49 protein-coding genes, 1 tRNA gene and 1 riboswitch are annotated in these 57,671 nt (G+C 54.2%); of the genes, 19 read left to right on the top strand and 31 right to left on the bottom strand.

The window, feature by feature from the left end; translation table 11 throughout:
* Nucleotides 1–198: 198 nt before the first annotated feature.
* The 5 genes from IEY11_RS06160 to IEY11_RS06140 all read right to left on the bottom strand — a co-directional run bounded on the left by IEY11_RS06160 (nt 199) and on the right by IEY11_RS06140 (nt 6,852).
* Entirely contained in the window at nt 199–1,212 is a 1,014-nt protein-coding gene (locus tag IEY11_RS06160) for a FecCD family ABC transporter permease (protein ID WP_110435734.1), read from the bottom strand.
* A gap of 16 nt (nt 1,213–1,228) precedes the next feature.
* Entirely contained in the window at nt 1,229–2,374 is a 1,146-nt protein-coding gene (locus IEY11_RS06155) for an ABC transporter substrate-binding protein (RefSeq protein WP_188886084.1), read from the bottom strand.
* Nucleotides 2,371–3,267 (bottom strand): hypothetical protein, encoded by an 897-nt coding sequence (locus IEY11_RS06150; protein WP_188886083.1) that lies wholly within the window; start codon nt 3,265–3,267, stop codon nt 2,371–2,373. Before IEY11_RS06150 ends, IEY11_RS06155 begins: the two co-directional genes overlap by 4 nt.
* 601 nt (nt 3,268–3,868) lie before the next feature.
* Entirely contained in the window at nt 3,869–4,882 is a 1,014-nt protein-coding gene (locus IEY11_RS06145) for a sirohydrochlorin cobaltochelatase (protein ID WP_407926644.1), read from the bottom strand.
* 164 nt (nt 4,883–5,046) lie between these two features.
* Nucleotides 5,047–5,412: riboswitch (cobalamin riboswitch) on the bottom strand.
* A gap of 87 nt (nt 5,413–5,499) precedes the next feature.
* On the bottom strand, nt 5,500–6,852 hold the full coding sequence (locus tag IEY11_RS06140; RefSeq protein WP_118729249.1) for an MATE family efflux transporter: 1,353 nt from the start codon (nt 6,850–6,852) through the stop codon (nt 5,500–5,502).
* Between the two features lie 245 nt (nt 6,853–7,097).
* On the opposite strand from IEY11_RS06140, the gene IEY11_RS06135 reads away from it, so the two are divergent.
* From IEY11_RS06135 to IEY11_RS06125, 3 genes are all read left to right on the top strand, one after another.
* A complete protein-coding gene (locus IEY11_RS06135) occupies nt 7,098–7,703 on the top strand; it encodes a YczE/YyaS/YitT family protein (protein WP_021885137.1) in 606 nt (201 codons plus the stop codon).
* Between the two features lie 122 nt (nt 7,704–7,825).
* Nucleotides 7,826–8,572 carry a hypothetical protein gene (locus IEY11_RS06130; protein ID WP_118729250.1) on the top strand — a complete coding sequence of 249 codons (747 nt, stop codon included), beginning with the start codon at nt 7,826–7,828 and terminating at the stop codon, nt 8,570–8,572.
* Nucleotides 8,573–8,601: 29 nt separating this feature from the next.
* Nucleotides 8,602–9,051, top strand: a complete 450-nt coding sequence (locus IEY11_RS06125; protein WP_442861142.1) for a GNAT family N-acetyltransferase — start codon at nt 8,602–8,604, stop codon at nt 9,049–9,051.
* 389 nt (nt 9,052–9,440) lie between these two features.
* Here the strand turns inward: IEY11_RS06125 and IEY11_RS06120 are convergent, their stop codons facing one another.
* The 4 genes from IEY11_RS06120 to IEY11_RS06105 form a co-directional block, all read right to left on the bottom strand.
* Nucleotides 9,441–11,549 (bottom strand): heavy metal translocating P-type ATPase, encoded by a 2,109-nt coding sequence (locus IEY11_RS06120; protein WP_188886082.1) that lies wholly within the window; start codon nt 11,547–11,549, stop codon nt 9,441–9,443.
* Nucleotides 11,550–11,758: 209 nt separating this feature from the next.
* Nucleotides 11,759–12,070 carry a DUF6110 family protein gene (locus IEY11_RS06115; protein WP_116705070.1) on the bottom strand — a complete coding sequence of 104 codons (312 nt, stop codon included), beginning with the start codon at nt 12,068–12,070 and terminating at the stop codon, nt 11,759–11,761.
* A gap of 264 nt (nt 12,071–12,334) precedes the next feature.
* On the bottom strand, nt 12,335–13,225 hold the full coding sequence (locus IEY11_RS06110) for a helix-turn-helix domain-containing protein (RefSeq protein ID WP_158578289.1): 891 nt from the start codon (nt 13,223–13,225) through the stop codon (nt 12,335–12,337).
* A gap of 95 nt (nt 13,226–13,320) precedes the next feature.
* On the bottom strand, nt 13,321–13,578 hold the full coding sequence (locus IEY11_RS06105; RefSeq protein WP_116705072.1) for a heavy-metal-associated domain-containing protein: 258 nt from the start codon (nt 13,576–13,578) through the stop codon (nt 13,321–13,323).
* Between the two features lie 799 nt (nt 13,579–14,377).
* Here IEY11_RS06105 and IEY11_RS06100 point away from each other — a divergent pair.
* Nucleotides 14,378–14,461 (top strand) — tRNA-Leu (locus IEY11_RS06100).
* A gap of 49 nt (nt 14,462–14,510) precedes the next feature.
* On the opposite strand, the gene IEY11_RS06095 is transcribed toward IEY11_RS06100, so the two are convergent.
* From IEY11_RS06095 to rpmH, 14 genes are all read right to left on the bottom strand, one after another.
* The gene (locus IEY11_RS06095; protein ID WP_118729253.1) at nt 14,511–14,903 is read right to left on the bottom strand and encodes a thioesterase family protein; all 393 of its coding nucleotides are present in this window, start codon (nt 14,901–14,903) and stop codon (nt 14,511–14,513) included.
* Between the two features lie 33 nt (nt 14,904–14,936).
* Nucleotides 14,937–16,229, bottom strand: coding sequence for a serine--tRNA ligase (gene serS / locus IEY11_RS06090; protein ID WP_116705073.1), 1,293 nt, complete (start codon nt 16,227–16,229; stop codon nt 14,937–14,939).
* Nucleotides 16,230–16,262: 33 nt separating this feature from the next.
* Nucleotides 16,263–16,832 carry a hypothetical protein gene (locus IEY11_RS06085; RefSeq protein WP_188886081.1) on the bottom strand — a complete coding sequence of 190 codons (570 nt, stop codon included), beginning with the start codon at nt 16,830–16,832 and terminating at the stop codon, nt 16,263–16,265.
* Between the two features lie 12 nt (nt 16,833–16,844).
* Nucleotides 16,845–17,720, bottom strand: coding sequence for a ParB/RepB/Spo0J family partition protein (locus tag IEY11_RS06080; protein WP_188886080.1), 876 nt, complete (start codon nt 17,718–17,720; stop codon nt 16,845–16,847).
* On the bottom strand, nt 17,720–18,496 hold the full coding sequence (locus tag IEY11_RS06075; protein ID WP_110435749.1) for a ParA family protein: 777 nt from the start codon (nt 18,494–18,496) through the stop codon (nt 17,720–17,722). The genes IEY11_RS06080 and IEY11_RS06075 overlap by 1 nt, the downstream gene beginning before the upstream one ends.
* Before the next feature lie 606 nt (nt 18,497–19,102).
* Complete coding sequence (locus IEY11_RS06070; protein WP_243022086.1) at nt 19,103–19,936, bottom strand: ParB/RepB/Spo0J family partition protein; 834 nt, start codon at nt 19,934–19,936, stop codon at nt 19,103–19,105.
* Between the two features lie 263 nt (nt 19,937–20,199).
* The gene (gene rsmG, locus IEY11_RS06065; RefSeq protein WP_188886079.1) at nt 20,200–20,904 is read right to left on the bottom strand and encodes a 16S rRNA (guanine(527)-N(7))-methyltransferase RsmG; all 705 of its coding nucleotides are present in this window, start codon (nt 20,902–20,904) and stop codon (nt 20,200–20,202) included.
* A complete protein-coding gene (gene mnmG, locus IEY11_RS06060) occupies nt 20,901–22,787 on the bottom strand; it encodes a tRNA uridine-5-carboxymethylaminomethyl(34) synthesis enzyme MnmG (RefSeq protein WP_188886078.1) in 1,887 nt (628 codons plus the stop codon). The genes rsmG and mnmG overlap by 4 nt, the downstream gene beginning before the upstream one ends.
* A 374-nt stretch (nt 22,788–23,161) precedes the next feature.
* Complete coding sequence (gene mnmE / locus IEY11_RS06055) at nt 23,162–24,523, bottom strand: tRNA uridine-5-carboxymethylaminomethyl(34) synthesis GTPase MnmE (RefSeq protein ID WP_110435752.1); 1,362 nt, start codon at nt 24,521–24,523, stop codon at nt 23,162–23,164.
* Between the two features lie 15 nt (nt 24,524–24,538).
* Complete coding sequence (gene jag / locus IEY11_RS06050; RefSeq protein WP_188886077.1) at nt 24,539–25,576, bottom strand: RNA-binding cell elongation regulator Jag/EloR; 1,038 nt, start codon at nt 25,574–25,576, stop codon at nt 24,539–24,541.
* A 3-nt stretch (nt 25,577–25,579) separates the two neighbouring features.
* Nucleotides 25,580–26,587, bottom strand: coding sequence for a YidC/Oxa1 family membrane protein insertase (locus tag IEY11_RS06045; RefSeq protein ID WP_158578290.1), 1,008 nt, complete (start codon nt 26,585–26,587; stop codon nt 25,580–25,582).
* A gap of 254 nt (nt 26,588–26,841) precedes the next feature.
* Entirely contained in the window at nt 26,842–27,054 is a 213-nt protein-coding gene (gene yidD, locus IEY11_RS06040; RefSeq protein WP_188886076.1) for a membrane protein insertion efficiency factor YidD, read from the bottom strand.
* A complete protein-coding gene (rnpA, locus tag IEY11_RS06035; protein ID WP_110435756.1) occupies nt 27,051–27,395 on the bottom strand; it encodes a ribonuclease P protein component in 345 nt (114 codons plus the stop codon). Before rnpA ends, yidD begins: the two co-directional genes overlap by 4 nt.
* Before the next feature lie 306 nt (nt 27,396–27,701).
* Nucleotides 27,702–27,836 (bottom strand): 50S ribosomal protein L34, encoded by a 135-nt coding sequence (rpmH, locus tag IEY11_RS06030; RefSeq protein WP_110435757.1) that lies wholly within the window; start codon nt 27,834–27,836, stop codon nt 27,702–27,704.
* Between the two features lie 547 nt (nt 27,837–28,383).
* Here rpmH and dnaA point away from each other — a divergent pair.
* From dnaA to gyrA, 8 genes are all read left to right on the top strand, one after another.
* Complete coding sequence (dnaA, locus tag IEY11_RS06025) at nt 28,384–29,661, top strand: chromosomal replication initiator protein DnaA (RefSeq protein WP_243022633.1); 1,278 nt, start codon at nt 28,384–28,386, stop codon at nt 29,659–29,661.
* A gap of 426 nt (nt 29,662–30,087) precedes the next feature.
* Complete coding sequence (gene dnaN / locus IEY11_RS06020) at nt 30,088–31,197, top strand: DNA polymerase III subunit beta (protein WP_188886075.1); 1,110 nt, start codon at nt 30,088–30,090, stop codon at nt 31,195–31,197.
* Nucleotides 31,190–31,396, top strand: coding sequence for a S4 domain-containing protein YaaA (gene yaaA / locus IEY11_RS06015; RefSeq protein ID WP_110435759.1), 207 nt, complete (start codon nt 31,190–31,192; stop codon nt 31,394–31,396). The genes dnaN and yaaA overlap by 8 nt, the downstream gene beginning before the upstream one ends.
* Nucleotides 31,397–31,472: 76 nt before the next feature.
* Nucleotides 31,473–32,585, top strand: coding sequence for a DNA replication/repair protein RecF (gene recF / locus IEY11_RS06010; RefSeq protein ID WP_118729260.1), 1,113 nt, complete (start codon nt 31,473–31,475; stop codon nt 32,583–32,585).
* Between the two features lie 269 nt (nt 32,586–32,854).
* Nucleotides 32,855–33,115 (top strand): extracellular matrix regulator RemB, encoded by a 261-nt coding sequence (gene remB, locus IEY11_RS06005; RefSeq protein WP_110435761.1) that lies wholly within the window; start codon nt 32,855–32,857, stop codon nt 33,113–33,115.
* Between the two features lie 154 nt (nt 33,116–33,269).
* Nucleotides 33,270–35,210 (top strand): DNA topoisomerase (ATP-hydrolyzing) subunit B, encoded by a 1,941-nt coding sequence (gene gyrB, locus IEY11_RS06000; RefSeq protein WP_188886074.1) that lies wholly within the window; start codon nt 33,270–33,272, stop codon nt 35,208–35,210.
* Nucleotides 35,211–35,221: 11 nt separating this feature from the next.
* Nucleotides 35,222–36,244, top strand: a complete 1,023-nt coding sequence (locus IEY11_RS05995) for a threonine aldolase family protein (protein WP_117491174.1) — start codon at nt 35,222–35,224, stop codon at nt 36,242–36,244.
* 58 nt (nt 36,245–36,302) lie between these two features.
* Entirely contained in the window at nt 36,303–38,885 is a 2,583-nt protein-coding gene (gyrA, locus tag IEY11_RS05990; RefSeq protein ID WP_188886073.1) for a DNA gyrase subunit A, read from the top strand.
* A 91-nt stretch (nt 38,886–38,976) separates the two neighbouring features.
* On the opposite strand, the gene IEY11_RS05985 is transcribed toward gyrA, so the two are convergent.
* From IEY11_RS05985 to proC, 4 genes are all read right to left on the bottom strand, one after another.
* Nucleotides 38,977–39,576, bottom strand: a complete 600-nt coding sequence (locus IEY11_RS05985; RefSeq protein WP_118360546.1) for a zinc dependent phospholipase C family protein — start codon at nt 39,574–39,576, stop codon at nt 38,977–38,979.
* Between the two features lie 218 nt (nt 39,577–39,794).
* Nucleotides 39,795–40,664, bottom strand: coding sequence for a radical SAM protein (locus IEY11_RS05980; protein WP_407926646.1), 870 nt, complete (start codon nt 40,662–40,664; stop codon nt 39,795–39,797).
* Between the two features lie 81 nt (nt 40,665–40,745).
* A complete protein-coding gene (locus tag IEY11_RS05975) occupies nt 40,746–41,063 on the bottom strand; it encodes a hypothetical protein (RefSeq protein WP_117750626.1) in 318 nt (105 codons plus the stop codon).
* A 139-nt stretch (nt 41,064–41,202) separates the two neighbouring features.
* Complete coding sequence (proC, locus tag IEY11_RS05970) at nt 41,203–42,009, bottom strand: pyrroline-5-carboxylate reductase (RefSeq protein WP_188886072.1); 807 nt, start codon at nt 42,007–42,009, stop codon at nt 41,203–41,205.
* A gap of 270 nt (nt 42,010–42,279) precedes the next feature.
* Here proC and IEY11_RS05965 point away from each other — a divergent pair, with 270 nt between their 5' ends.
* On the top strand, nt 42,280–43,680 hold the full coding sequence (locus IEY11_RS05965) for a sodium-dependent transporter (RefSeq protein ID WP_188886071.1): 1,401 nt from the start codon (nt 42,280–42,282) through the stop codon (nt 43,678–43,680).
* A 252-nt stretch (nt 43,681–43,932) separates the two neighbouring features.
* A complete protein-coding gene (rnhA, locus tag IEY11_RS05960) occupies nt 43,933–44,370 on the top strand; it encodes a ribonuclease HI (RefSeq protein ID WP_110435770.1) in 438 nt (145 codons plus the stop codon).
* Between the two features lie 35 nt (nt 44,371–44,405).
* Here the strand turns inward: rnhA and IEY11_RS05955 are convergent, their stop codons facing one another.
* The 3 genes from IEY11_RS05955 to epsC are packed head-to-tail and all read right to left on the bottom strand — an operon-like array spanning nt 44,406 to nt 45,950.
* Nucleotides 44,406–44,765 carry a sulfite exporter TauE/SafE family protein gene (locus IEY11_RS05955; protein WP_188886070.1) on the bottom strand — a complete coding sequence of 120 codons (360 nt, stop codon included), beginning with the start codon at nt 44,763–44,765 and terminating at the stop codon, nt 44,406–44,408.
* On the bottom strand, nt 44,762–45,121 hold the full coding sequence (locus IEY11_RS05950) for a sulfite exporter TauE/SafE family protein (RefSeq protein WP_118360541.1): 360 nt from the start codon (nt 45,119–45,121) through the stop codon (nt 44,762–44,764). The genes IEY11_RS05955 and IEY11_RS05950 overlap by 4 nt, the downstream gene beginning before the upstream one ends.
* A gap of 52 nt (nt 45,122–45,173) precedes the next feature.
* Nucleotides 45,174–45,950, bottom strand: coding sequence for a serine O-acetyltransferase EpsC (gene epsC, locus IEY11_RS05945; RefSeq protein WP_118761402.1), 777 nt, complete (start codon nt 45,948–45,950; stop codon nt 45,174–45,176).
* A 97-nt stretch (nt 45,951–46,047) separates the two neighbouring features.
* Here epsC and IEY11_RS05940 point away from each other — a divergent pair, with 97 nt between their 5' ends.
* From IEY11_RS05940 to IEY11_RS05920, 5 genes are all read left to right on the top strand, one after another.
* The gene (locus IEY11_RS05940; RefSeq protein WP_118729268.1) at nt 46,048–47,247 is read left to right on the top strand and encodes a nucleotide sugar dehydrogenase; all 1,200 of its coding nucleotides are present in this window, start codon (nt 46,048–46,050) and stop codon (nt 47,245–47,247) included.
* 144 nt (nt 47,248–47,391) lie between these two features.
* Nucleotides 47,392–48,777 carry an alanine/glycine:cation symporter family protein gene (locus IEY11_RS05935; RefSeq protein ID WP_188886069.1) on the top strand — a complete coding sequence of 462 codons (1,386 nt, stop codon included), beginning with the start codon at nt 47,392–47,394 and terminating at the stop codon, nt 48,775–48,777.
* Nucleotides 48,778–48,917: 140 nt separating this feature from the next.
* Nucleotides 48,918–50,408, top strand: a complete 1,491-nt coding sequence (locus tag IEY11_RS05930) for a Na+/H+ antiporter NhaC family protein (RefSeq protein WP_118360538.1) — start codon at nt 48,918–48,920, stop codon at nt 50,406–50,408.
* A 118-nt stretch (nt 50,409–50,526) separates the two neighbouring features.
* Nucleotides 50,527–51,885 (top strand): MATE family efflux transporter, encoded by a 1,359-nt coding sequence (locus IEY11_RS05925; RefSeq protein ID WP_118646646.1) that lies wholly within the window; start codon nt 50,527–50,529, stop codon nt 51,883–51,885.
* A gap of 474 nt (nt 51,886–52,359) precedes the next feature.
* Nucleotides 52,360–52,809, top strand: a complete 450-nt coding sequence (locus tag IEY11_RS05920) for a low molecular weight protein-tyrosine-phosphatase (protein WP_119214723.1) — start codon at nt 52,360–52,362, stop codon at nt 52,807–52,809.
* Nucleotides 52,810–52,852: 43 nt separating this feature from the next.
* Here IEY11_RS05920 and IEY11_RS05915 read toward each other — a convergent pair whose 3' ends face one another.
* Nucleotides 52,853–56,926, bottom strand: a complete 4,074-nt coding sequence (locus IEY11_RS05915; protein WP_188886068.1) for an S-layer homology domain-containing protein — start codon at nt 56,924–56,926, stop codon at nt 52,853–52,855.
* Nucleotides 56,927–57,671 lie beyond the last annotated feature (745 nt).

Genomic DNA, 57,671 nt, shown 5'->3' with positions numbered 1-57,671 from the left:
CGAAAAAGCGGAGAAAGACACGAAAGAGTAACCCGTCTGCCGTTCCCCCTTTTCGGAGCGGTCGCCGGTCTCTGGTTTGCGTCAGACTATCTCACAAGGGAAAGGTAGGAGTTCAAAGAGGAAGGGAAACCGCAGGTGTCCCTTCCTTTTTGCCCCCGCGGCGGGCGCCGCACTCTCCCGCGCTCCGCAGAGCGCAACTCACCCTCTGGAGGACTTCCGATGCACCATAATATAAATGACGACCGGCGCACCAAACAGGGCTGTCACTGTGCTGATACTCAGCTCCGTCGGTGCAAACACCGTCCGCGCGATGAGATCGCACAGCAGGCAGAATCCCGCACCGCCGAGAAAGCACGCCGGTATCATCAGGATCGGTTTTGCCGTGCCGAACAGGCTTTTCGCAAGATGCGGAACCGCGATGCCGACGAACGAAATCGGTCCGGCAAACGCCGCTACACACGCCGAGAGCACGCTCGACAGCAGGATCAGCACCACGCGGAACGCGGTGATATTGACGCCCATACTGCGGGCATACCCCTCTCCGAGCTGGTACGCACCGATCGGCTTGGACAGCAGGAACACGCACACGAGCGACACCAGCACCACCGGCGTCATCACGCGGATATTGTCCCAGGAAATGCCCGAAAAGCTGCCCATCGACCAGTTATGCAGGTTGACAATATTGGAATCCTCGGCAAAGGTAATGACGAAATCCGTCACCGCTGAGCAGATATAACCGATCATCACGCCGCTCACGACTAGCAGCGGCATCTGCCGCACGCGCTGCGCGATGAGCAGCACAAAGCCCATCGAAAGCATGGCTCCCGCAAAGGCAGCTGTTATCATGACAGCAGAGCCGAGCACGCGCCCGCAGGACAGCGCGCCGATCATCGTCAGCGCAACCGTCAGCTTGGCGCCCGAGGAAATACCCAGCACGAACGGTCCCGCGATCGGGTTGGCGAAAAAGGTCTGCAGCAGAAAGCCGGAGACCGACAGCGCACCGCCGAGTAGAATGGCCGCGAAGATACGCGGCAGACGAATCTCCCACACGATGACCGCATTGTCGCCGCTGTGCGTCAGCAGAATCTGCGCGACCTCTCGTACTGACAGGTGCAGGCTGCCCGAGTTGACATTCCACACGAACAGCACGGCCAGCAGTGCCAGAAGCACGGCAAACGCGCCCGCATAACGCATTTTAGGCTGCGGTTTCATGGGAAATCCTCTCCTTTCAGGACAGCTTGTGTAAGTATTTCAGTGTGGACGGGTCGCCGTCTGCAATGACGGTATGGAAGTCGCGGATCAGCTCGTCCAGTTCCATTGTGGACTGGTACAGATTCTTCTCTGTACACCACACATTGCCGGTTTTCACGGCCTTGAAGTCCGCAAGCAGCGTACTTTTTTCCAACAGCTGGTCAAGCGTCTGCAGCTCACTGTCGATTGTGGCGTTGTAGATCATCACATCCGCGTCCCTGGCTCCGGCGTAAAAGCTCTCCATCTGCATGTTGACGGTGGACTTTGCCGTATCGTCCGTCAGATCATCAAAAATGTACTTTCCTCCTGCCAGACTGAGCATCTCCGCGATATAATCCGTGGATTTGCGAACATTGACCGCACCGTTTGACGTGATGTAAAAGAACGAAACCGTCTTGCCGACTGCCGGCTTCTGGAGGATGTCCACAATGCCGTCCACCTTATCCGCAAACAGCTTTTCCGCCTTGTCCTCGCAGCCGAGCAGCGTGCCGTACACCTTGATCCATTCCATGCGGCCGAGTGCGTGCGGCTCGTAGCTGGAACGCTCGACAAACACCGGAATACCCAGCTTTTCGAGCTGCTCCTTTACCTCAGGCGTATGGTAGATCATGGTATTCTCAATAGCAAGATTGCAGTCAGCGGAGTAGATGGTCTCGTAATCCGGCGCGCTGTACTTGCCCGCATAGGTGATCTTGCCGTCCGCCATCGCCTGCTTGGCTTCGTCGATGTACCAACCGTCCTGCCTGGTGCCGGACAGTGAAATGCTGTCCAGCGCATCCAGTGCAACGAACTGGTCCATGACACTTGAGGAGACCAGATAAATGCTGTCCAGCGGCTGCTGCAGCACCGTAATATCCGCGTCCAGACCGTCCGGCACGGACGCAGTTTCCGGAACGACCAGATAACGTGCGTCGTCCTTCACGGTAATGAGCGAATAGCCGCCGTCATAGTGATCGACCGAGAAGCACTCGGCATACTCCAAATCCATGCTGTCGGTCGGCTGCATGTCTCTCCACGAGACCGCCGCCTGCGTCTGTGCGGTCGATTGCCGGGCAGTTCCGCAGCCGGACAGACCGCCGAGCAGCACTGCCGCACTCAGGCACCATGCTGTAATTCTTCTCATTTTGCTGCCGGAGCGATGGACGCAGAGTCAAAACGCAGCGTATACTCGATCTCATGCGGCTCACTCATTGCGGTGGTGTCGGCTACGACCGGCATCGCCCAGTCAAAGCCCGCAACCGGAATTTCAAACGTGGAGTGCTCATTTTCGATCACAGCATCGTACTTTTCGTCGTTCACCTTCATGTAATCGTAGTTTTTGCTGCTCCAGATGATCTTAGCCGTCACCTTGCCGCCCGAAACGGTCAGCGCTGCAGGAGATTCCACGCTTGCACGGCCGGAGCCGCCGGAAAGCGTTACGTCAGCGGTGTAGGTGCCGTCTGTGAGAGACAGGCTCTCAGCGGTGGTCATTACGCCGTCTGCCAGTGCGTCTGCCGGCAAAGAGTCCGCGCGGAACACCAGAGTGCGGTCGTACCACTTCTCCTTCTTCTTGCTGAAGGCTGCGCAGTCAATTCCCTCATCGAGCGCCTTAACCGGAACGGTAAAGCTGTGTGTGCCGTCGGCTTCCTCGGTAAACGGAATGTAGTCGGCTTCAGCGGCAGCGGCAGCCTCCTCGCCGGTGCCCATATAGACGTACAGATAACCGGTACCGCCCATGTGCATCTTGGCGGTCATTTCGCCGTTCTTGACGGTCAGCTCACATGCGGTAACATTGAACATGTTGGAGCTGGAATCGACGGTTACATCGTAGGTACCGTCCTTCACTTTGTCGCCGGTGATCGGCGTCATACCGTCCTCAACAACGTCCTCGACACCGGCCATATCGGACGCAGAAGCGACCTGAGAGGTGGTGCTGCTGTCCTGCGAGGAGGTGTCCTTCTGGGTGCTGCCGCCGCAGGCGGAGAGCAGCATGAATGCCGCAAATACGGCGCTTAACAGTGCTTTTTTGTTCTTCATTGTGGCTTCTCCTTTGTTTTGCGATATAAACGGGATTTTGATTTATCTATTTGCTAAAGCAGCAGGAACAGGAGCCAACCTTTGGCTGGGAGGTCCAAAAGGATAGGCACCACGGCAGTCGGCCTACCCTTACGCGCTGACAAGGGTCTCTTCTGCGTCAGACAGTGCGTGCCACACCGTTATCGCAGGCGTAATCCTTTGGGCGGCATAGCCGTGCCGCCCTCTGCGTAGGCTTTCCGATATGTGTAGCAGTACGCTGTCTGTGAACTGCGCATATTTTGCGCAATAAACGCTGTGGTAACCCGACTGCCGTTCCTTTATAGTCTCAGCTCTCTGATTGCCGCCGTGCTTTCTAAGGGAAAAGGGGAGATTCATAAGAGGGTACGTACTCATTAAATCCGCGCACGGCGCGGGAAAAAGGTTTAGTGGCCTACGGGCAAAACCGCAGGTTGTCTACCCTCTTATGCGCTCCGCCGCGTAGGCAAGTTCCGTTCGCTTCTCAAGCGCCAAGTTCACTTATCAAACCGATTAAACAAATCAAAATCTCACAAAAACAGGGTCCGTCCGCATTCCACGGTCCGGACCCTGCTGTTTACTTGATTTACTTCAGGGAATCAATCGCTGCCTGTGCGTGTGCAACAAACAGATCCTGAATTGCCTGCACAGAGCCAAGGCCCTCAACTACGGTGGTTACCTCGAATCCTGCCTTCTCAAACTCGGTCTTCCAGGAGCCGTCCTCGTCGCCTGCCATATCGTTATTGGCATGGTCGCCTGCAACGATCATCAGCGGACGCAGAACAACCTTCTTATAGCCGCCTGCCTTAACGGCTGCGATTACGTCATCGAGGGACGGAGTTGCCTCAACAGTGCCGACAAAGTAGTTGTCGTAGCCTGCGGCCTTGAGGGTCTCCTGCATCTTGGTGTAAACGCTGTTGGAATCCGCCTCGGTGCCGTGACCCATGAAGCAGATTGCGGTCTCGCCGTCGTCATACTCCTTGGTTGCGTCTACGATGGCATTCATAACCTTCTGGAAGTCGTCGTCAGAGGTCAGCAGCGGCTCACCGAGCACGATCTTCTCGAAGGAATCCGAATAGCCTGCCAGCTCATCCTTGAGGTCGTTGTACTCCAGGCCGTTCATCAGATGGGTCGGCTGAACAACCAGGGTCTTTACCTTGTTCTCTACGGCGCGGTCCAGTGCCTCGGTTACGTTGTCGATCTTCTCCCCGTCACGCTTATTTACATGGTCGATGATGATCTGGCTGGTGAAGCCGCGGCGTACCGCGTAATCCGGGAACGCCTTCTGCATAGCCTTCTCGATGGCGCCGATGGTCTCACGGCGGCTGTCGTTATAGCTGGTGCCGAAGCTGACTACAAGCAGCTCGGTATCGCCAATTTCATCCTGATTCAGCGGATCGTCCAAGGAAGCGTCACCCGTTTCATAGTTTTCGTCCGGATCGGTCTGATCCTGCGCATCGGTCTGTGCAGTGGTGTTATTGTCCTTCGTGTCGTCCGCAGCTGCGGTCTTGCTGCCGCCGCAAGCGGTCAGCATGGACATCAGCATGCCGGAAACGATCAGCATAATGCCGAGCTTCTTCAGTTTGCTTACTTTGCTCATGGTTTTCCTCCTTCGTTTTGCTTGCAAAGCGAAAGCGCACACTTTGAAAGAAAAAGGGTACGGAAAACACACAGTCCCCCCATCAATATATGATGAAAGGGACTGCCTGAATCAAAAATCATGCGGTATCAGTACAATCAATAACTCGTGACCCGGAAGCAGCTTCCCGTACCAACAGACCGGCAGGTTTCCTGACTTGCGGCTCTTAAGGCAATACCACATAATTGAACAAGGGCGATTTGCGCGTAAATTCTCGCGTACTGACGAGGCGTGGTTTTGCGGTAATACTTGATGTATTACCGTGAAATCACAACGAAGTCAGGACACAAAATTTCCGCAAAGCGCCGCAGCTTTCATCATGCGATGTTGCCTTAGAACTGCCGCCTTCCCGATACCGTAATATCAGTGACGTAAATGGCAGTCCATTCCCCGCTTACAGTGACGAGATCGTGCAGGATTTTCACCTGCTTCCCTTTTACCCGCTGTCCTGTTCGAAAACATACAGCGGCACCGACTGTTCGCTTATTTACTTATTGCGCGGGAAATTCCCGCATTGCACGAGTATTATACTATATTTAACCGTCAATTACAACCGTTTTCCGGAGAAAAACGCGCTCTCATGTCTCCTGCGGCCGGAAAACCTTTTTCCGCACGATCAGGTAGCACACAAAGTGCGCCAGGATGGTCAGTATCCACGAGATCGGGTAGGACGCATACAGGATGAACAGCGTATGCTGCACACGAAAGACCGTAAAAATCCAGATGATACGGAACACACATGCGCCAATCAGTGAGACGATCATTGGCAGCATGGAATAGCCCAGACCGCGTATTGTGCCCGCGAGCACATCCATCATGCCGCACAGGCAGTAGGTGACGCTGATGACCGACAGGCGCTGCATACCGAACGAGATGACCTCCAGATCATCCGAGTAGATGTGCAGCAGATGATTGCCGAGCAGATGTGCGCCGTTGCCGAGCACCAGACCGATCAGTGTGACGATGCACATGCAGCGCACGAGTGTCTGGTCGATGCGGTGATAATTCTTTGCACCGAGATTCTGGCTGGTGAAGCTGATGGAGGTCTGATAGAGCGCGTTCATCGAAATGTACACAAAGCCCTCAATGTTGGCGGCTGCCGTGTTGCCCGCAACCGTTACTGCGCCGAAGCTGTTGACCGAGGACTGAATGAGTACGTTCGAGATATTGAAGATAACGCTCTGCATACCGGCAGGCAGACCGACCTGCATGATTCTCAGAAACTTATCCATGTGGAAGTGCAGACGGCGTAAGTCGAGATGGCACATGCCATCCGATTTTACAAGGCACAGCACGGTCAGCGCCGCAGAGACACACTGGCTGAGCACGGTGGCGATCGCAGTTCCGGCAACGCCCATGCCGAGCAGGCACACAAACAGCAGGTCGCCGAGGACGTTCATCACGCCTGCCGCCATCAGGAAGTACAGCGGACGCCGGGTATCGCCCACGGCACGCAGCACGGCTGCACCGAAGTTGTAGATCATGGTTGCCGGCATACCGATGAAGTACACCTGCATGTACAGCACGGCCTGGTCGATAACCTCGTCCGGTGTGGCCATCAGCGTCAGCATGGGACGTGCGAGCACAACGCCGAGCACGATCAGTATCGTGCCGCCGATCAAGCCGGTGAGCAGCGCCGTCTGGATGGTCTGCTGTACGCCGTCGTAATCCCGCTCGCCGTAATGCCGCGCGACAAGCACGTTCGCACCGACCGAAATACCGATGAATGAGTTGACCAGCAGGTTGAACAGCGAGGTGGTCGAGCCGACCGCCGCCATCGCATTGCTGCCCGCAAATTTGCCGACTACGACAATGTCGGTCGCGTTGAACAGCAGCTGCAGCACACCCGAAAGAATCAGCGGCAGCGAAAACAGCAGGATTTTGCTCAGCAGCGGACCGCTGCACAGGTCCATCTCGTAGCTGCGTTTCATTCGTTGAAGCACTTCCCTTCTTGCGTAAAATTTTCCTATTGCCTATATTATCTATCGGAATATCGGTGGTGTCAATGGGTGATTGTGTTTCGTATCTGTTCATGTTATAGTAAAGCCACAGTAGAATGATAAATCGGGATTTGTGGAGGAGAGTAATTTGCTGGTATTAAATAAATTAGAGCGGTTGCTAACGGTGTGCTTTAAACCCAAAGAAAATTATACGAGGAGCGAATTATTAAAAGTCAATGAAAAATAACAATAAAAAAACACTAAAGAAATTGGCAATCCTTGTAATAGGTTCTATAATTGCGGCTTATGGAATTACACTTGCACTGTATGCTGGATTTGGCGGAGCTACGCTTGCGGTGCTGTGGCAGGGGATTGCAAGAACATTTCACATAAGCATTGGCACAGCATCTTTTGTTGTAGCATTGGGAATGATTTTGTTTGCGCTCATTTACGATAAAAGTCAGATTCATATAGGAACTGTGTTGTACCAGATTGTATACAGTACCTGTGTAGATTTGTTTGCTAACTGCCATATTTACAGTACCTATAAGTGGATCAATTTTTTAATTATGTTGTTAGGAGTGGTTTTGTTTGCTGTCGGAACAGGACTATATGCGTCGGCATCCCTTGGTAGAGGCTCCTATGAGGCAGTCACTTTTGCTTTAGCAGAAAAAAATCACTGGCAGATTAAATTTGTCCGAATGGCATTGGATATTTTGGTTGTTGTTACAGGTGTTTTGTTTGGCGGAAAGTTTGGTGTATGCACGCTTATTACAGTTATCATTTCAGGCCCAATTATCCAATTTGTTAATGCGAAAGCAAAACAAGTTTTAAAGATATGATAGTAAAGAAACTTACAACTTCCAGTTTAATCAAACAAAGAAATTATCGGAGAGGAAAATAAGGAATTGGAAAGCGAAAAGAACGTGATTGCAGATAAAGCAGCATCCAAGGAGACGATTATATGAAAAAACGCCTGTTATCTGCCGTTTTGGCGCTGGTTCTATGTGCTTATCCCGCTATGGCTGCTGATTTCGGCACGCTGACGATCTCCTCTGTCCGCGAGGTCATAGATGATTCTGTACTGTATGAGCTTGCCGCAGCGGACGAACCCAGCACGCTCACCTTGCGCACACCGGACGGTGAAACCGGTTCTCTGACATTTGACGGCACAGAGTATCACTTGCAGCCGTGCGGACAGACCGACGAATTCACCTATTCGGTTTTGTTTTCCGCGGACGGCGAAAACGCCTATGGTCTCCCCTACACCGAATGGTTTATGGCCGATTCCGACATTGGGCAGCACATTTTTGATCCGGTGACCGAGTGGGACGCCCGGCATATCTGTTCTGTGCCGCGCTGGCGCGACTGCGGTACACTGCGCCTGACCGGACAGAACAAACTCAAGCCGCCGTATGCGCTGCTGACGCGCTTTTTTGCAATCCATCGAGACCAGACTTCCGCCATTTCTCTGAAAATGCAGCCTGCTCTGGGACAGCCCCTGTTCCTTGCATACCATAACGGAACTTACACGCTGACTGAGACCGATCCGGACCGGTTTATCCGCACCGAGTGGACACAGCTTGTGCCGCTGCCGACGAATGACCTGCGCACGCTGTCCCTCACGCTGATCAACGCCAGCGGCGAACAGCGCCCGCTGTTTACGTTTCCGCATCCGGTAACGTATCTGACATTACCTTCTATTGTGTAACAATCAAATTTGCAGGAGAGTCCCCCACTATGATTAGAGAATTACGAAAAGCAGATATCAATCAAGTTGCCGATATATGGCTGGATACCAATATAAAGGCACATTATTTTATCCCTGCCCAATATTGGAAAAGTAATTTGGAGCTTGTGAAAGAACTGCTGTTGCAGGCAACTGTCTATGTCTATGAGGACAATCAGAAGATACAAGGATTTATCGGGCTGAATGGCGAATATATTGAAGGCATTTTTGTTTCTGAAGCAATGCAGTCGCAGGGTATCGGTAAAATACTGCTGAATTATGTAAAGAATACAAAAAGCAAACTGATTTTGAATGTATATCAAAAAACACACCAGCAATATCTTTTTATCAAAGAGAAGGATTTGAAATTCAGTACAGCGGCCTGGATGAAGCTACCGGAGAAAAAGATTATAGAATGGCGTGGCAGCAGAAGTAAAATACAGTTTTTCAAACAGTTATAGAAACACAAACCCCCGTCAAAGACGGGGGCAGCTTGTCGAAAAAGTCAGATTTCTATTTTGTGCTTCGTGCGACAGCACGCATAAAATAGAATTTGCGCAGCAAATTCATAAAAACCGGGGGGCGTGGTCCAGACCACCCTCTCTTGCCGCTATGCGGCAATTCACCTTGTGTACCTCGGTTTTTATACAAGGGAAGAAAAATTGTGTCCGGAGGACGCGGTTTTTCTTCAGCATTCGATCGAAAGCGTGGTTTCGATCGAGAGGCTGCTCGAAAAACGATAGTTTTTCGACAGCCTCAACCCCCCGTCAAAGACGGGGGGTTGTTATACCTGAATCGCAAAAAGAAAGAGTGGAAAGCGCTTCACTCTCCACTCTTAACTCTATTAAAATTACTTGCTCTCCAGCAGACGAGTCGTCTCGGAAGAATCGATCAGATTGGTCATGCTGCGCAGGCTGATGCCCAGCGTAGACAGGTTGTGCATCATCGCAGATGTTGCGGGAGCCAGCACGCCGGCAACGCCCAGACCGATCAGCGAACCGTTAAAGCCGATTACGAAGCGGTAATTGGAGTTGATACGGCTCATCAGACCCCGTGCGATACGGCGCAGCGCAACCAGCTCAAACAGATTCTCGGCTGCGATGGTGATGTCCGCAATCTCACGGGCGATGGCAGCGCCGTCGCTGATGGCTACGCCAACGTTAGCCGCCGACAGCGCCGGAGAATCGTTGATACCGTCGCCGAGCATGATGACCGTATGGCCTGCCGCGCGTTCCTGCTCGACAAAGTTTGCCTTGTCCTCCGGCAGAACCTCAGCGCGGTAGTCGTCCACGCCGACCTCAGCCGCGATAGCCGCTGCCGTGCGCTCACTGTCGCCGGTCAGCATGACTGTACGCTTGATGCCGAGGGCGCGCAGCGCCTTCATCACATCGTGGGCCTCCGGACGAAGCGGGTCTGCGATGCAGATAACGGCCGCCAGCTCACCGCCGATGGCCAGATACAGGTGCGAGAACTCGGGCGGGAGTGCATCATACTTCTCCTGCTCACCGGCCGGAACCGTACACTTTTCATCCTCGAAGATAAAGTGTGCACTGCCGATAACGACCTTCTTGTTTTCAACCATGCTGGAAATGCCGTGCGCTACGATATACTCAACCTGCGAGTGCATTTCCTCGTGCGCCAGATTGCGCTCACGCGCAGCGCGGACAACGGCGTTCGCCATAGAGTGTGGGAAATGCTCCTCCAGGCAGGCTGCAACGCGCAGCATGTCGTCTTCGGAACGACCACCGAACGGAATAACCTTGGCAACCACCGGGCAGGCGTGCGTCAGCGTGCCGGTCTTGTCGAATACAATGGTATCCGCCTGCGCGACAGCCTCGAGGAACTTGCCGCCCTTGACCGTGATATGATACATGCTTGCCTCACGCATGGCGGACAGAACCGCCAGCGGCATAGCCAGCTTGAGCGCGCAGGAGAAGTCAACCATCAGCACGGACAGTGCACGGGTGACATTGCGGGTCAGTGCGTAGCTGAGCGCACTGCCGACCAGCGTGTACGGCACCAGCTTGTCCGCCAGATTGGCGGCATGGCTCTCAGCAGCACTCTTCAGCTGCTCGGACTGCTCGATCATGGAAACGATCTTGTCGTAGCGGCTCTCGCCGGAGGACTGTGTGACCTCGATCACGCAGTCGCCTTCCTCGATGACCGTGCCGGCGTAAACCTGCGTACCCGGACGCTTTGCAACCGGCATGGATTCTCCGGTAAGCGATGCCTGATTAACCATGACTTCGCCTTCAATAACCTCACCGTCCAGCGGGATGACGCTGCCCATGCGAACCAGAATGTGATCACCGACAGCGATGTTTGACAGCGGTACAAGTACCTCTGCGTCATCGGTTTTGAGCCATACGCGTTTTACGTTGAGCGACATACAGCGCGCCAGATCGTCAACCGACTTTTTGTGCGTCCACTCCTCGAGCAGTTCACCGATATCGAGCAGGAACATAACCGAGCCTGCCGTGGAGAAGTCCCGGCGTACCATCGAAACACCGATGGACAGCGCGTCAAGCAGCTCAACCTTCAGCTCTCTGTGAATCAGGCGCTTGAGACCGCGGCCGAGGAACGGCAGCGACAGCCAGATCGTGCGTGCAATCTGCAGCGGCGTTGGCAGGAACAGCGTGCAGGCAAACTTCGTAATAACCTTGCCGACCAGCTTTTCCTGATACTCACGGTTGAGCGCGCGGCCGCTGTGGGTCGGCGTCAGCGCCGTAACAGACGGTGCAGTATAGTTAAACTGAGCGATCGCGCGGATGATATTCTCGCGGTCACCGATGTAGCGGATGACAGCACAGCAGGTGCGCTCGTGCACGGCTGCGTTGAGTACACCCGGCTGATTCTGCAGATACGCCTCCAGCAGATCAGCCTGCTCCAGCGTCATGCGGTACTGCTTCATGCGCACACGAAGCCGTCCGCGGCTTTCGTGTTCAATGAATGCTTTCATAGTAAAATTACCTCCAGCTTACTTCCGGTAGATAGGAAAAGAGGGGCTCTGCCCCTCTTTGATATTCGTCCCATGAAAACCGGGAACATGTGCCTCGATTTTCATTCCCTAAGAGGGAGAAAGCTTCCGAACGGGAACTTTCGGGCGACTTTGGAACGGCTCACAGTCCGTTCTTCCTGTCCGCCAAACCACGGTTTGGCAACAGGTTCTTATGCCTCAACCGGAGCAGCAGTCGGGTCCTCATCGGTCAGCTCAACCTCAATGTCTGCATCCTCAACAGCAGCAGCCTCTGCCTCAGCAGCGCGCTTCTCGTTGATCTCCTCTGCGGAAGCGAGGATGTCGCCGACGTTCTCCTTAACGCAGTCAACGGTATTCATAACAGTATCCTTCATGCGAAGAACCGCTGCGGTAGCATGGGTATATACGTTCTTAGCATCCTTGCTGCTCAGCAGCTTGATACCTGCGGAACCGAACAGAGTGCCACCAACAAATACGGCGATGTCCTTGTAAATCTTCTTCATAATATGTTCCTCCTATCAATCTCACTTGCGCTTACAGCCGGTAATCATCGTCATTACCATGCAGAACAACGCGGCCCATGCCCAAAAACGATGCTGCTTCATACAGTACACCTCCAAACATGGTGTGTTTTTTTGTTTGCGATTATCATATCACAATTTTCCCTGCTTGTCGCACAGCTTTAGACATGAAACGCACGGAATCGGACATTTTCGCAGTTTGTTGCCGCTAATTTTTAGTTTTATCGTCAAAATAGTTGCATTTTGCTAACTTTTTCGAGCTTGTCGGCGGTACTGCGAGGGCGTCAGCTGATAGCGGCGCTTGAACGCCACACCGAACTGACTGGCGCTGTTATAGCCGACCGCCGCTGCAATATCCACGATGGAGAGCGGACTCCGATGCAGCAGTTCGGCAGCATGCTGCACCCGCTTTTCAAGCAGATACTGGTGGATCGGACGACCATAGGTCTGCCGAAATATATCCTTCAGGGCGGTTGGCGAAATGCGGAACCGTGCAGACAGCTGGTCGATCGTAAGCGGGTCGGACAGGTGCGATACCATATACTCTTGTACCTGCCTCACTGTATCGGTCAGATAGTGATCGCGGGAGACGGATTCCGGCGGTATCGTCAGCAGCGGACTGTCTGTACTGATGAGGTACAGCAGCTCAATGGCCTTGATTGCACTGTAGGCGGCTCTGTCCTGCTCCGGAACGGACTGCAGTGCCGCAGCCAGACTATCAATCCACACCGCGCTGCGCAGCACTACGCAGCCCATATGCGGAGTGACTCGTGCTTTGATTCGTGCTGCGTTGACCGTCAGACGGCACGGTGCCGCTGCGCTCTGCTCGATGAGCACCAGCTCACCGCTGAACAATCCGTCCGCGACCGAAAGGCTCTGCACACTTGCGCCGAGCAGCAGCAGTACCTCGTGCTCATGCAGAAACACTTGCCGCCCATTGGTCATGGTCAGCCGCAGACCGCCCTGCCGGCAGAATAGCACCTCGCACGGCACCTCGGATGGCTCCGCAGGCATGGCCGGCGGCACGCTCAGCGCGCAGTCAAAATCGCACACGCGCACGCCATCCATCGGCTGGGTCCAGCGTACGCAGCCGGACAGCGATGCGCCGGTATTCGGTTTGAGCAGAGTTTCCAGCACTGCGATTTCCTCCGTTGGTATATATCGGTTTATTAGGTTAGATTTTGCTAACCTATGTTGAAAAGCAAAGCCGCTGCAAAGCGGCCTTACTCTGCTCATTTATGCAGAAAGGAAAACAGTCCCTTTTTCTCATATCGCTCCTTGGAAAAGGACGTAACGGTGTAGCCGGTAGCGTTTACCGCATCGCGGACAGCCTGCTCATCGAGATCCTGCTCAGTGAGGATAACCGTCTGCCCCTTGCCGTGAGAGGAAGTGACCTTCTTCACAGGAAATGCCTTGCGAACCGCATCGTTGACATGGCTTTCGCACATGCCGCACATCATGCCGTCAACGCCGAGAGTAATTTTCAACATGGGTGTAATGCTCCTTTTGTACCCGAGCTGGTTAGCTTTTACTAACTAACAATATATCACGAAATATCGCAGATTGCAAGGGGGAATCCTTAGTTTTGCGTAGGAGTTTGCTCATGCAGGATTCGCCGCACCCGCGGCAGGGGCAAGAGGGTAGACACCTGCGGTTTCTACCCTCTTAACTCCCGTTTCCCTTTATTTCTTAGTCTGGCGCAGACCAGAGACCGGCGACCGCTTCGATAATGGGGAACGGCAGAGGATTTTTTCTTCCGTATCTTTCTCAACCTGTTCGCAGGGTCAGATAGTATTCTGCTACACAGACCGGAAAGTCTGCGCAGGCGCGACATAACAGTGTCGCGCAACTCTTTGGCGCGTTGTACCGCACGGCACCTGCGGATTAGGCATTTGGTACAATTTATCCTCGTAGGTGCTGTCTATCATAACGCGCTAACGAGTTGCGCGGCACGGTTATGCCGCGCCTGCGTAGAGTAGCCCGTCTGTGTAGCAGAACGGTATCCAGCACTGCGTATAGGTTTCGGCATGGGAGCACACTGTGCTCCCCTACAGAAGAAAAAATCCTCTGCCGTTCCCCATATTTCGGAGCGGTCACATATCGGTAATCTGCGCCAGGCTATCCACGGGAAAGGGGTGATTCTCAAGAGGGTGGAAACCGCAGGTGTCTACCCTCTTGTGCGCCCGCGCGGCGTCAGCGCAGATTCCCTCGCTTCGCAAGTGCCCACTCCCGATGAGCATATCATCAAGATTGACAAATACCCGCAAAAAGGGTATACTAATCTTACCTGCGGGTATGGCGGAATTGGCAGACGCGCCAGATTTAGGTTCTGGTGTCCTCGACGTGCAGGTTCAAGTCCTGTTACCCGCACCAACAAAAAACGCTGTGGAATCTCTCCACAGCGTTTTTCTTTTGCTTATTTTTACTTGGACAGCTTGCTCTGTGCCTTCTGCTCAAAGCGCTCCTTCGCTACGATAGCGCGCTGATGCGTGCCCTCACCGATCAGGCCTGCCTCATCATATGCGGCAACCTTGAAGGTGAGCATCTTGCCGTTCGGCGCGATCTCGGTCAGCTCGGTCTCGATGCGGACTTCCATGCCCTCCGGCGTAGCGGCAACGTGGCTTACGTTTACCAGCGTGCCGACCGTGGTCTTACCCTCTTCCAGCTCACTGGCTACGCTGCCTGCTGCAGTGTTCTCGATAGCTGCGATCATCATCGGGGTGGCAAACACGGATACCAGACCGCTGCCTACATTGCATGCCAGCTGATCCTTGGTTACGGTGAACTTCTTCTCGCCCTTAATACCAACCTGCATTGGAATCTCTCCTTTTTTCTATAGTAAGATAAATTACTTTCTGCGGATCTCAGTCATGCCGCCCATATACGGCTGCAGCGGCTTCGGAATTGCAACCGAGCCGTCCTCACGCAGATTGTTCTCGAGGAATGCGATCAGCATACGCGGAGGTGCAACAACGGTGTTGTTCAGCGTGTGTGCGAAGTACAGCTCCTTCGGATTCTCCTTGCCGCGGACACGGATGCCCAGACGGCGAGCCTGTGCGTCGCCGAGATTCGAGCAGGAGCCTACCTCGAAGTACTTCTTCTGGCGCGGAGACCATGCCTCTACGTCGCAGGACTTAACCTTCAGGTCAGCCAGGTCGCCGGAGCAGCACTCGAGCGTACGAACCGGAATGTCCATCGAACGGAAGAAGTCAACCGTGTTCTGCCACAGTTTGTCATACCACATCTTGCTTTCTTCCGGCTTGCAGACAACAACCATTTCCTGCTTCTCGAACTGGTGAATACGGTATACGCCGCGCTCCTCGATGCCGTGTGCGCCGACTTCCTTACGGAAGCACGGAGAGTAGCTGGTCAGGGTCTGCGGAAGGGTTTCCTCATCGTTGATGGTGTCGATGAACTTGCCGATCATGGAGTGCTCGGAGGTACCGATCAAGTACAGGTCCTCGCCCTCGATCTTGTACATCATATTCTCCATTTCCTTAAAGGACATAACGCCCTTAACGACATCACCGTGGATCATGAACGGCGGAATGTAGTAGGTGAAGCCGCGGTCGATCATGAAGTCGCGTGCGTAGGACAGGATGGAGGAATGCAGACGGGCAATATCACCCTTCAGGTAGTAGAAGCCGTTGCCGGAGGTGCGGCGTGCAGCATCGAGGTCGATGCCGTCGAAGGACTCCATAATATCAACGTGATACGGAACCTCGAAATCCGGAACGACCGGATCGCCAAACTTCTCAATCTCAACATTCTCGGAGTCGTCTTTGCCGATCGGAACGGACGGGTCAATGATGTTCGGGATAACCATCATACGGTTCTTGACTTCCTCAGCGAAGGTCTTTTCATCCTCCTCGAGCTTGGTCATCTCATCGGCCATTGCCTTAACCTCGGCCTTGATCTTCTCGGCCTCTTCCTTCTGGCCCTTTGCCATCAGACCGCCGATCTCCTTGGACTTCTTGTTGCGCTGTGCACGCAGCTCGTCACAGCGGGTCTTGGCTGCACGGTACTTCGCGTCAAACTCGATGACCTCGTCAACCATCGGGATCTTCTCGTCCTGGAACTTCTTCTTGATGTTTTCCTTTACTGCATCCGGATTGGTGCGGACAAATTTGATATCCAGCATTGTTTCTATATCTCCTTTTACATTATATACATATTATTCTGCCGTGTCGTTCGGCTCTGCATCCTGCGCTTGCTCAGCCTGCTCCAGTGTCGCTTTGGCCGACTGGAACAGTTTGCTGATGTTCTCATCAAAGTCATCCTCGCTGCTGCCCATCAAACGCTCTTCGCTGTATTTCGTCAGCATTTCGTCGTAGGTCTTGCGGGCATCCGCGGTCTGCTTAGCCGCCAGAGAAACGCCGATCTGCGCAAGGTACTGATACACCTCACGCTCCTCCATACGCCGCTCGGTCGCGCCGACTACATCGGTTGCCGCCTGCTCACTGTCGAGCGTCTTGCGCACCTTATCTAGTGCAGTATTCTGCATGTCGTACTGCTTCTGCAAATCTTCCACTTTCTGGGTTGCGCCCTGTGCCACGGTCTGCTGCTGTGTCAGCTGCGAGCTCAGGTTTTTGACCTGCTTGTCCGCACGCGACTGCGCCACATAGCTGATCAGAATCAGCGCAATTGCTACAGAAAACAGTCCGACGATATAAAAGGTCAGCGTGGTGCGGCTGAGCTTTTTCTCCGGTTTGTTCTGTTCCGGCTGCTTATTCTGCTCGTCCATTGCTTGCCTCCTTTATACACGCAGGTTTCGGAGTGCTTCACTGAGCCGCTCCAAATCCTCTGCGCCGTAGTATTCCAACGTCAGCTGGCCGCTGTGCTTGCCCTGCTGAATGCTGATCTTTCGTCCGAGGACGCCCTCCAGCTCCTTCTCCAGCTCGGCAATGTAGTCCACGGAAACCTCAGGCGGCTGCTCAGGCTTTTCGACCGGTTTTTTGTTCATGCGCTTGGCCAGCGCCTCCGACTGACGGACCGACAGGCCGACCATCTGTCTGGCTGCCTCTACGCGCTTATCCTCCTCGTTTACCGCAAGGACTGCCCGCGCGTGACCGCCGGAGATTTCGCCTTCGCTGACCATCGTACGCACCTCGGTCGGCAAAGCCAGCAGACGCAGTGCATTTGCTACCGCCGAACGTGACTTGACCACGCGCTTGGAAACCTGCTCCTGCGTCAGTCCAAACTGCTTCATCAGACGCTCATAACCTTCGGCTTCTTCGATTGGGTTCAGGTCCTGCCGCTGCAGATTTTCGATCAGCGCCAACTCCATGACCTCGTCTTCCTCGGCCTCAAGCACCATCGCAGGAATATCTTCCAGGCCTGCCTGACGTGCTGCACGCCAACGGCGCTCACCTGCAATGATCTGGTAGTAGCCATCCTTCTCGCCCTTGCGTACCGTGATTGGTGTGATGACGCCGTGCAGGCGAATGCTCTCTGCCAGCTCGTCCAGAGATACCTGATCAAAGGCCTTCCTCGGCTGATCGGGATTCGGCTCGATTTTTGCCAAAGGCAGTTTTTTTGTGCCGTTATCCAGACTTTCTTCCATCAAATCGCTGGTATCACTGCCGAAAAGGTTGGACAAGCCGCCGCCCAGACCCATTTTTGCGCCTGCCATCAGCTTCTCCCCTTTCGGTCATTTTTCTTCAGAATCTCGTCCGCAAGAGCCAGATAAGCCTCTGCGCCGCGGCACATTCTGTCGTAAGCTGTTATGGGCTTGCCGTGGCTGGGTGCTTCACTCAGGCGTACGTTACGCGGCACAACAGCCGAGAATACCTCGCCTGGGAAGTGCTTTTTCACTTCCTCAACCACCTGGATCGACAGATTGGTGCGTCCGTCAAACATAGTCAGCAGCACGCCTTCCATCACCAGCTTGCGGTTGAGCGCCTTCTTTACCATGCGCACGGTCGTCATCAGCTGACTCAGACCTTCGAGCGCGTAATACTCGCACTGCAGCGGCACCAGAAAGCTGTCGGCTGCACACAGGCAGTTGAGAGTCAGCAGACCGAGTGACGGCGGACAGTCGATAAATACATAGTCGTAATCGTCCTTCACCTGATCGAGTACGTTTTTCAGACGATACTCTCGGTCGGACATTCCAATCAAATCCAACTCAGCGCCCGCCAGATTAACATTCGCGCCCAGCAGATCAACCCACTTAGTCGATACGATGGCGCTCTTGACATCCGGTTGGTCGGCTACGATCAGGTCGTAAATCGAGGTTTCCAGTGAGCGCGGATCCACGCCAAAACCGGAGGTTGCATTGCCCTGTGGATCGAAATCACACAGCAGAACGCGCTTTTCGCGCTCCGACAACGCTGCCGCGAGGTTGATAGCGGTTGTAGTTTTTCCCACGCCGCCCTTTTGATTGGCAAACGCGATAATCTTCCCCATAGTCATTTCCTCTCGTCCATGGTTTTTTTCTACGGATTTCATTATATCACATTGCACTTTTAATTGCAAAGCAATCGCAGTATTTTTACAGCTGTTTCACGTGAAACATCAAGTATTTTGCCGTTTTACAGGATACAACTGGTAAATTAACCGGCTTTTGTTTCACGTGAAACAAAAGAGAGCCGTTCGGCTCTCTTACCTTATTATATATACTTCTACACGCTTTCCGACTTTCTCCAACTTTACCCAGAAGTGCTGTCCGTAACAGCACGTAAAAAGATCGCGCGACACTGTCATGTCGCGCCTGCGTAGAGTAGCTGACATGTGTAGCAGTACATTATCTGTGAACTGCGAATAGTCTACGAAAGTCATACAAGAGTAATCCAACTGCCGTTCCCCTTTTTCGCAGCAGTTGCCGCTCTCCGATTTTCGCCGTGCTTCCTAAAGGGAAAGGGGTGCTTCACAAGAGGGTGGAAACCGTAGGTGTCTACCCTCTTGTGCCCCTGCCGGGCAGGCAAGTCAGGTTCGCTTCACAAGCGACCATTAAATGTTTCACGTGAAACAAAATCCGCCCTCCTGTGGAACAAAAGTGTTTCACGTGAAACATCAGCTCTTTGCGTGCGGAATATTGATTGTCAGCGTAATTCCATCCTCGTTTTCCTGCCGGTCTACGGTTGCACCGATTCCGGCGTCTACCATTACGCCGACCGCCCGATTGAGCGTATTCAGGAAAAACCGCACATCCTTAATAAGCCGCACAACATTATCCTTATGCGGCGGCTCCGCTAACTCCGGATGCTTTTTCTGCTCCAGCAGGTTCTCGATATACTCCTCCGATCGGCTGACGTTTAATTCGTTCTCGATAATATAGTGCGTTGCGTTCATCCGTTCCTCATCATCATGCAGACGCAGCAGACAGCGCGCGTGCCGCTCTGTAAGGTTCGCACTGCGAATCAATTCCATATTTTGCGGAGAAAGCCGCAGCAGACGCAGCTTATTCGCCACCGCAGACTGTGTTTTCCCTACTTTACGCGCAGCTTCCTCCTGCGTCAGTCCGTACTGATCGATCAGACGCTTGAAACCGTAGGCTTCCTCGAAAAAATCCAGATCACGCCTTTGCAGGTTCTCCACGAGCGCAATCGCCGAGGAATCCTCGTTATCTGCCGCAATCAGCAGACACGGTACGTCGTTGAGCCCCGCAACACGCGCAGCGCGCAGTCTCCTCTCCCCTGCCACCAGCTCGTAACCGCCTCCGGGCGCACGCCGTACGGTCAGCGGATTGAGTACGCCGTACTGCCGAATGCTCTCTGCCAGCTGCGCAATTGCCTCCGGATCAAAATATTTCCTCGGCTGATTGGGATTGCGCGCAATCTCACTCACACGAATACGCCGCAGCGTGCGATCCTCTTTGCCGGAAACCAGCGTTAATACAGACATCATGGTTAACCACTCTCCAATTCGTCTTATTCGTTCATTTTATTCGCGCTTATCTCTGCCGCACCACCAGCAGAAATGTCGCCCTTGGTAATAGATTACCATATAATTACATATTGACAAGTAAAATCGACCGCGCAATCTGCAAAATTCAACGAAAATATGACAAATTATATCTGATATCTATAATTTTTCCCTATTTTCGGGCAAAAAATACCCTCTGTAATTTTCCGTACAGAGGGGTACTTTCCGTATATTTCTCGCCTGATTTACAGCGGCGAAGTCTGTATTTTCTTGAAGCGGCGCGGATACTTTTCCGGTGTGTCCTGTGTTTTCTGCAGGCGCACGATGGCGCGGGAAACCTCATCGAACGGCACAGTGTAGTGCAGCACTTCAGCGTCCGGCGCACCGAGAATCATGCGGGCGTTTGCCGCTGTTTCAACTTCCTCTGTGCAGTCTTCGGCCTTCATGGCGAGGAACGCACCGCCGACCTTGATCATCGGCAGCGCCAGTTCACTCAGCACGCGCAGATCGGCTACCGCACGCGACACCGCAAGATCAAACGTGTCGCGGTTGTCCCTGGCGTAATCCTCCGCACGGGCATGCACCGCCGTGACGTTGGTCAGACCCAGATCGGCGATGACTTCATTTAGAAAATCAATGCGCTTGCGCAGCGCGTCGAGCAGCACAAACTCGGTCTGCGGGCACAGAATCGCCAGCGGCATGCCCGGAAAACCGGCTCCCGTTCCCACATCGAGCACGCATCCATCCTGCGGCATATACGGTGCAAGTGCCGCGCAATCGAGGAAATGCCGGGTCACGATTTCGGTCGGATCGGTAATGGCGGTCAGATTCATAACCTTGTTTTTCTCGCGCAGAATCTCGGAATAACGCAGTAAGTTGTCCGCTGCAGACGGACACTCTGCGACGCCCAGCTCGCGCAGACCGGCGGTCAAAAGCTCGCGTTCGGTCATGCCTTTTCCTCCTTTTTATGGGTCTCGATGTAGATCATCAGCGCCGTGATATCGGCCGGTGAAACGCCCGAAATACGGGCCGCCTGACCGAAATTCAACGGCTTGACGGCGTTCAGTTTCTGGCGTGCCTCCAGTCGCAGCGAGTCCACCTCGTTGTAGTCCAGATCGAGCGGCAGCGGGCGGCTCTGCAGCTTACGGTACTGCTCCACATCACGCATCTGTCGCTCGATATAGCCCGCGTATTTGACGCGAATTTCCACTTGCTCACGGATAACAGCGGGCAGCTCCGGACGCTCAGGATCGAACATTGCAAGGTCCGCATAGCTGAGTTCCGGGCGGCGCAGCAGGTCGATCAGCTTGCAGCCCGCCTTGAGCGGTGTGGAGTTTTTACCCGCAAGAAAGCCGTTCAATTTATCGCTCGGCGCCACGCCGACCGAGGCTGTGCGATCGATCTCTGCCTGCACTGCTTCGTACTTTTTACGCACCTTTTCGCCGCGTTCCGGCGGATTCAAGCCAACTCGAACACCGATCGGCACCAGACGTTCATCTGCGTTATCCTGCCGCAGAAGCAGGCGGTATTCCGAGCGTGAGGTCATCATGCGGTAGGGTTCGCTCGTGCCGCGCGTCACCAGATCGTCGATCAGCGTACCGATGTAGCCGTCCGCACGGTCGAGTACAAGCGGCTCCTCACCCTTGATTTTGAGCGCGGCGTTGATGCCCGCAACCAATCCCTGCGCGGCCGCCTCCTCATAGCCGGACGAACCGCAGAACTGGCCTGCGCCGTACAGTCCGGGCACCTTTTTCGTCTCGAGCGTCGGCCGCAGCTCCAGCGGGTCGATGCAGTCATACTCGATGGCGTACGCCGGCCGCATAATCTCCGCGTTCTCCAATCCCTTGACCGAGCGCAGCATCTCCCGCTGCACGTCGAACGGCATGGACGACGAGAAGCCCTGCACATAGACCTCCTCGGTGTCCAGACCCATCGGCTCAAGGAACAGCTGGTGGCGCGGCTTATCCGCAAAGCGCACCACTTTGTCCTCGATAGACGGACAATAGCGCGGTCCTACACCCTCAATCTGACCGCCGTACAGCGGCGAACGGCTCAGATTTGCGCGGATGATTTCATGTGTTTTCGCGGTCGTGTAGGTCAGATAACACACCGCGCGGTTGTCCGGCGGGTGGTCGGTATCGAACGAAAACGGGATGATCTCATCCTCGCCGGCCTGCTCCGCCAGATCGGTATAGTCGATAGAACGGCGATTGATGCGCGGCGGCGTACCTGTCTTAAACCGCTGCAGCCGCAGTCCCAGACCGCGCAGCGACTCGGTGAGCGGCTTGGCTGCCGCCATGCCGTCCGGACCTGATTCGCGGGTGTACTCGCCGATGATAACGCGTCCGCCGAGAAATGTGCCGGACGCAATGACAGCCGCCTTGACCGGATGTCGTGCGCCGATGGCGGTAACAACCGCGGAAACGGCACCGTTCTCCACCTCAACGGACACGATCTCGTCCTGCATGAGAAACAGGTTTTCCTGCCGCTCAAGCGTGTGCTTCATATACTCTCTGTATTTAATGCGGTCGGCCTGTGCACGCAGCGAGTGCACTGCCGGTCCCTTGCCGCGGTTGAGCATGCGGTACTGGATGCAGGCCGCGTCAGCCGCACGCGCCATCTCACCGCCGAGCGCATCTATCTCGCGTACAAGGTGTCCCTTAGCTGTGCCGCCGATCGCCGGATTGCACGGCATATTGCCTACGGCGTCCAAATTGATCGAAAAACACGCTGTTTTTGCACCCAAACGTGCTGCAGCCAGTGCCGCCTCAATACCGGCATGACCGGCGCCGATCACCGCTACATCAAAACTCTCCGCCGGAAAAACCGTCATTGGCGCTCTCTCCCCTTTCAAAAAATTCCTGTGATTTCGGTTGTGTGAAACCTGTGCGTAACTGTTGATAACTCTGTGGATACTGTTGATAACTTGTGAGTTTTTGACCATATTTTTATACGCACAGTTTTATTTCCGTTTTATTATTACAATAAGTAGTTAAATATAGGGCAATTTTCCGGGTTGTCCACTATATCTCGTATACCGCCGGATAGAAGTTGTGCACAAGTGGTTTTTACCTCATTTTTACCTGCGGACATACAGTATATATCATACACGATTTCAGCATAAAATAAAAGAGGACGTTTGCACAGATTGCAAACGTCCTCTCTGAATTTTAAGTGCAATTTCTCTTAATAACAGCTGCAGCAGCATCACTTTCCGACGCAGAAGTCGCTGAAAATGCGGGTGACAACGGCATCGGTCACGGTTTCGCCGGTGATCTCGCCCAGTGCGGTAATCGCGCCCTCGGCGTCCATCACGACCGCGTCCGGCGTCATACCGGACTGCGCCGCATACAGCGCTGCTTCACAGCGTTCGGCAGCACGCGCCAGCGCCGCCGCCTGTCTTGCGTTAGTGATGAGCGCACCGTCAAACGCGCCGTCGCCCAGACCCACAGTTCGCGGGATAAGATTGAGCAGCTTATCCAGTCCGTCACCGGTTTTCGCAGAAAGCGGCACGATGTGCAGGAAGTGCTTTTTCAGCAGCTTTTCATCCAGCTGCTGCGGCAGATCGACCTTGTTCACAACCGCGATCGCGCGGTGGCCTGCCGAGCGTGCCAGCACGAGCATGTCCTCGTCACTGATGGGCTTGGAGCCGTCGAACACAGCCAGGATGAGTGAGGAAGCCGAAGCCTCCGCCATCGCCCGGTCAATGCCCGCCTGCTCCACCGGATCGTCCGTGTTGCGCAGACCGGCGGTGTCGGTCACGCGAAGCAGAATCTGTCCGACCTTGACATTCTCCTCGATGAGATCGCGGGTCGTGCCCGGAATATCAGTCACGATCGCCCGCTCGCGGCCGAGCAGCGTGTTCAGCAGCGTGGACTTGCCGGCGTTCGGCCTTCCGAGGATAACGCACGGTACGCCTTCTCTAAGAATACGGCCGCGCTCATAGCTTTCTGCCATGCTGTACAGACGGCTTGTCGTGCGGTGCAGCAGCGCCGCGGCATCCTCGAACAGCACCGGATCAATGTCCTCGTCCGGGAAATCCACGACCGCGTGGAAATGCGCCACCATGCCGAGCAGCTCATCGCGCATCTGCTGCACGGGAGAGCCGACCGCGCCCATGACCTGTGCCGCCGCATTCTGCGCCGCCTCTGCGGTGCGCGCGGTGATCAGATCATGCACGGCTTCAGCCTCAGAAAGGCCCATTTTGCCGTTTAAGAAGGCGCGGCGAGTAAACTCACCTGCCTCTGCCTGCCGCACGCCCTGCGCGAACAGAGCGTCCAGACCGGCACACAGCACGGCTGTCGAGCCGTGGCACTGCAGCTCCGCCATCGTTTCACCCGTATAGGTGTGCGGTGCGTGCAGCGCGACAGCGTAGCAGCAGTCGATCACATTGCCGGACTTGTCCGTCAGCGTGCCGTAAACCAGCTTCTGCGAGGGTGCTTCCGTAAGCGGCTTGCCGTTCTTCGCCTGAAAAACGGCATTTATCGCTTCGATTGCGCGTTCACCCGACACGCGGATCAAACCGATCGGTCCGCCGGAGGAGGAAATTGCGGCAATCGTATCGTTCATAACGAATACCCCGATTTAACCGCGGTCGCGGTTGCGATAGCTGTTATCCGGCGCAATAACAACGCGGCGACCCGGCTCGGTGCCGGTCGAATAGGTGGTCACACCGTTGAAGTCCTGCAGCGCGGCATGGATGATGCGGCGCTCATACGGGTTCATCGGCTCAAGCGTCATGGAGCGATGCGCCTTAACGACCTTCATCGCCATCTTGCGGGCCAGACGCTCCAGGCTTTCCGCGCGCTTCTCGCGGTAGTTTTCGGTATCGACAGACAGGCGAACGTGCTCATCCAGTGCGTTATTCAGCACCAGAGAGCCGAGGTACTGGATGGCATCCAGCGTGTCGCCGCGGCGGCCGATGATCGGGCCCATATCCGGACCGGAAATCTCCAGACGGAGCTGGTCGCACTCTACCTGAGGCAGGGTCTTAACCTGACCCTCAACGCCCATCTTTGCCAGCAGACCGGTTACAAAATCGGTAGCCAGCTTTTCCGCCTGCTGCATGCCTGCTTCGGAAACCGGGATCAGCTCACGCTCCTTGGGAACGGACGGCGTGATCGGACGGTCCTCACGCGGGCGGCGCGGACGGCGGTCACGGCCACTGCGGTCGCCGCGGTCACGGCGCGGACGGTCGCTGCGCTCACGGCGCGGCGGACGCTCAAACTCCAGCTTTTCCGGTACAAAGTCTGCCGGAGCAGCCTTTACCAGACGAGGCGTGTTATCATCCGTGGTGATGGACAGCTTCTGCGGCTTCTCAGCGGGTTTCTCTTGCTTCGGAGCCGGCTTTTCCGCCTTGACAGCAGGCTTCTCCTGCTTCGGCTCAGCCTTGGGAGCGGGCTTGCGCTCCTCACGCTTTACCTCCGGCTTTGCCGCCGGAATGTCCGGTGCTTCGTAGGTTACGCGCACGCGTGCCGGCGTTGCGCCGATACCCAGAAAGCCCTTTTTGCCAATCTCGAGTACCTCTACCGATACGTCGTCACGCTCCAGACCGAGCTGCTTGAGCGCATTCTCGACTGCTGCGTCACGGTTTTCACCGGTAGCCTCAAAAAACTTCTGCATGATTTACTTGTCCCCCTTTTTGTTCTTTGCGTTCTGGGACTGCTGCTTCTGTGCAGCCTTGTGTGCTTCACGCTTGGCCTGCTTCTCTGCCTCGATGCGGGCAGCCTCAGCAGCCTGCTTGGCCTCCTGCTTGCCGCGGAGCGTCTTGGTGAGGATGATCTCCTGGACGCAGGTGAATACGTTGTTGAAGATCCAGTAGATGCCGATCGCACCCGGAAGGATGAACGCGAAGTACAGCGACATCAGCGGCATCATAAAGTTGAGCATCTTCATCTGACCTGCTGCCGCAGAGTTCTGCGTGCCCTGCATCTTCTGCATGATGTAAGAGGACAGGAATGCGGTCAGACCAGACAGGATCGGGATGATCCAGATAATGCTTGGATGAGAGATAGACGGTGTATCAGCCAGATTCAGACCAAAGAAGTGGAAATCCAGCGGGAAAATGGTCTCGCCGCTCTGCAGGCAGTTGGTAACAGCATCCGAGAAATGGCCGCTTCCGTCCACGAAAGCGTTCAGCTTCTCGGCGATCAGGATCTGAACGGTGTAGTTTGCGCCCGCAAGCTGATCCAGACCGATCATCTGCGCCAATGCGATAACTGTCTCGCGGCTCAGGCCGACGATGTACTGCAGCGGCTGCTGAACCGCGTAGTACAGACCCATCATGATCGGCAGCGGGATGAGGTTGGGCAGACAGCCGCTCATCGGGCTGACGCCGTGCTTCTCATACAGCTTCTGCATCTCCTCGTTGAGCTTGACACGGTTGTTCGCGTACTTCTTCTGCAGCTGCTGGAGCTCGGCGTTCATCGCGCTCATGGCGAGCATACTCTTCTTGCTCTTGATGGTCAGCGGGATGCAGACCAGCTTGACCAGCAGCGCGAACAGGATAACGGCGATACCGTAGTTCTGTACAATGCTGTACAGCCACTGCAGGAGCAGGCCGAACGGTCGAACGATCAAAATACCGAACAGCTTCGGATCTTTGATCAGGTTAGAAAGTTGATCCAGGGTCATAAAAACCTCCATGTTAAATTGTAAAACGACACAGTGAAAAGGATTTTGCAAAGCAAAATCCTCACTTTACCGCCGTAAGGCGGTATTTCATCGGAAATTCTCCGAATTTCCATAAATTCCGGGGATATGTGCCTCGGAATTTATACAAGAAAGAAAATCTGTGTGCCGCAGAGCGACGCGCAGATTTTCGCCCGGGACATATCCGCGTTTGACGTGGTATGTTCTCCTCGTCCGAAAGCGTGGTTTCGAACGAATTAAGGAACCGGGTCATAGGGTCCTCTCTTAGAGAGAGGATTGCAGCGGCAGATGCGCTTAAACGCCAGCCAGCCGCCCTTGAGTGCACCGTATTTCTCGATGGCCTCGATCGCATACTGCGAGCAGGTCGGGATATACCGGCAGCAGGGCGGTTTGTTTGGAGAAATATACCGGCGATAAAACCGGATCATCGCCAGCAGCAGCCGCTTCATGTCCGAGCTGCCGCAACCTTGTTGTCCTTCAAGGCACGCAGCAGCGATTTTTCGATTTCCTGATAGCTTGCGCCTACGGCCCGTACCCGTGCGACCAGCACAAGGTCGATGCCGTCGGCAAATTTGTCCTCGTTGAGACGGTACGCCTCACGGAACAAACGCTTGATGCGGTTTCTTTTCACCGCACACGCCAGCTTGGCGCTGACAGTGAGCCCCAGCCGGTTGTAGCCGAGCTTGTTCCTGCGGCAGTAGATCACAACGTGTTTTCCTGCCGTGGACACGCCACGATGATACAATCGGCGGAATTCGTGGTTTTCCTTTAAGGATACTGTTTTTTTCATCTTCTGATGCTCCCGTTTTTTCCTGATGCCCTCGAAAAAAACGTATTTTTTCTTTGCATCTGATGGTTTGCAAAGCTGATTTTACTGTTTCGTTCGTTTCGGTCAGTAAAATCCGAACCGGAATACCGTATTTTCGCTGCATGGACTGCACCCTAAACAGAATGACACCGCTCCAGACAGCGATTGCTTGAGTGGTGTTGCCCGTAAACGAAAAAACGAGCCGCACGAATGCGGCTCGTTACGAACTCTTTTGCGCCGCTGGCGCGAATTTTCAGGAAGTCTGAATACTCCCTTTACAGGCTGTCATTAAGCAGACAGCTTAGCGCGACCCTTAGCGCGACGGCGTGCAAGTACCTTGCGGCCGTTGGACGTGGACATACGCTTACGGAAGCCGTGCTCCTTGGAGCGCTGACGCTTCTTCGGCTGGAACGTTCTCTTCATAACTTTGTGCACCTCCCTGTTCTAAAATTTACAGATGGGCACCGGCATAGGTCCGGCGCAAGACGCGGGCATATGCCGCTGCCTGTCTGCATAATAGGATACGATATTTATTATCCTATATAGGTTCGATTTTGTCAAGCATTTTTTCCGACCCTCGGAACGAATTTCAGCAGTTTGCACAGGTTATCAACATGTTGTGGATAAATAGAAACATATGCTCAACGGCTTGCGGAATCACGGTTTTCGGCAATCTGCGGATTTTCGGATTTTCGCGGAAAATCCGTCTATTTTCGATGAATTTTTGCAGAAATTCCGCAGTTTTCATAAAAAACGCCGTGCATTTTTCCCAACCGGCTTTAATTTTCGATTATTTTGACGTAAAAAACGCCGATTTTTTTAAATTTCGCGAAGTAAATAAACCGGTTCGGCTGTTCAAAATCATGCTGCCACGCGGCATGCCGCCGAACAGTTATCCACATCGACGCATTGAACTTGTGGATAAAATATGCTATTATAAAATAGAATCATTATCGACAGGAGGCGCCCTATGGCAAACAATATATTGGAGATGGCGCTCGAGCAGCTGGACTTCCCTCCTTCCACCATTTCCGCTTGGTTTGACGACGTAACGGTCGTTTCCTTTGGGGATAATCGGCTGGTGCTGCACTCTCCGGTGCCCTTTAAGAAAGAATTTATCGAGTCCAAATTTATCGCTCCTTTACAGGATGTGCTGCACAACCTGACCGGCGACCCGATCACGGTCGTTGTGGTGACCGGCGAATACACCGCGCCGAGCACGAGCACTTCTCCGTATGACGACTACACATTTGAGCGTTTTATCGTTGGTTCGAGCAACAAATTCGCGCATGCGGCTGCACTTGCGGTTTCGCAGCGCCCGGCGGCAGAGAACAACCCGCTTTTTATCTACGGCAACTCGGGTCTGGGTAAAACGCATCTGATGTACGCGATCGCAAACGTGCTGCGCCGCACCCATCCAGAATACCGCATTATATATGTAAAGGGTGAGGATTTCACCAACGAGCTGATCACCGCCATCCAGGAAGGCAACGTACAGGCATTCCGCAACAAGTACCGCATGGTTGACCTGCTGCTGCTGGATGACGTGCAGTTCATCGCCGGCAAGGAGCGCACGCAGGAGGAATTTTTCCATACCTTTAACGCGCTTTATGAGGCAAAAAAGCAGATCGTGCTCACTTCTGACCGTCCGCCGAAGGAAATCAACACACTCGAGGACCGCATGAAGACCCGTTTTGAATGGGGTCTGCTGGCTGATATTCAGCCGCCTGATTTTGAGACCAGAATCGCTATTATCCGTGATAAAGCGGTCAAAATGGGCGTTGAACTGCCCGATGACGTATCCAACTACATTGCAGAGAATATTCAGGCAAATATCCGCCAGCTCGAAGGCGCAGTCAAAAAGATCAAGGCCATGCACGAGCTGATGGGCGAACGCATCACGGTTTCGCTCGCGGAAAACGCGATTGACGCGCTGCGCACCGAGAATCCGGGTCTCAATCCGACACCGGAGCGCATTATGGAAGCGGTAGCGAACTACTTCTATATCCCGGTCGAGCAGATGATCTCGCAGAACCGCTCCAAGGATGTGGCCTACCCGCGGCAGATGGCAATGTACATGATCCGGCAGGAGCTTGAATACTCCTTCCCCGATATTGCAAAGATATTCAAGCGCGACCATACCACCGTCATGCACGCCTGCAACAAGATCGAGGAGGAGCGCAAGAACTCCCGTGAGACCGAGGACGTCATCAAAAAGCTGCATAATAATATCCGCGGCGACGGCTGATCTTTACCGTGCATTCGTGCAAAACGGCTTTTCCACAGCCTAAAAATGCACAGCCTAATTATCCCCAATCAACCTGTGGATTCCACATGGATAACTCTGTGGATAAACAGTGGGGTTATTTTCACTGTGTATCGTTTATTTTTCATCCACAACCTCCTGTGTACGACATTTCCCGCGCCATACCTGAGGATTTTCGGGTTTTCCCCAATTTCCCCAGGTACTACTACGAATACTATATCCTATCTTTCTATTCTGTGTGATCTTTCTCGCCGCCGGCAATACCTGCTGAAAGCTGTTCGCGTGTCGAGGACACAGTCATTAAGAGGTGTGTGCCATCGCACAGTATTCGCCGATGCATATTTATAAATATGCAAACATTGCATAAATCGACTCTTTGTTTTATTTCCATTTTTGAGAGGAGCAACTATGAAGTTTTCCTGTGAAAAAGAAACCCTGCTGAATTTGCTCAACATCGCCTCCCGCGCAGTAACCGGCAAAAGCTCGATGCCGCTGCTCGAAGGTCTGCTGCTGGCAGCCGATGCAGACACTCTGACCATCACCGGCTACGATCTGTCCATGGGCATCCGCACGACCGCGCAGGTCGATGTGGTAGAGCCCGGCAGAATCGTACTGAATTCCCGTCTGTTCTGTGACATCGTTCGCAAGCTGCCGCAGGACGTGGTCTACCTTGAGACCGACGACAAGCTGATGACCACCATCAAGTGCGGCCGGTCGGTGTTCAACCTGATGGCCAGCGAGGCTGACGAATATCCGGCTCTGGCTGATGTGGCCAGCGACAAGGGACTCTCTCTGCCGCAGCCCATCCTCAAGAGCATGATCGCGCAGACCATTTTCTCGGTTTCGGATAACGAATCCAAGCCCATCCACACCGGCTGCTTGTTTGAAATCGAAGGCAGCCGCCTGAACGTCGTGGCCGTTGACGGCTACCGCCTGTCTGTACGCCGTGAGACCGTCGAGGGCGTTCCCGGTGATATGAAGTTTGTTGTGCCGGGCACGTCCCTGCGCGAGATCGAACGAATTCTGGACGATGATGACGATATTGTCGAGATTTTCCCGGATTCCAAGAACATTTTGTTCCGCATCGGCGGCACGACCCTCATCACCCGTCTGATCGACGGCGAGTTTCTCAACTACCGTGCGGCCATTCCGAAGGAGTTCGAGCACGAGGTTTCGGCGGATCGCCAGGAGCTGATCCAGTGCATCGAGCGTGTCTCCCTGATCGTGTCGGAAAAGCTGAAAAACCCGATCCGCTTCCACTTTGACGGCTCGTATGTGCAGATGTCGTGCGTGACCGCGATCGGCAAGAGTTATGACGAATGCCCGTTTGACGGCTCGATCGAGAACCTTGAGATCGGCTTCAACAACCGTTACATTCTGGAGGCGCTGCGCGCGGCCGGCGATGAGCAGGTGAAGCTGCAGCTCAAGGGAGCGCTCAACCCGATGATCATTTCGCCGATGGAAGGCGATAAATACACCTATCTTGTACTGCCTGTGAGACTGAAAGCCAATGACTGAAATTAAAATTGAAACCGAATTCATCAAACTTGATGCACTGCTCAAATTTGCAAACCTGGTAAGCTCCGGCGGCGAAGCGAAGATCCGCATTGCCGAGGGCGAAGTGCTGGTAAACGGCGAAATCTGCACCATGCGCGGCAAAAAACTGCGTTCCGGTGACACGGTAGAGCTGGACGGCGCGAAGGTCTGCATCAAATAAAATAAACACTATGTATGATAACGAACGCGATTTTGCGTGTCCGTTATCATACAAATCGCCTAATATGGAGAAGCCCATGTACATCAAGTCGTTAAAACTGCAGAATTTCCGCAACTACGCGGACGAATCGTTTGCGTTCGATCCGGCGGTCAACCTGATCTGCGGCGAAAACGGACAGGGCAAAACCAACCTGCTCGAAGCGGCAGCGGCCTGCTCGACCATGCGGCTGTTTCGCACGGCTCAGAAAAAAGAGGGGCTGCGGTTCGGAGAGAATCATGCTTTCATCTTTGCGGATTTTGTCGCGCAGGAGCGCGATATTTCGCTTGAACTGCGGTTTTCCCGCACCAAAGCGATGGAAATCTATAAAAACGGTGTGCGACAGAAACGCCAGTCAGACACACAGGGACTGCTCAAAACCGTACTGTTCTGCCCGGAGGACCTGATGCTTGTCCGCGCCGGAGCGGCGGCTCGGCGTCGGTTTCTCGATACTGCGCTGTGCCAGATGCGGCCAAACTATGCGCGCTATCTCGAGGAGTACAACCGTCTGCACGAGCATAAAACGCGCATTCTGCGCGACAGTGAAGAAAAGCCTTCCCTGCTCTCCATGTGGGAGGATTTCTCGCTTCGCATGGCGCATATCGGCGCGCAGATTATCCGCTACCGCGCGTACTACTGCCGTAAGCTGCTCAAGGCTGCGGCCGCCGTCTATGCGGATATTGCGCCGCACGAGGTGCTCTCCGGTGTGTATAAGACCGTGTCGAGTGTCAGCGACCCGTTTGCAGACGCACGGACAATCGAAAAGCAACTCATCGACCATGCGTTCAGCCATAAGACCGCTGAGATTGCAGCAAAAAGCTGTCTCTCCGGTCCGCATAAGGACGATTTGGAGCTGTTGCTGGATGGCCGCAGTGCCGCTTCCTTCGGCTCTCAGGGACAGGTGCGGACCTGCACATTATCGCTTAAACTCGCCGAGCGTGAGCTGTTCTTCGACGAGGACGGCGAGTATCCGGTGCTGCTGCTCGACGATGTGCTCAGCGAGCTTGACCGCCGTCGTCAGGACTTTGTGCTCAACCGCATATCGGCGGGTCAGGTCATGATCACCTGCTGCGAGGACGGTATCTCGGAAAAGCTGCGTGCAGGCGCGGTTTTCCATATCCAAAACGGCAAAAAATCCGCAGAAACACACTAAAATCACATATTTTTACAAACTATTGCACGGCGGGAACAGATACCACCTCGAAATTCCCTGCCGTGCCCTTGTTTTCTTTCAAAAAAACAGAGAAATATTTGTTTTTCCTTAGGTTTAGGGTACACAATTAGTGAAAAAAGTGGTATAATTAAATCCAGTTAGTAATTAGAAATTGGGGTGTCGCGCACCGCGCGATTGTTGAAACGGATAGAAAATCCACAGGACTTTAATTACGCATTACTAATTTCTAATTATTCCGGAGGAATAGAATGTATTTACATTTAGGTCAGGACTACATCGTGCCCTTGCAGAGCGTAGTTGCGGTGTTCGATATGGACACGGCGACCGCATCCAAGCGCACGCGCCTGCTGCTTGAACGCCTGCAGGACGAGGGACGGATCATCGAGCTGTACGACGATCTGCCGCGCGCGGCTGTGCTGTGCGAAAACGCCCTCGGTGAGACCCTGTACCTGACGCAGCTTTCTCCGCAGGCTATTCAAAGACGTGCGGAAAAGGGCTACGCCGTTTGATAATTGAAAATTGAGAATGGGTAATGGAGAATGAAGGTTCGGCGCGGTGCGCTGTGATTTAATAAAAGCATAACCGCGCAAGGATAGCGGCATTTTCCATTTTCAATTCTCAATTATTTTGTTCCCGCAATTTCTGGAAAGGAAATTTAACGATATGAGTGAAGAAATCGAAATCAAGGACGAAGTGCTCGACCTGAAGGTTACCGAGACCTATGATGAAAATCAGATTCAGGTACTCGAAGGCTTAGAGGCTGTCCGCAAACGCCCGGGTATGTACATCGGCTCTACCTCGGCACGCGGTCTGCACCATCTGGTGTACGAAATCGTCGATAACTCGATCGACGAGGCGCTGGCAGGCTACTGCACGCACATCGAAGTTACGATTGAAAAGGGCGATATCATCCGCGTTGCCGATAACGGCCGTGGTATTCCCTGCGGTATTCACCCGCAGATGGGCATCCCAACGCTCGAGGTTGTACTCACCGTCCTGCACGCAGGCGGCAAGTTCGACGGCTCCGGCTACAAGGTATCCGGCGGTCTGCACGGCGTTGGCTCGTCCGTTGTAAACGCGCTGTCCGACTGGCTGGAGGCCGAGGTACGCGATGGCCATACCAAGCACTACATGCGCTTTGAGCGCGGTGTAACAACCGTCAAGATGCGTGATACGCCGTGCGAGAGCGAAACCGGCACGACCATTCGTTTCCATGCGGACCCGGAGATCTTTGAGACGACCATCTACGAGTACGATGTGCTCGAAAAGCGTCTGCGCGAGCAGGCGTTCCTCAACGCAGGTCTGAAAATCACGCTGCGCGATGAGCGTGACGATGAGCCGGTCGAGGAGGTCATGCATTATGAGGGCGGTATCCGTCAGTTCGTGGAGCACCTCAACCGCACGAAGACGCCGCTGCACGATCAGGTGATCTACATGGAGGGCAGCCGCGATACCTCGATGGCCGAGGTTGCCATGCAGTACACCGACAGCTACAGCGAGCTGATGCTGTCCTTCGCAAACAATATCAACACCACCGAGGGCGGCACGCACGAGACCGGCTTTAAGGCTGCTCTTACCCGTGTACTCAACGATTACGGCAAGAAATACAAGCTGCTCAAGGACGATGAGTCCTTCAAGGGCGAGGACGCGCGCGAGGGTCTGACTGCGATCATCTCGGTCAAGCTGCAGGAAGCGCAGTTCGAGGGCCAGACCAAGACCAAGCTGGGCAACAGCGAAATGCGTGCGCTGGTGGACGCGATGGTTTCCGAGAAGCTGATGACCTTCTTTGAAGAGAACCCGCAGGTGGCCCGCACCATTATCGAAAAGGCGCAGACCGCCGCGCGTGCCCGCGAGGCCGCAAAAAAGGCGCGTGAGATGACTCGCCGCAAATCCGCACTGGATTCCGCTTCTCTGCCGGGCAAGCTGGCGGACTGCATCGAAAAGGACCCGACCTACACCGAAATCTACATCGTCGAGGGTGATTCCGCAGGCGGCTCCGCCAAGGAAGGCCGTGACCGCCGCCATCAGGCGATCCTGCCGCTGTGGGGCAAGATGCTGAACGTTGAAAAGGCACGTCTCGACCGCGTTTACGGCAACGACAAGCTCACTCCGATGATCACCGCATTCGGCGCGGGCTTCGGTGATGATTTTGACCTCGCAAAGCTGCGTTACGGCAAGATCATCCTGATGGCCGATGCCGATGTGGACGGCAGCCATATCCGCACCCTGCTGCTGACATTCTTCTTCCGCTTCATGCGTCCGCTGATCGAGCACGGCCATGTGTTCATCGCACAGCCGCCGCTGTTCAAGAACGAAAAGGGCAAGGATGTCCGCTACACCTACACCGAGGAGCAGCAGCGCGACTGCATCGCTGAAATGGGCGACAGCGTGCGCGTACAGCGCTACAAGGGCCTCGGCGAGATGGATCCGCAGCAGCTGTGGGAGACCACCATGGACCCGGAGCATCGTACACTGCTGCAGGTTACGATGGAGGACGCGGCAGCCGCCGATGAAACCTTTGCGCTCCTGATGGGCGAAAAGGTAGAACCCAGACGCGAATTTATCGAGCGAAATGCAAAATATGTAATGAATTTGGACGTATAAGGGAGAAAACTATGCTGTTTTTTGAAAATGATTACGGTTATGGCGCACACCCCAAGGTTTTAGAACATCTGGCACAGACGAATATGGAGCCGGTTTCCGGCTACGGCAACGATAAATTTACCGCTTCGGCGGCAGAAAAGATTAAAGCAGCGGCGGACTGTCCGGACGCTCAGGTGTATTTCCTGACCGGCGGCACACAGACCAACATGGTCGTCATTGATACGCTGCTCCGTCCGTATGAGGGCGTTGTAGCGTCCTCCTGCGGTCATGTGAACACGCATGAAGCCGGCGCCATCGAGTCCACCGGACACAAGGTGCTGACCGTTCCGCATAAGAACGGCAAGCTGGATGCGGACGATCTCCGTGAATATGTTCAGACCTTTTATGCGGACGCAAGCCACGACCACATGGTATTTCCGGGCATGGTTTACATTTCACATCCGTCCGAATACGGCACGCTTTACACGAGAAACGAGCTGGAGCGCATTTCTGCCGTGTGCAGAGAGTTTTCCATGCCGCTGTTTCTGGACGGCGCACGCCTCGGCTACGGCCTTACGGCGGACACCGATGTGACGCTGCAGGACATTGCCAAGCTGACTGATGTGTTCTACATCGGCGGCACCAAGTGCGGCGCGCTCTGCGGCGAGGCGGTTGTGTTCACGCACGGCAATATGCCGAAACAGTTCGTCACGATGGTCAAGCGCCGCGGCGCAATGATCGCCAAGGGCCGTCTGAACGCGCTGCAGTTCGACGCCCTGTTTACCGACGGTCTGTACGAGAAAATCTGCGCACCGGCGGTCAAACTCGCCATCAAGCTGCGGGACGGTCTCAAAGCAAAGGGATACCGTTTTGCACTGGAATCCCCGACAAACCAGCAGTTCATCATTGTAGAAAACAGCAGACTGCCCGAGCTGCAAAGCAAGGTAGTTTACAGCTTTATAGAGAAATATGACGCGGAGCATACGGTCATCCGTCTGGCGACCAGCTGGGCCACGACCGAGGAGCAGGTAGACGAGCTGCTCAGTATCCTCTAAGCGATAAAAACAGTCGTTTTCGGCTGAAAGCCAACACTTTTGGAGGCAAAATTAAAATATGAGTCAAGAATACGAACAGCAGAAAATCATGCAGGTCGATCTCGAACGCGAGATGAAGAAAAGCTACATCGACTATGCAATGAGTGTTATTGTCGGCCGTGCGCTGCCTGATGTGCGCGACGGCTTAAAGCCGGTACACCGCCGCATCCTGTACGCGATGTACGAGGACGGCCTGACCTCGGACAAGCCCTACCGCAAGTCGGCAACGACCGTCGGTAATGTGCTCGGCCGGTATCATCCGCACGGCGACGCATCGGTTTACGACGCGATGGTGCGTATGGCGCAGCCATTCTCGCTGCACTATCCGCTGATTGACGGTCACGGCAACTTCGGTTCCGTGGACGGCGACCCTCCGGCAGCATACCGTTATACCGAGGCCCGCATGGCCAAGCTGGCGAACTACATGCTGGCGGATATCAAGAAAAACACGGTCGATTTCCAGCCGAACTTCGATGAGGAGCGCCAGGAGCCGGTCGTACTGCCCTCCCGCTTCCCCAACCTGCTGGTAAACGGCTCGTCCGGTATCGCGGTCGGCATGGCGACCAACATCCCGCCGCATAACCTCGCGGAGGTCATCGACGGCACCTGCTATGTCATCGACCATCCCGAGGCGGAGATGGACGAGATCTGCCAGTTCATCAAGGGCCCGGACTTCCCGACCGGCGGCGTGATCATGGGCCGCAGCGGCATCCGTGCTGCCTACGCGACCGGCCGCGGCAAGATCAAGGTCCGCGCTAAGACCGAGATTGTTGACCTGCCGAACGGCAAGAGCCAGATTATCATCACCGAGATTCCGTACATGGTCAACAAGGCGCGTCTGGTCGAGTCCATGGCAAATCTCGTCAAGGATAAGCGCGTGGAGGGTATCACGAATATCCAGGACCATTCCTCGCGTGAAGGCATGCAGATTGTGGTCGATATCCGCCGTGACGCGAACGCGCAGGTCATCCTCAATCAGCTGTTCACCTACTCTCAGCTTGAGGATACCATTTCGATGATTCACATCGCGCTCGTGCCGGGTGCGGGCGGCAAGCTGCAGCCGCGTGTGCTGACGCTGCGCCAGATTCTCGATCAGTATATCGGTTTCCAGAAGGACGTTGTCGAGCGCCGCACGCGTTTTGATCTCAAGAAGGCGCGCGACCGTGCACACATTCTGGAAGGTCTCAAGGTCGCAACCGACAATATCGACCGTATTATTGCCATCATCCGCGCTTCCAGAAACGAAGCTGAAGCCAAGGAAAACCTGATGGCAGAGCCGTTCTGGATTGATCAGATTGCGTTGCTCGGCATCGTGGACGGCTCGGAGCACTTCGAGTTCCACCTCGACGAGCCGCAGGCGCAGGCCATCGTAGATATGCGTCTGGGCCGCCTGTCCGGTCTGGAGCAGGAGAAGATCAACGACGAGTATAAGGATCTCGAGAGCCGCATTGCGGGCTTTGAGGAAATTCTGTCGTGCGATGCGAATATTCTTGCTGTTGTCAAGCAGGAGCTGCAGGAAATCAAGCAGAAGTACGGCGATGAGCGACATACCCGCATCGAAAATGTAGCAGATGAGATTGACATTGAGGATCTCATAGAGCAGCAGGACTGCGCCTATACCCTCACCCACTTCGGCTATATCAAGCGCCAGCCGACCTCGGTTTACCGCGCACAGCGCCGCGGCGGCCGCGGTGTTTCCGCAATGAGCACCCGTGAGGAGGACTTCGCAAAGGATATCTTCACCGCGTCCACGCATGACACCATCCTGTTCTTCTCGGATCGCGGCAAGGTTTACAAGCTGAAGGGCTACCAGATTCCGGAGACCGGACGCTCGGCAAAGGGTATGAACATTGTAAACCTGCTGGAGCTGGAAAGCGGTGAAAAAATCACCGCAATGTTCCCGATTCAGGAGTTTGCAGATGATAAGTTCCTGTTCTTCGTCACCCGTCAGGGTATTGCAAAGCGTATCGTGCTGAGCGACCTGCAGAACATCCGCCGCGCGGGTCTGCGTGCGCTCAACCTCAACGAGGATGACGCACTGGTTGACGTTCGCCTGACCGACGGCGAGCAGAACATCCTAATTGCCACCCACGAGGGCAAGGCCATCTGCTTTGACGAGAACGAGGTTCGTGCAATGGGCCGTGTGGCTACCGGCGTGCGCGGCATCAAGCTGGCTGAGGGCGATTACGTTATCGGCGCGGCGCGTGCCCGCAAGGACGCATATGTGCTCTCCATTACCGAGAACGGCTACGGCAAGCGCACCCCGGTCGAGGAGTTCACCGTGCATCATCGCGGCGGCGGCGGCATGATGCTGCATAACCTGACCGAAAAGACCGGTCTGGTGGCAGGCATCGCGGTTGTAGACAGCGAAAACGACGTTATGATCATCACCGATGACGGCGTTATCATCCGTACCGGCGTTGAGGAGATCCGCGAATGCGGCCGCGGCTCGCAGGGCGTTATCGTAATGCGCACCGGTGAGGACGTGAAGGTTATCTCGATTGCCCGCACGGACAAGGAGGAGGAAGACCCGGCAGAAGCCGAGGAAGAAACCTCTGAATCCGCTGAAAACGCAGAGTCCACCGAAGCAGCTGAAGAATAAACAGCAAAAGACGAGTCCGTTTGAACTCGTCTTTTTGTACCTGAAAAACAGAAAAACCGCCTGTAAAGGCGGTTTTTTGACTTATACAGTTTTACGCGGTAGCGACTGCAGTATCCTCGACCTGCTCGTAAACGATGCTGATGATAGACAGCACCACGGTAGCGGTAGCGATGCAGATATGCTGCAGATCGTCGTTGATGCCATGCGGCTTAGTCGAAGTGCGGTAAGCCTCGTGCATCGTGGAAATGCGGTTCACGAGTGTGTCCACGGTCGTGGGCGGAATGATGGGACTTGCCCATTTCTCAAACTTATCTTCGGTCATACGGCGGCGAATTACCAGTGCAACGCGCTTTTCATAAACATAATGTGCGAGCAGATTGTGCTCGTAGATATCGTCGTTGTGCGGGTAGGTGAAAAAGTCGGTCATGTAGTGGCAGATTTCGCCGAGATCGACCGACAGCTCGCGTCCGTTGGTACGCCCGATGGTATACTTGTGCGTAAAAGTGCGGATTTTTTCCATCACCTCATCCATCATAATGGACGGGTTATGGCGTTTGGTGAGGTAAGTACCGGTCAGATCCGGTTTCAGATTGCCGTAAATAAAGCCGCTCTGATCAAAGGTCACGCCGCAGGTCTGCTCAACGTAATCCATCAGCAGATTTGCAACGCGAATGTGGGATACGGAATCCATTTATCAGTCCTCCAAGACGGAACATATGTTAATGCTAACAGTAAATATTAAATTAACAATTTCTTAACACCCGAAAAGCATCCTCTCCGCTTTTCACGATTAAAGCTAGTATAGCACACTTTTTGCACATTGTCTCGCTTTTTTGAAAATTGTAACGCAAACAACACAGAATGTTAACAATTTTGCGGATTATCACAATTTAAGTTGCATTAAATTGGTTATCTTGCCCGGTATTGCTCGCTCTTGAATTTGATTTTGCCCTCAAGTGCCTTGCGCAGACGTGCACACATGGCTTCCCTGTCCTGATTGAGCGTGCCCGCCAGATTAACGTAGTTAGACGCGTGATTTGCACGGAAAACACTGCCCTCGGAGTCGATATGCTCGAGCAGGATGAGGGTTTCGTGCGCGATTTCAATCGGGTTCATCAGGTAGAAACGGCCCTCCTGCCAGTCGCGCATGAGCGGTGTCGGCAGCTCAAACAGCAGGGTCAGCAGGCCGATGTACTCTGGCTTCATGCGGGAGAGTGCTCCTGCGGTCTTGATGGCGTGCTCCTCGCTCAGCTCCAGCGAGCCGAGACCCGCAATGCAGGTAACGGACAGCTTCATGCCGGCTTCCTTGACCATCAAACCCGCACGAACGATCTCATCGGCGGTTTCGCCCTTGTTGATGCGGCGCAGTACCTCATCCGAGCCGGATTCCAGACCCAGATAGATCATCTCCAGACCTAAATCGTGCAGCATGTTCAAATCTTCCTGCTTTTTGCACAGAATGGACGCTGGAGAGCCATAGCTGGTAACGCGCTCACACTCCGGAAATACCTTCTTGATGTAGCGCAGGATTTCTGCCATGTGCTCGGGACGGCACATCAGCGCATCACCGTCTGCCAGAAAAATACGGCCGACACGGCGGTACATGCGGCGTGCCTCGTCAAAATCTGCCTTGACCTCCTCCAGCTTGCGTACGCGGAAACGCTTTTCCTTGTACATATCGCAGAAGGTGCACTTGTTGTGGCTGCAGCCGATGGTGACCTGCACAATTAGGCTGTATGCCTCAGAGGGCGGACGAAAAACTCTGCCTTCGTATTCAATCATGGGTAAAAACTCCTTATTTTAGCTATTTGGATAAACAAAACGGACGGAGTATTCCGTCCGTTTGCTGGTAACATTGGGTTAGTCCTCTTCGGCTTCCGGCTCTTCCTCGGCCTCAGCCTGCGGCTCCTCAGCCGCCGGTTCAGCTGCCTTGGGCGCATCGTCAAATGCGTCCTGATATACCGAAGTATCCGCACACTCCTCTGCGCATGCGCAGGAGGCACAGTCGGACTCGGCACGCATCATTTCCTCCAACTCATCCATGGCCTTCAGTTCAGCCTCGTGGTAAACTTCCTCTTCACGCTTTTTCTGAAGCATGACAAGCGCTGCGGTAGCACCGGCTGCACAGGCAAGGCTGGTCAGCAGCAGACCTGCTTTCACCTTGGTAGAATTTTTCACGGTATCCACTCCCTCTCAAATGATGCGGAACTATTGTCATAATAAAAATCAATTAAACAAAATACAGCGTAAATGCCGATTAAGTGCTTTGCCTATACTTTACCATACGGACGGAGCAAAGTCAATGCTAACGGCACATTTAGCCGAGCTCATAGGCGCGCTTAATGCATTTATCGCAGGCTTCTGACACGATTCCGTACAGATCGCGGTCCTCAAGCACCTTCATGCCCTCAATGGTGGTGCCGCCGGGCGAGCACACCGCGCGGATCAGCTCTGCCGGCGTCTTATCGCGGCGCAGCAGCATTTTGGCCGAGCCGATCATGGTCTGACAGATGAGCGTCAGCGCGTCGTCCTCGTTGATACCATGCTGCTTCGCACTCTGCACGAACGCGTCCGCGTAGGCATACAGGTACGCCGGAGCCGAACCGGCATACGGAATGACCTCGTTGAGCATGTTCTCCTGCTCAAACGTGACGGTAACGCCCATGGTGTTGAACAGTTCGCAGAGTTCGGACAGATGCTTGTCGGTTGCGGCCGCATTCTTAACCAGCTGGGTTGCGCCCTCGCCGAGCATAAGCGGCGTGTTCGGCATTACGCGGATCATCGCGGTGTCCGCGCCGAGTGCACCCTCCAGCTTGGCGAAGGTCACGCCTGCGGCAATGGATACGACAAGCGGCTTCTCCCCTTCATATTTCGCCAGATTCGGCAGGATTTCGTCGAAATTCTGCGGCTTGACGGCCAGCAGCACGATCTCGCTTTCTGTGTAGACCTCGGTATAGTCACCCGTGACGGCGTAGCCCTTGGCTGCATGAGCGGCGCGTTTTTCCTCGCTGCGGTTGAACATCAGCACCTGCTCAGGCGCAAAACGGCCTGCGCGCACTGCGCCTTCCGCGATGGCGGTACCCATGTTGCCGGCACCGAGAACACCGAATTTGTATTTTTTCATGTCAATACACCTCATTTATGGTTTATTTTCATATATGCTTAAATGATAGAAAGCAGCCCGTTCTGCGAAAGGAATGCTGCCGTTTCTTTCAAATTATGGCAGATAAAACAATCATATCTGATAAAAGATATTATAGCACAATGGACTTTTCCTGCAAACAGCTTGTGAAAAACTTTCGGATATGGTACAATAAAAATACTTTTATTTCATTATGGCTGTCATTTCGGACAGGCTAAAAGATATTGTATGTAAGGGAGTAAAACACAAAACATGGAACAAAAAAAGAGAAGCAGCTTCTCCAGCCGAATTGGTTTCGTGCTGGCGGCGGCAGGCTCGGCGGTAGGTCTGGGCAACCTTTGGCGATTCCCCTATCTGGCGGCACGGTACGGCGGCGGTATTTTCCTGCTGGTGTATCTCATTCTCGCGCTGACGTTCGGCTTTTCGCTGATGATTACCGAGATTGCCATCGGACGAAAGACCCGTCTGTCCTGTATCGGTGCGTACAAGGCGCTTGATAAGCGGTTCGGATTCCTCGGCTGGCTGGCGGCGTTCGTGCCGTTCATCATCACGCCGTATTACTGTGTTATCGGCGGATGGGTTATGAAATACCTGTTCACCTTTATCAGCGGCAACGCACTTGAGGCGGCCGACAACGGCGGATTTTTCAGCAATTTCATTGGCTACGATGCGGGTTCGCTGTCCTCGACGATTTTCAGCTTCAACGGACCGACCCCGTGGTTCATCCTGTTCGTGCTGGCGACCACCATTGTCGTTATCTTCGGTGTTGAGAAGGGCATCGAGAAGGCAAGCCGTATCATGATGCCGATTCTCGCCATTCTGGCGGTCGTTATCGCAATCTACTCGCTGACCATTCCGGGTGCACTGCAGGGCCTGAAATATTATATTCTGCCCGATTTCTCGCAGTTTTCGGTATCTACCGTGCTTGGCGCGATGGGACAGATGTTCTACTCGATGTCGCTGGCAATGGGTATTATGATCACCTACGGCTCCTATATGCAGAAGGAAAATTTGCTTGAGCACTCTGTCACCCAGATTGAGATTTTCGACACGCTGTTCGCGTTTGTGGCCGGTCTGATGATCATTCCGGCGGTTATCGCGTTTAACGGCGGCGATCCGTCTCAGGTAAACAGCGGTCCGGGTTTGATGTTCATCACTCTGCCGATGGTATTCGACTCCATGAAGTTTGGCACCATTATCGGCGCAGTATTCTTCCTGCTCGTGCTGTTTGCGGCGCTGACCTCCTCCATTTCGCTGATGGAAACACTGGTTTCCGTGCTGATGGACAAGGCACACATGAAGCGCAAGACGGCTACCATCGCTATTACGGCAAGCTGCCTGATCATTGGCATGCTGTCCTGTCTCGGCTATGGTCCGTGGGCAACGATCACCATTATCGGTATGCAGTTCCTCGATTTCTTTGACTTTATCTCCAATTCCGTGCTCATGCCGATCGTGGCGCTGCTCACCTGCATCCTGATTGGTCATGTAGTCGGCACCAAGGTCATCGCAGACGAGGTAAAGGAAGGTGCCGGTTCGTTCCACCGCGAAAAGCTGCACCGCGTTATGGTGCGCTGGGTGGCTCCGGTGATGTTGGCAGCGATCCTAGCCTCCGAGTTGGCAACCAAGGTATTCCACCTTTTCACTATCTAAAGGCAACACCGCACAATTAAAGCCGCGGCTCCTTGCGTAGGCTCCGGTCGCGCTGCTGCGGCGCTTTGCGGAAATTTTGCGCCCTGATTTTGGCCTCGGTTCCTTGCGCGAGTTCCGTCCGCGCTGCCGAGATTTCTTGCAATACGGCAAGTATTGCTGCAAATTCACGCCTCATCAGTACGCAAAATTTGATCGCAAATCGCTCTTGTTCAATTATGCGGTATTGCCTAACACTCTCACAGGAGAAAACCAATGAAAACTGTAACCATTTACACAGATGGCGCGTGCTCGGGCAATCCGGGTCCCGGCGGCTGGGGTGCAATCCTGCAGTACGGCAAGGCAGAAAAGGAGCTTTCCGGCTCCGAGCCGTCCACCACGAACAACCGTATGGAGCTGCTCGGTGTAATTACCGCCCTCGAGACACTCAAGGAGCCGTGCTCGGTCGATCTGTATTCGGACAGCAAATATGTTGTTGACGGCATTACCAAGGGCTGGGCCAAGGGCTGGCGTGCGCGCGGCTGGGTTAAAAGCGATAAGAAACCCGCAAAAAATCCGGAACTCTGGGGTCGTCTGCTCGATTTGCTGGATAAACACGAGGTGCGGTTCCATTGGGTCAAGGGTCACGCGGATAATCCATATAACAACCGCTGTGACGAGCTTGCCGTCGGTGAGTATCAGAAGTATAAGTAAAAGCAACACCTTCTTCACATTTGGTGAGGAAGGTGTTATTTTTTGCGTAAAAAGGTCTCTTTTACGCCGATATAGAGTAAAACCACGCCGAAAGCACGCCGCAGCAGGTCGGTGTCCACTCTTGCGACAAGCAGCGCCGAAAGCACTGAGGTCACCACGCCTGCCGGTACGCAGCATTTAACCGCTTCCCTTTCGATGAGTCCGTTTTTGCAGTGTGAAATCAGCGCTGCAGGCGCACACGAGAGAAAATACAGCAGGTTGATGCCGCCCGCCTGATACTGCCCTGTCCCTTCAAAAAGTGTCAGATACAGCAGCAAAAGTGAGCCGCCGCCAATGCCAAAGCCGCTTAAAATACCGGTCAGCAGACCGATTGCGACCGCAAGTACCGCGCTCACAGCAGCAGGACGGCACGGATGCCGCCATAGAGAATCAGCACGCCGAATGCACGGCGCAGCCAGTCCGCCTTTACCCTGCCGAATAGCTTTCCGGCCAGCACGCCGCCTGCCGCGCCGCCGAGCAGATACGGCACCGCCTGCCCAATCGGCAGACCGCCCTTTAGCCAGTAAATGACCGCCGAGACCGCACACAGCGGGAAAATTACCGCGACTGAGGTCGCAAACGCGCGCTTCTGCTCCATGCCGCACCAGGAAATCAGCAGCGGTACAAGAAATAACCCGCCGCCTGCCCCGAAAAATCCGTTTGCTGCACCGGAAAGAGCACCTGTGACCGCATATTTCACTGAAATTTTCATAAAAGAAACCCTCCGGTGACAGTTTGCACCGAAGGGCTTGTTTTTATGTGTATTATTTGTCGGCTTCGCGCTCGCGTTCCTCTTCTTTTTTGAGCTTCTGCTCGTTGGCGTAAACACGGTTCTGCAGACGGCACAGTTCCTGTGCAAGCGGGTCCGGCAGGTTGATCTGGTCGAGCGCATACGCCGGAGACGGACCGACACGCTGACCGGCAATCTTGACGACGCGCGCTTTGATGCCGACAACCGTGGAATCCGGCGGAACCTCCTGCAGTACGACGGCATTCGCGCCGATACGGCTGTTGTCACCCACCTTGAACGGTCCGAGAACCTTCGCGCCGGTCGAAATGAGCACGTTGTTGCCGATGGTCGGATGACGCTTGCCGGTGTCGTGACCGGTACCGCCGAGCGTTACACCGTGGTAAATCGTGCAGTCGTCGCCAATCTCAGCGGTTTCACCGATAACGATGCCCATGCCGTGGTCAATAAACAGGCGTTTGCCGATCTTGGCACCCGGGTGGATCTCAATACCGGTCATATGCCGCGCAAACTGCGACAGCGCACGCGCAAGAAAGAAATGCTTGTGTTTGTACAGCCAGTGCGCCTGACGGTGGTAAAACAGGGCATGAAAGCCCTGATAGAGCAAAACAACTTCCAGTGTGGTGCGTGCTGCCGGGTCACGGTCCCGGATCGAGCGTGCATCCTCGAGCAATCCCTTAAAAATCATAGTATCCCTTCCAAACTTTAGGGGTATAAAGCAGTATATGCAATCGGAAGATAAAAGGTTCCGATTGCCGTTTATGATACTTGCATAAACGAACGATAGTATCATTATAGACTCTTTTCGGTGAAAATTCAAACACTACGTTGAATTCCGTGAAAAAAGTGGTATAATGTAAGAAGATTATGCTGAACGAGGTACGAAAATTATGAAAATTACTGTCATGGGACTGGGTTATATCGGCCTGCCGACGGCGATCACGCTGGCTGAGGCCGGTTTTGAGGTCTGCGGCTTTGACGTAAACAAAAATACCATCGAGACCCTGCAGGGCGGTCATATCCATATTGTAGAGCCGGGTCTGCAGGAAGCCTTTGAAAAGGCTGTTGCACACGGTCATCTGCATTTTTCCGAAGAGCTTGGCAAGTCCGATGTATTCTATATTTCGGTTCCGACGCCGTTTTTTAAGGACGAGAACGGCAGCCACAAGGCTGATTTGCGCTTTGTAGAGTCTGCAGGCCGTATGGCAGGCAAGGTGCTCGAGCCGTCCAATCTGGTCATTCTGGAGTCCACCGTGCCGCCGCACACCTCCGAGATGCTCGCGCGTGTACTGAGCGAGGAATCCGGCATTCCGATGAATGAGATTCACGTTGCACATTGTCCGGAACGCGTTATCCCGGGCAACATGATGTACGAGCTGAAGAACAATGATCGCATCGTCGGCGCCCGCACGCCGGAGGCTGCTGAAATGGCGGCATCCATCTACGAGAAGGTGCTTGAGAAGGGTGTCGTTCACAAGACCGACGACCTGACCGCCGAAATGTGCAAGCTGACCGAGAATACCTTCCGTGATGTCAATATCGCTTACGCAAACGAGCTGTCCGTTATCTGCGACAAGATGGGCATTGACGTATTTGAGCTGATCAAGCTGGCAAACTGCCATCCGCGCGTTAACATCCTGACCCCGGGTGTCGGCGTTGGCGGCCACTGCATCGCAGTTGACCCGTGGTTTATCTACGAGCAGTTCCCGGCGGAGGCTAAGGTTATCCTTGCGGCACGCGAGCGCAACGAGAACAAGCCGCACTTCGTCGCTGACAAGGTTGTAGCAAAGATGAAGAAGGTAACCGACACGGTCGGCGTGCTTGGCTTGTCCTACAAGCCGGACGTTGACGATCTGCGTGAGTCGCCGTCCATCGAGCTGTGCCACATCCTGCAGGAAAAGGGCGTAAAGGTTATTGCGTGCGAGCCATTCGCCAAGGGCACTGAGGTGCAGAACATCCCGAACGTATCGTTCGAGGAGGTTCTCAAGGCAGATTATCTGGTCATCACACTCGGTCACACACTGTTCAAGGAGAACAAAGACAAGATCGCAGAGAAGCCGTACTTCGACTGCGTTGGTCTGATGGAATAATTTCGCAAATAACAGAAAGCCGCCTGTCTGGGCGGCTTTCTGTTGTTTGAAGTAGGAATTAGTCGTTAGAAATGAGTGATTATGGGCGTTCTGCCGCTGAATTCCGGTTCATATAATGCGGAACAGGGGAGAGGTGGGATGCCGATGGACGATATCTTACAGGTAAATGAGCGGCTGCGCGGCCTGATATGGGGCGCGCCCATGCTGATTCTGCTGCTCGGCACCGGATTGTACTTCACGGCGGTGACCGGAGTTTTTCAGGTGCGGTACTGCATGCTCTGGCTGCGGAAAACACTGTTTTCCTGCTTTACCGGTGCTGCAAGACGGACAAGCGGCGGCGTTTCTCCGTTTGCGGCCATGTGCACTGCGCTTGCCGCGACGGTCGGCACGGGCAACATCGCCGGTGTGGCAACCGCGCTGACGCTCGGCGGTCCGGGCGCGGTATTCTGGCTGTGGGTAAGCGCATTTGTCGGCATGATGACCGCGTTCGCGGAGAACACGCTCGGCATGCTCTACCGTGAAAAGGGAAGCGACGGCAGCTGGCGCGGAGGAGCCATGCTGTACCTGAAAAACGGTCTGCGCAGTCCACTATTGGCGGGAGCCTTTGCGCTGTTCTGCGTGCTGGCCTCGTTCGGTATCGGCAACATGAGTCAGTGCAACTCAATCGCGCAGGGACTTTACAGTTCGTTCGGCATACCGAGCGGGATCGTCGGCACGGTGACTGCGGTTTTGCTCGGCGCGGTGCTGCTCGGCGGCCTCAAACGGCTGTCCCGCGTGACGGAAACGCTCGTACCGTTCATGGCGCTGTTCTACATGGGCGGTGCGGTCGTTGTACTGTGGGTGCATCGGGCGGCGCTGCCGCAGGCGTTCGCGCAGATTTGCTCGATGGCATTCGATATGCGGGCGGGCACAGGCGGCGCGCTCGGCTACGGCATGATGCAGGCCGTCCGGGCGGGTGTGTCGCGCGGCGTATTTTCAAATGAAGCCGGACTGGGCTCGTCCGTCATGGTGCATGCCGCCGCAGACGCAAGGGAGCCGTGTGAACAGGGGATGTGGGCGGTGTTTGAGGTGTTCTTCGACACGATTGTGATGTGCAGCGTCACCGCGTTCGTCATTCTCACGAGCGGGGTATATGACGTAAGCCGCTACGCGCTCGCGTCCGGCACGCCTTTGCTTTCTCAGCTGACAACCGGTGCACAGATTACAGCAGAGGCGTTCTCCACCGTATTCGGACGGTTCGGCGGAGGCTTCGTTGCGGTGTCGCTCGCGCTGTTTGCATTCTCGACCCTGCTCGGCTGGTCGTATTACGGGCAGCGTGCAGCGGCCTATTTGATGGGGGAGCGGGTAATTCCGGTCTACAAGGCGGCTTTTCTTCTAGCGGCGGTAGCGGGCTGCATGATGCGGCTTGAGCCGGTGTGGGCGCTCAGCGACACGTTCAACGGCCTGATGGCGCTGCCTAATCTGGCGGGCGTGTTGGCACTTCGGCGGCAGGTGATTGCGGAATGGTGTCGCTATAAACACGATTTATGACGTTAAACCATTGCAAGTTGCACAAAAATATCCTTTCGGACGGAAAAAACAGGATTAGCACTTGTAAATCCGGTTAAATCCATATAAAATAGAATGGAATTGCGGACACGATTTGTCTGTGTATAAGGGGGAAATAAGGAATGGACGTTACGGCAACTGTTTGGACACTGCTGCCGCCGATCATCGCAATCGCGCTTGCGCTGATCACGAAGGAGGTTTACTCCTCGCTGATGATCGGTATTCTTTCGGGTGCGCTGCTCTATACGGGCTTCCATCCGCTGAAAGCCGTCGAAACGACTTTCACCATCATGGGCAGTAAATTGGGAGATAATATCAATATTTGTATCTTCCTTGTATTGCTCGGTATTCTGGTTTCACTGATCACAAAATCGGGCGCGTCACGCGCATACGGTGAGTGGGCGGTCAAAACCATTCGCAGCCGGCGCGGCGCGTCGTTTGCGACCTCGTTCCTCGGAATGTTCATTTTCGTGGACGATTACTTCAACTGCCTCACTGTCGGCACGGTCATGCGCCCGGTGACGGACAAGTACAGCATTTCCCGGGCAAAGCTGGCGTACATCATCGATGCAACGGCGGCTCCGGTCTGCATCATCGCGCCGATCTCCTCGTGGGCGGCTGCAGTCGGCTCGTCCCTGCCGGAATCGAGCACGCTGGACGGCTTCTCGCTGTTCCTCAAGACCATCCCATTGAACCTGTACGCGCTGCTGACGCTCGCGTTCCTCATCTGGCTGATGGCTGCTGATTTCGACTTCGGCCCGATGAAAAAGTACGAGCTCGCGCATAAGGATGACGATCTCTCCCTGATTGAGGAGACCCACGTTGTAGCCGGCTCGGGCAAGGTTTACGACCTGATCCTGCCGATCAGCGTACTGATCGTGCTCTGCATTGCAGGCATGCTGTACACCGGCGGCATTCTGGACGGCGCAAACGTTGTTGAGGCGTTCGCAAACTGCGATTCTTCCACCGCACTGGTGCTCGGCTCGTTCTTTACGCTGCTGTTCACCTTTGTGCTGTACATTCCGCGCAAGGTGCTGTCCTTCGGTCAGTTCTGCGAGGCGTTTACCGAGGGCTTCAAGGCAATGGTTCCGGCCATCCTCATCCTGACGCTCGCGTGGACGCTGTCCGGTGTGTGCCGCGACGAGTACCTCAACATCGGCGGCTTCGTATCCTCTGTGGTGAATGCGGAATCCACCATCGGTATGTTCATGCCGGCGGTATTCTTCCTCATCGCGCTTGGTCTGGCCTTTGCGACCGGTACCTCCTGGGGCACGTTTAGCATCCTGATTCCGATTGCTATTGCGGTATTTGGCGATGCACCGTCCACCATGCTGGTCATGACCGTGGCAGCCTGCCTGTCCGGTGCGGTCTGCGGCGACCACATTTCGCCTATCTCGGATACGACCATCCTCGCATCCGCGGGTGCACAGTGCAACCATATTGATCACGTTTCCACGCAGATGCCGTACGCGCTGATGATCGCGGCGATGAGCTTTGTCGGCTTCCTCGTCGGCGGTGTGACCGGAAACGGCATTCTGGCGCTTGGCGTAGGTGCGGTACTGCTGGTGCTCACTATTGCGGTTATTACCGCACGTCAGAAGAAAAAGGCGTAACAACGTAAATCAAAGTCGTAAAATTATGCTCTCCCTTCGGGGAGAGCATAAAATTGCAAAAAAACCATTTTATCCGGTCAAAACCGGATAAGCAGACTCCCGAAAGAAGGTATCCCGTTTGACCACTGACCTTACCGTCGGAAAAACGTCACAGAAGCTGTTCTGGTTCTCGATTCCGCTGCTGCTCAGCGTCGCGTTCCAGCAGCTGTACCAGATGGCTGACTCCATCATCGTAGGCCGTTTTGCCGAAACTGTAGAAGCCGGTGAGCTGGCGCTGGCCGCTGTCGGCGCCAGCTACCCGATCACGCAGCTGTTTGTTGCGGTCGCAACCGGTATCAACATCGGTACCGGTGTGCTCGTCTCGCAGCTGTTCGGCGCAAAGCGCTATCTGCGCATGAAGACCGCCATCTCGACCGCACTGCTCACCACCACGGCGGTAGCACTGCTGCTGACGCTGATCGGCGCTGTCGGCACGACGGGCATTATGAATGCGCTGTCCACGCCGGAGAATATCTTTGCGGACGGCTCACTGTATCTGCGCGTGTATGTGTTCGGTCTGCTGTTCCTGTTTATCTATAACGTGTGTACGGGTATCTTCAATGCCATGGGCGACAGCCGAACGCCGCTGATCCTGCTTGTGCTGTCCTCGGTCGGCAATGTCATTCTGGATATGGTATTTGTTGCTGGTCTGCACTGGGGCGTTGCAGGCGTTGCATGGGCGACGTTTATTGCGCAGGGCGCGTCCGGTATTCTGGCGTTTGTGCTGCTGCTGCGCCGTGTGCGCTCGTTTGATACGGGCAACCATTTCGTGCTGTTCGCGCCCGAAATGCTGCGCCGCCTGACCAACTACGCCGTGCCGTCTATCGCACAGCAGAGCTTCGTATCGGTCGGCAATGTTGTCATCCAGTATTACATCAACCTGTGCGGTGCGACCGTCATCGCGGGCTTCTCGGCGGCAAACCGCGTCAACCAGTTTGCGCTGACCTGCTGCATGTCGTTTGCTTCGGGTCTGTCGAGCTACGTTGCGCAGAATATCGGCGCCCGCAAGATGGACCGCATCGGTCCGGGTCTCAAATGGGGTGCGGTGTATTCGCTCGGCCTGTCCGTGGTGTTTATGGCGATCTATCTGCCGTTTGCGAATAAGATCATCAGCCTGTTCGTTCCGGCGGGCAGTGCCTCCGGTGTTATCGATGTCGCACGAGGCTACCTGTTCACGGTTGTGCCGTTTTATCTGGTCGTATGCACCAAGTTCGTATGCGACAGCGTGCTGCGCGGCGCCGGCGCAATGCGTCCGTTCATGGTAACGACGTTCTCCGACCTGATTATCCGCGTGGTGCTGTCCATTGCACTGTTCTATGTGGTCGGCAACGAGCACGGTATCTGGCTTAGCTGGCCGATTGGCTGGTTCCTCGGCTCGGGTCTGTCGGTGTTCTTCTATAAGTCCGGCGCATGGAAAAAGAATCTGCCTACATTCTAACCGGCCGTAAAATTGTAAATGAAAGGGTTTCCCATCGGGAAACCTTTTTTCATGCCTGTTTATTAAGAATCTGCATAACGACACGGCTGACAATTTCTCGCTTTAGGGCAGGGCCTTTTTGCATTTCGTTCCCGCAAAACTGCATTTCGTGAAAAAGACGTTCCGGATGATCGAAAATCTGCTATGGTATAAGCACAGCAGATAATACGGAAGAAGCGGACAGCACCGTCGAGTAACGGCTTCGATACCGGCTGATGAATTGCAGGGTCGCAGCTTCCGCAATATGAAGAACAACTCCTCATAATTGAGATACCCCGCCGGATGGAAAGCGAGTATAATTCCATTCGGCGGGGTACTGTTTTGCACGGAAAAAACGAGGCGCGCATGCCGTTCACAGGAATGGTGGGTTTTGAAATTGCGTGATGATTGCGGCTCTGTGTGATATGATGGAGAAAAACAGCAGGAGGTGTTTGGGTGAGGATACTTTTTATTTGCCACGGCAACATATGCCGCAGTCCGATGGCAGAATATATCATGAAGGAACTGGTAAAGCGAGAGGACGTCGCGGATGACTGGGAGATTGAATCGGCGGCTGTCAGCCGTGAGGAGATCGGCAATCCGGTGTATCCGCCGGCGCGGCGCAAGCTGCTTGAGCAGGGAATCCCGTGCGGCCATCATGCGGCGCGGCAGATGACACGCGCGGATTATGACCGATTTGATCTGCTGATTGGCATGGACCGGTCGAATCTGCGCACCATGCAGCGCATTTGCGGCGGCGATCCGGACGGCAAGCTGCATTTGCTGCTGGATTTTACCGACCGACAGGGCGAAGAGGTCGCTGACCCGTGGTATACCGGCGATTTTGATGTTGTATGGGAGGATTTACTGGAAGGGTGTCAGGCGCTGCTGAGGGAATATAGGTAAGAAAAAAGGAAACCCGAGAGGGTTTCCTTTTTTGCGGGTTAGATTATTCAGTAAAAGAAACGGTAGGTTTACCAGAACTGTAGTCAGGAATGGTAACAGTGAGATTAATATTAGTAGTACCATCGGAGATTACCAGTTTGCTGGTTGTAGAAGTAAACATCCCATATGGGATTTTGAGAGAGATACGATCATCTTCTACATAATAAGCACCGCCGCCATCGAGGTTATAGATAGAATCGGTCTTTTGATATACCGAATCATTAACAGTAACCGTTAAACCATCTTGCGCCAGCCACGTTGCTGCACCGGAGAAGGTGAGCGTGCAGTACATATTGCTTCCTTTGCTGATCGTCGGCAGCTTAGTCGGCGCTGTTACCGTAGAGCCGCTGGAACCGGAATTACTCGAATCACCGGAACTACTCGAATCACCAACCGTCAGCGTATACTCTACATCAGTATAGCCATCTGCGGTGAGTTTGATTTTATAGTCACCGGCATTGGCAAACAGGCTAACGGGCAGATCGAGAACATCGTATGCAGACGTACTATAAGTGGTATTGGTTGCAGCCGGACGGAAGTTGTTGTCCGCAAGGCTGCTGCTGGAATAGCCGCGGGTCAAAACAGTATCGTTCACCTTGACCTGATTTACTTTAGCCAGATATGTTGTGAGGTCAGATGCATTCAGACCGGTGAAGCTGAGACGATAGTAGGAATACGTTCCCGTATAACTGGTATCGGTTTTCTTTTTAGCGCCGGAAACCGTCGGTGCGGATTTTGCAGCTTCCGCAGGTTTTGCATTAACCGTAAACTTTGCCGTCAGCGGCTCACCATAGTACTTTGCCGAAATAGCAACCGTATGCTCACCGGACGGTACGTTATACAGAGAGATGGTTTTGTTATCCTTGCCGATTACATAATAAGCCATTTCGGAACCGTAACCGTAATATCCGTAAGTACCGATGTCCGTTTTGTCATCCAGCTTAACAGATGCCAGATTCTTGAGGAAATCACCGTTCGAGCCATCTACCGTGAATACGACGACCGGCTTGCCCGATTCGGTAGTCTCGGCAACCGACAGAGAAAGGTTTTTCTCTAGCTGCTTTGCAACGGTCAGCGTCAGGCGCACCTTCTGGAAGGTATCGACCTGCAGCGTCAGCGCGTTATCGCCCAGCTTGAGCTGGTTTGCCGGAATGGTGATGGTGTTCTTCTCGGTGTCGATGGAGTATGCATCCTTGCTCAGCGCCGAGGTGGTGTTGAGGTAAAGCTGGCTGTCGGCATTCTCTTTCAGTTTTTCCAGATATGCCGCTGCCTTGCTGCCGGAAACGAGCAGAACTGCGTCCTCGCCCTCATTTACTTCGTTGATGGACTGGTAGCTTGTCTGACCGTCCTCGGTCACTTCCTTGACCAGAGTCAGGTCAGGAGCTGCGGAAGAGGAAGCCTCGCTGAACGAAGTCGTTTCGCCGAGCAGATTATCCTCCAGCACCTTCTTTACCGCATACGGACGGTTGCGTGTGGTTTCTGCGTTCTCAGAGGTGACATACTCCGCAAAGGTGAGCAGCTTGTCCTCGGTGCGCGCGGTGTTTGCGGCATCGAAGAAGCCTGCGCTGGTGTAAACCTTATCTGCGCCTTCATAATAAACCGCGTCATGGAGCATATTGTCCCAGCGCTCGGAGATAGCGGCTGCATTGGCGTTGTCCAGACCCAGCTTTTCCACGATCTTCGCGTTGGTCAGCAGGTCGGCGCTGAATACCAGATTTGCGTTCATGGTGTTGCTGCCGCCTTCAGAACCGGAATCCGAGGAGGCACCGCCGCCGCTGGTCGCTGCGGAAAGCGCGTCTACGCCTGCCGCTGCGGCACGCGCCGCCGGAGAAACCGACTGCTTATCTGCACCGTAGGCATAGAAGGTCTGGGAGAACGACTTGAAGCCGTTCGCGTAGATGGTCAGCGTATACTTTCCGCTGTGCGTCAGATGGTTGGTAGTATCGTTATACAGCACGAAGGTATCGCCGATGAGATACCAGTCGTCAAACTTATTGAGCACCTGTACCTCGGAATCGCCCGCATACTGCAGTTCTACGCGGTAAATCGGCTGGGTGATGCCGTACAGCATATCCTTCACCGTAAAATGCGTGTTCACGCCGCTGTATGCGCCGGTATCGCTCAGCACCAGAGACGGCGTTTTCTCGTTTACCACATGGATCGGGAACAGCTCGGCATTGCCGTTCGATACCACGCGCAGCTTGTAGCGACCGTTCGAGAAGAAGTTCGACTGACCGAGTGGGACAGTGATGCACGCAACGGTAGCGCCGTCAACACCGTGCGGCAGCGCCTTGTTGAGGCTCCACTTCAAATTGCTATTGAGCACGCTGTTACTTTCATCGTCCTGCACGAGTACAACGCTCGTAATGCCGTCCACAAACGCCTTTTCCGCGTCGGTGCCGTTGGCATAGTTGAACATAAGCTGTACCTCGCCGGAAACATGATAGAGATTATCGTCGGATTCGCTTAGAACGGCGTCCGGAGAGTAGAAACGTACCGAATTGGAGGCAGTTTTCAGGTCAATGGTTGTGTGGGTCGGATTATAGCGTACCTTACCGGCGGCGTCCTTGTTGGTCTGGTGATAATCCCAGACGTAAACCGGACCGTTTGCAAGGAAGTAGTAATCGACTGGTACACCGGAAACGGTCGGCTTTACCGTGTTCTTGCCGCCGAGGCTGACGGTCTGGGTCTTGCCGGTGGTCTTATTGGTAACGGTCAGCGTGCTCGGGTCGAGTACGGTGGACTGCCACTTGACAATGCTGCCGTCGGTGGAAACCTTGGAGCAGCCGGCGTTGATTTCGGTGCCGTCAACGGTCAGCGTGCAGTTATCCAGCGTGTTGCCGTCCTCAAAGCGGATAACAACGAACTGACCCAGTGCGCCGAGCTGAACGGTGTTCATGTCGATGAGCTTGGTCTGCTCGGGTACGACCAGACTCTGCTGTGCAACCGAACCACCAGAGGAAGAGCCGCCGGAAGAGGAGCCGCCGCCGGAGGACGAACTGCCGCTGGAAGAGGAACCACCACCGGAAGCTGCCGCGCCGACCGTCTCGGTTTTGCCTGCGGCAACCGATTTATTGCCTGCCTTGACGCCGGAAACGCCGTTTGCGGCAGTAACCTTGGTGCCGGAGGTAGAAACGGTGACGTTATCGGCGTTCGCCTGCACCGCGCCGACCTTGCCCGAGCCGGTGATCTTTGCACCGTCGGCAACAACGGTGATGCTGTCAACCGAGCCGGAAACCGCAATGTCGGTATTGGCGATAATGCCCTTGCCGGCCTTGGTGTCCTTAAAGGTTACACCGCTTTCGCCGCCGCGCAGTACAATGCGGCCGGTGACAGTAACACCCGTCAGGTCGATTCTGCTGATGCCGTCTGCAATGATGAGGTCGCCGTTGATGGTCTTGCCGGACAGGGAAACGCCGTTTTCACGCACAATAACGCTGCCGTCCACCGTGGCAGACAGAGAATCGTCTGCATCGGCGTAGGTGCTGGCCATCTCACTGATGACCTTGGCGAATTCTGCACGGGTGATGCTGTTTTTCGGGTTCAGCTTACCATTTGCACCGTTGACATAGCCGTTTTCAATCAATGCAGCTACACTGCTCCGTGCCCATGCAGAGACAGAAGCACCATCGGTGTAATTGTTCAGAACGGACGTATCGCCGCTTTCAAGTGCAAATGCACGCGCGAGGACAACAAAAGCCTCTTCACGGGTGATCGGCGCTTCGGGATTCAGTTTGCCGTTTGCACCCTGAAATGTGCGCATGGCAACGGCCAGTTTGAGATCGTTGTAATACCATGCAGAAGTGTTTGCATCGCTGTAAACCGACAGGTCAGCTGTTTTGCGAGCGGCAAAGGCACGGTTGACGATAGCAGCCATCTGGGCACGGATCAGCAGGCCGGAGCTGTTAATCTGGCCGTTTGAGCCGTTCAGCAGGCCGTTCTGTACAGCGCTGCGCAGGCCGGCTGCGGACCAGTCGGTTGGGAAATCGGTAAAATCTTCAGGCGAGGCAGCGAATGCATTCGCTGGCAGGAGCATAGCTCCGGCCAAAAGCATCGCAAGGGTACGTTTTTTGTTCAAGTATATTTTCCTCCTTGTTGTTAGACTGGGCTAACCATACCGGTAAAAAATTTCCTTTCCATAGGAAAGGAGCGTGATCACAATGAGTTATCATACACTAACTCATAAGTAGGTAATAAAATATCATAAAGATTTTGTGGTGTCAAATCCTGATATTTACAGGAAAGAACGGCCGTATCATATAAACAACACAAAAAGTACACAAAATCCTGCAATGAGTTAGGAGAAACTAACTCTGGATGTGATTTTTGATAAAGGAAAAATTTTTTGTATGTGCGATACATATTGTTTACAGCGGAAAAGGCACAAAGCAGCACATAATTTCTGTGGAAATGATAAAAATACGGTATAGAAGTTAACAATATGCGATAAAGATTACAACTGAATATTGAAATATCATAGGGAAGATGGTGCGCTGCATTATTTTCCGTGCTTGTCGGCGTACAGCGGCAGGTGATGTTTTATTTTCAGGGCATTTGTACAGGGGAGACATATTTATATAGGTATGTATAGAGTGTACAAATTTCCTGTAAAATATTTTTTGAAAAAGTTGAAGAAAAGTGTTGACATTAGGCGTATACTGCGGTATACTAAATAAGCTATTGATGAGCAGTTAAGAACAACGAAAAGTTGTGAAAACCCTTTGAAAACAGCAGATTGTACCTTGTAAATTAAACAACGATGTGCTTAAACTTTTGTTCAAAAGAACGAAGGTTGTAGTGCGAACCTGAAATTTCGAGAGTTT

Source organism: Butyricicoccus faecihominis (assembly GCF_014648015.1).
Taxonomy (GTDB): domain Bacteria; phylum Bacillota; class Clostridia; order Oscillospirales; family Butyricicoccaceae; genus Agathobaculum; species Agathobaculum butyriciproducens.
Note: the sequence above shows the minus strand (reverse complement) of the source record. Positions and strands in the feature narration are given on the sequence as shown.

Coding starts and splice junctions, on each gene's coding strand:
- IEY11_RS06080 (WP_188886080.1), bottom strand. CDS start 17,720: ATGGCAGGCGCAAAAATGGGTCTGGGCGGCGGCTTGTCCAACCTTTTC.
- remB (WP_110435761.1), top strand. CDS start 32,855: ATGTATTTACATTTAGGTCAGGACTACATCGTGCCCTTGCAGAGCGTA.
- proC (WP_188886072.1), bottom strand. CDS start 42,009: ATGAAAAAATACAAATTCGGTGTTCTCGGTGCCGGCAACATGGGTACC.
- IEY11_RS06135 (WP_021885137.1), top strand. CDS start 7,098: ATGAAAAATAACAATAAAAAAACACTAAAGAAATTGGCAATCCTTGTA.
- mnmE (WP_110435752.1), bottom strand. CDS start 24,523: ATGAACGATACGATTGCCGCAATTTCCTCCTCCGGCGGACCGATCGGT.
- yaaA (WP_110435759.1), top strand. CDS start 31,190: ATGACTGAAATTAAAATTGAAACCGAATTCATCAAACTTGATGCACTG.
- IEY11_RS06095 (WP_118729253.1), bottom strand. CDS start 14,903: ATGCAGGTTGGTATTAAGGGCGAGAAGAAGTTCACCGTAACCAAGGAT.
- IEY11_RS06160 (WP_110435734.1), bottom strand. CDS start 1,212: ATGAAACCGCAGCCTAAAATGCGTTATGCGGGCGCGTTTGCCGTGCTT.
- jag (WP_188886077.1), bottom strand. CDS start 25,576: ATGCAGAAGTTTTTTGAGGCTACCGGTGAAAACCGTGACGCAGCAGTC.
- IEY11_RS05950 (WP_118360541.1), bottom strand. CDS start 45,121: ATGAAAATTTCAGTGAAATATGCGGTCACAGGTGCTCTTTCCGGTGCA.
- recF (WP_118729260.1), top strand. CDS start 31,473: ATGTACATCAAGTCGTTAAAACTGCAGAATTTCCGCAACTACGCGGAC.
- IEY11_RS05995 (WP_117491174.1), top strand. CDS start 35,222: ATGCTGTTTTTTGAAAATGATTACGGTTATGGCGCACACCCCAAGGTT.
- gyrB (WP_188886074.1), top strand. CDS start 33,270: ATGAGTGAAGAAATCGAAATCAAGGACGAAGTGCTCGACCTGAAGGTT.
- IEY11_RS05935 (WP_188886069.1), top strand. CDS start 47,392: ATGGACGATATCTTACAGGTAAATGAGCGGCTGCGCGGCCTGATATGG.
- dnaA (WP_243022633.1), top strand. CDS start 28,384: ATGGCAAACAATATATTGGAGATGGCGCTCGAGCAGCTGGACTTCCCT.
- IEY11_RS06120 (WP_188886082.1), bottom strand. CDS start 11,549: ATGAAAGCATTCATTGAACACGAAAGCCGCGGACGGCTTCGTGTGCGC.
- IEY11_RS06070 (WP_243022086.1), bottom strand. CDS start 19,936: ATGATGTCTGTATTAACGCTGGTTTCCGGCAAAGAGGATCGCACGCTG.
- rnhA (WP_110435770.1), top strand. CDS start 43,933: ATGAAAACTGTAACCATTTACACAGATGGCGCGTGCTCGGGCAATCCG.
- IEY11_RS06130 (WP_118729250.1), top strand. CDS start 7,826: ATGAAAAAACGCCTGTTATCTGCCGTTTTGGCGCTGGTTCTATGTGCT.
- IEY11_RS06150 (WP_188886083.1), bottom strand. CDS start 3,267: ATGAAGAACAAAAAAGCACTGTTAAGCGCCGTATTTGCGGCATTCATG.
- rnpA (WP_110435756.1), bottom strand. CDS start 27,395: ATGAAAAAAACAGTATCCTTAAAGGAAAACCACGAATTCCGCCGATTG.
- rsmG (WP_188886079.1), bottom strand. CDS start 20,904: ATGACCGAACGCGAGCTTTTGACCGCCGGTCTGCGCGAGCTGGGCGTC.
- IEY11_RS06075 (WP_110435749.1), bottom strand. CDS start 18,496: ATGGGGAAGATTATCGCGTTTGCCAATCAAAAGGGCGGCGTGGGAAAA.
- yidD (WP_188886076.1), bottom strand. CDS start 27,054: ATGAAGCGGCTGCTGCTGGCGATGATCCGGTTTTATCGCCGGTATATT.
- mnmG (WP_188886078.1), bottom strand. CDS start 22,787: ATGACGGTTTTTCCGGCGGAGAGTTTTGATGTAGCGGTGATCGGCGCC.
- rpmH (WP_110435757.1), bottom strand. CDS start 27,836: ATGAAGAGAACGTTCCAGCCGAAGAAGCGTCAGCGCTCCAAGGAGCAC.
- dnaN (WP_188886075.1), top strand. CDS start 30,088: ATGAAGTTTTCCTGTGAAAAAGAAACCCTGCTGAATTTGCTCAACATC.
- serS (WP_116705073.1), bottom strand. CDS start 16,229: ATGCTGGATATCAAATTTGTCCGCACCAATCCGGATGCAGTAAAGGAA.
- IEY11_RS06140 (WP_118729249.1), bottom strand. CDS start 6,852: ATGAAACGCAGCTACGAGATGGACCTGTGCAGCGGTCCGCTGCTGAGC.
- IEY11_RS06125 (WP_442861142.1), top strand. CDS start 8,602: ATGATTAGAGAATTACGAAAAGCAGATATCAATCAAGTTGCCGATATA.
- IEY11_RS06085 (WP_188886081.1), bottom strand. CDS start 16,832: ATGGACGAGCAGAATAAGCAGCCGGAACAGAACAAACCGGAGAAAAAG.
- gyrA (WP_188886073.1), top strand. CDS start 36,303: ATGAGTCAAGAATACGAACAGCAGAAAATCATGCAGGTCGATCTCGAA.
- IEY11_RS06105 (WP_116705072.1), bottom strand. CDS start 13,578: ATGTTGAAAATTACTCTCGGCGTTGACGGCATGATGTGCGGCATGTGC.
- IEY11_RS05940 (WP_118729268.1), top strand. CDS start 46,048: ATGAAAATTACTGTCATGGGACTGGGTTATATCGGCCTGCCGACGGCG.
- IEY11_RS05985 (WP_118360546.1), bottom strand. CDS start 39,576: ATGGATTCCGTATCCCACATTCGCGTTGCAAATCTGCTGATGGATTAC.
- IEY11_RS06145 (WP_407926644.1), bottom strand. CDS start 4,882: ATGAGCAAAGTAAGCAAACTGAAGAAGCTCGGCATTATGCTGATCGTT.
- IEY11_RS05965 (WP_188886071.1), top strand. CDS start 42,280: ATGGAACAAAAAAAGAGAAGCAGCTTCTCCAGCCGAATTGGTTTCGTG.
- IEY11_RS06045 (WP_158578290.1), bottom strand. CDS start 26,587: ATGACCCTGGATCAACTTTCTAACCTGATCAAAGATCCGAAGCTGTTC.
- epsC (WP_118761402.1), bottom strand. CDS start 45,950: ATGATACTATCGTTCGTTTATGCAAGTATCATAAACGGCAATCGGAAC.
- IEY11_RS05930 (WP_118360538.1), top strand. CDS start 48,918: ATGGACGTTACGGCAACTGTTTGGACACTGCTGCCGCCGATCATCGCA.
- IEY11_RS06155 (WP_188886084.1), bottom strand. CDS start 2,374: ATGAGAAGAATTACAGCATGGTGCCTGAGTGCGGCAGTGCTGCTCGGC.
- IEY11_RS06115 (WP_116705070.1), bottom strand. CDS start 12,070: ATGAAGAAGATTTACAAGGACATCGCCGTATTTGTTGGTGGCACTCTG.